Below are 57,671 nucleotides of genomic sequence, written 5' to 3'. Positions count from 1 at the left end.
ATATGCCTGATCACATCAATATGATCCAGTAATTGCTGGGTTTCATCCATAAAACCATTATTGATAAAGTAATGGTTTTCAATACGTGCAAACGCCAGGGCAAAATTATCCTCTGAAAAAGAGGCTGAGTTTGTAGAAGGCAGTAATGTTACTGTTTCTCCCTCCCAGAGACTCCATAAACGTGCAGCTTCCAACTGTACTTGCAAATCTTCACTGGTCAGCCGTTTGTTATAGGCGGCTATTACATCATTGCGCTCTTCTTCTGATAGGATAGACAACATACGTTCCCATTTTTCTGGGAAAAAACGAGAAGCGCCTTCTTGATAGTACCAGTGCAACTCTTGTGGACGGAGTAAGAAAATCCCTCTGAGCACTAATTCTGACACACTATTTGGGTGTTTTTCAGCATAAGCCAAAGACAGTGTTGATCCCCATGAGCCACCAAAAATCAGCCACTTCTCAACACCCATAAGATTACGCAGCCGTTCAAGATCCTCTATCAAATGCCATGTTGTATTATTTTCCAGGCTGGCATGGGGCTTAGAACGCCCACAGCCACGCTGATCAAATAACATAATATGATAGCGTTCAGGATCAAATAACTGACGATGATAATTTGCTATCCCCCCACCAGGGCCGCCATGAATGAATACGGCAGGTTTACCTTTTGGATTGCCACACAATTCCCAATAAATCTGGTGCCCATCTCCCGTATTCAGATACCCTGTTTGATACGCATCATAAGCGGGATAAAGTTTCCGTTGTTCCGTCATAAAGCCCTCTCACTGTTTAAACAAAACGGGATACTTTTCCAGTATCCCGTATATATTTAAAGAAAAGATAGTGTGACAAATTATTTGCTTTTATTTACTTTACTTCACTATAACTAATAGTCTCTTTTTGACAATCTATTGTGACATTGTAACTTTTATCTTTTTTCGTACCTCGGACGATCAAAGGAACCTGCAATGCGTTCGTATCGCCAGTAATATCATTGACATTCACCCATGCAATCAGTTTTGAAGTGCCTAATTGCTTTTTGTCCTTATCCCAGTGATTAATACGATTTTGTAAGAAATCTTGCTTAACCTGTGCTGCTACTTGATCTTTGGTTAAATTTTTACAAGAAATAAACTTTGCTACACGCTCACTCTCGGCTGCGGTTGCAATAAACGAAACAGAAAACAGAGTACCTGCACTCAGTAAACCAATACGACGAATAAACTGACTTGCCTTCATAATATTACCTCCTATTACCATTCAAATAGTATGGATTAAAAGCAGCTACAAATTAACATGCAGTAGAAAGTAATTATGTGAGTTTTGTTAAAAATGCGTTGCGTCTAGTTTTCACCATCTTCAAATAAAACATGGATCTGCTCATTGTTCTGGTGCTTTTCACGTAATTCCTGAGCAACAATAGCAATGGCTTCTCCGCTGCCCATTCCTTCGGAAATGAGCTGATGTATCCTTTCTACGGCAACTTGTTGCTCTTCATGGGATAGTGCTGGCATACCTGAAAACATCGTTATAACCTCAAACAAAACATAGCAATTATTGGCAAACGGCGATTATAGCCTGTTTTATCTCAAGTCAGGAGCGAGATTGTGTGATAATCTCCGTGGATTAATATGTTATTCCTTGTGGATTGCCAAACACCAATATTGATGCCGTCATGAAAATTGCATTACAAAAACGACAATTACCCTATTCTCCTGATCTCGCCATTCACTATTTCGCCCCCCTTTCTGCATTACCTTGGGCCATGCTGTTACATTCTGGAACCGCCAAACATCCGCATAATCGATTTGATATTATCGTCGCCGAACCTGTGACAACTCTTGTTACTCAAGGAACATCTACCGAAATTAATCGTAATGGGAAGGTTTCTCTTTCTCAGGAAGATCCCTTCCTGCTATTAAATGAGCACCTTCACGCCAGTGGTATTGATGCTCAGTTTGATCCAGATCTCCCTTTTCAAGGGGGAGCATTAGGTATATGGGGATACGATCTCGGACGACGTATCGAAAAGTTACCTGAATTAGCTACCAATGAACTGAGTTTTCCTGATATGGCTATAGGGATTTACGATTGGGGATTGATTATTGATCATCAGCTAAAGAAAGCGACGTTACTGGGTTACCACAATATTGACGAACGGCTGACATGGTTAGAATCTCAGCGAGAAAACAGGAAAGAAGGCTTTTCCCTGACAAGTTCGTGGCAATCCAATATGACAGCACAGCAATACCACGAAAAAATTGCTCAAATCCATCGCTACCTACGAGAGGGAGATTGCTATCAAGTCAATTTATCACAACGGTTCCATGCCAAATATGCAGGAGATGAATGGCAGGCATTTATCCAGCTCAATGAAAGTAATCAGGCTCCCTTTTCTGCTTTTATCCGCTTACCTGAGCACTGCATTATCAGCGTTTCCCCTGAACGCTTTATTCTTTTGCAAGATAATCACATTCAGACGCGCCCAATAAAGGGAACTCTGCCCCGATTGCAAGACACCGATGAAGATCAATTGCAAGCAGAAAAATTAGCAAATTCACGCAAAGATCGCGCGGAAAACCTGATGATTGTTGACCTGCTGAGAAATGACATTGGGCGAGTTGCCACACCTGGTTCGGTCAAAGTGCCCGAATTATTTGTTGTTGAACCTTTTCCTGCCGTACACCATCTGGTCAGCACCATTACAGCAACCTTGCCTGACACATATCATGCTACAGATTTACTGCGTGCCTGTTTTCCAGGTGGATCAATTACAGGTGCCCCTAAAATCAGGGCTATGGAAATCATTGAAGAATTGGAGCCACATCGCAGACATGGATATTGTGGTGCGGTTGGCTATATTAGTTTCTGCGGTACAATGGACAGCAATATTACTATTCGTACCTTACTGACAGAAAAAGGAAAAATCTACTGTTGGGCAGGGGGTGGTATCGTCGCAGATAGCATCGCTGAAAAAGAATACCAGGAAACATTTGATAAACTCGGACGGATCTTACCTCAATTAGGGGAACTATCTATACCATGACATCGCTCTCTGACTTCATTCATCGGTTTCAATTGCAGCTTCCTGCACGACCAGCACATTTAGCCAGCAATCAACGGAATGCGGCGGTATTATTGCCGATTATATGTAAGCCAGAACCAACGCTGTTATTCACCCAACGCTCCGCAAGCCTCCGCTCCCACGCAGGGCAAATTGCTTTTCCGGGCGGAGCGGCTGATCCTGAAGACGCTTCCCTTATTGCCACTGCCTTGCGGGAGGCAGAAGAAGAAGTCAGCCTGCCGCAAGATAAGGTACAAATATTGGGGCAATTAGCCCCTTTGGATAGCATTGGCGGTTATCGTGTCACTCCAGTTATTGGGTTAGTTGCCGCCCCCATTTCCTTTCGAACTAATCCAGCAGAAGTAGCAAGTATTTTTGAAATTCCACTGATTGAGACACTTTCCCTTCCCCATTATCGGTATCTGGATATAAAACGCCGTAATCAACAACGCCGAGTCTATTTTTATTGGCACCAAGAGCATATGATTTGGGGATTGACCGCAGCCATTATTTATCGCTTAGCACAGCAAGTGCAAAAAACGCTCTGAATTGGACGCAAAACACCACAAAACTGTGCATTACTTATCCATAATCATATCAATTGCTATTATAATTAAAAAAAAACTGTAAACTCCTTTATCAACACTACCAAATAACAGTAAAGTAGCGCGCTTTATATAAATAACTATATCTCTCTTCTTTAAAGGAGTCTGGCGTGATTAGCGTTTTCGACATGTTTAAGGTGGGTATTGGCCCATCCAGCTCTCATACTGTTGGTCCTATGAAAGCAGGCAAACAATTTGTCGATGATCTTGTAAACCTGGGGGTAATGTCCTCTATCACGCGTGTAGCTGTTGATGTATACGGCTCACTTTCATTAACCGGGAAAGGTCACCATACGGATATTGCTATCATCATGGGGCTGGCAGGTAATATGCCGGCAACCGTTGATATTGATTCAATCCCTGGTTTTATTCGTGATGTTGAGCAAACTGAACGTTTGCCGCTGGCAAATGGTTTACACGAAGTCGATTTTCCTCGCGATGGCGGTATGAACTTCCGTAGCGATAACCTCTCACTGCACGAAAATGGCATGCAAATTCATGCGTTCGCCGGTGACGAAAAAGTTTACAGCAAAACCTACTACTCTATCGGTGGTGGTTTTATTGTTGATGAAGAGCATTTTGGCAAGCCATCCCAGGATTCCAAACCTGTTTCTTACCCTTACAGCTCTGCGGCTGAACTGCTGATGAACTGTAATAAAACAGGCCTGTCTGTTTCTGGCCTGATGATGAAAAATGAATTGGATTTACACAGCCAAGAAGAAATTGCTGAGTATTTCGCGGATGTCTGGGCAACCATGCAAGCCTGCATTGAGCGTGGCCTGAACACAGAAGGGGTTTTGCCAGGCCCATTGCGCGTTCCTCGCCGCGCAGCAGCGTTACACCGTATGCTGACATCATCAAACAAATTATCTAATGACCCAATGAATGTCGTTGATTTAATCAATATGTTTGCGTTGGCCGTCAATGAAGAAAATGCCGCCGGTGGCCGTGTTGTTACTGCACCAACCAATGGCGCATGTGGTATCGTCCCTGCCGTTTTGGCTTATTACAATCACTGCATCGAACCTGTGACACCGGAACTGTATACCCGCTATTTTCTGGCTTCCGGTGCAATCGGCATCTTATATAAGATGAATGCTTCCATTTCGGGTGCTGAGGTTGGTTGTCAGGGTGAAGTTGGGGTAGCTTGTTCTATGGCAGCAGCCGGCATTGCCGAACTACTCGGCGCAAGCCCTGAACAGGTTTGTATCGCAGCAGAAATTGGCATGGAGCATAACCTCGGTTTGACTTGTGATCCGGTTGCCGGCCAGGTGCAAGTTCCTTGTATTGAACGTAATGCTATTGCATCAGTTAAAGCGATCAATGCTGCCCGTATGGCACTCCGCCGTACCAGTGAACCTCGTGTTTCTCTCGATAAAGTGATTGAGACCATGTATGAAACGGGCAAAGATATGAACGCGAAATACCGTGAAACTTCACGCGGTGGTTTGGCAATAAAAGTTCAATGTGACTAACATAACACATCGTTCATTTATCATACATAAAACAACAATTTTGCCTATTTTTTCTACATTTAAATTTTAGTTGAAATAATATCCCTGCCATTTGGCAGGGATATTTTTTTGGCTGAAACGAGTTAATAAAGTACATTATTTCCCATTTTGCGATAAAAACATCTCAATTTTTTTATAAAAAAATTAAAAAAATGTTACCGAGAACAGAAATAAATACCATTTTATAATAAAAATACAAAATTTAAATACAAGTTATTACTGTTTATCGGAATAAAATATTGTTTTACCCTGTCTAAATAGCCTGACTTAATTTTTCTGACTGATAGCAATTTTCTTGAAGGCTGCTAATGATAATCTAATGGCATATTTTCTTATGTAACAGAATATAAAACCATGACCGTTTTATGCTCACGACTATCCTATTGATTGATAGGAGATTCAATACATTAGAAATATTGAGTGTGAACTTGCAATAGTTCTGAATTCAATTGTTACAGAGAGGGGTAAACAAGTGAGTATAGCCATTATGATTGGCACACACGGGGCGGCAGCAGAACAGTTGCTCCATACCACAGAAATGTTGATTGGGGAGCAGGAAAATGTTTCTTATATCGACTTTGTGCCCGGTGAAAATGCTGATACGTTATTCGAGAAATACAACCAAAAGCTGAAATCGCTTGATACAGAACAAGGCGTGCTGTTTTTTGTCGATACTTGGGGTGGCAGTCCATTCAATGCTGCAAACCGCATCGTGGTTGATAAAGACAACTATGAAATCATCACTGGTGTAAATGTCCCGATGCTTGTTGAAGCTTTCATGTGTCGGGACGATGATCCAACCATGGAAGAACTGGTTTCTGTTGCATTGGAAACCGGCAAAGAAGGGATCAGAGCCCTCAAAGCAAAGCAAGATGAAGAGCCTGCCAAACCTGAACCTGTTAAACCAGCCCCTACCGCTGCACCTGTTTCAGCAACTTCAACAACGTCTGCGGGCGGCCATATGAAAATAGCTCTCGCACGTATTGATGACCGCCTTATCCACGGCCAAGTAGCGACCCGCTGGACGAAAGAAACTAATGTCAAGCGTATCATTGTCGTCAGTGATGAAGTTACCCAAGATACGGTGCGTTCTACCTTGTTGAAACAAGTTGCACCTCCTGGCGTTAGCGCACATGTTATCGACGTTGCCAAGTGCGTTCGGGTTTACAACAATCCCAAATATGCCGGTGAGCGCGTCATGCTGTTGTTCACCAATCCAACAGATGTCCTGCGTATTGTCGAAGGTGGCGTCGCTATCGAATCCGTAAATATCGGTGGTATGGCTTTCCGTCAAGGAAAAACCCAGATTAACAACGCAATTTCTGTTGATAAGACTGACATTGAAGCCTTTGAAAAGCTGAACTCTCGTGGCATAGAGCTGGAAGCCCGTAAGGTTGCCAGTGATACCCGTTTGAACATGATGGATCTGCTGAAAAAAGTTTAACGATAAGAACAGATGTCATTTTACTAACCATTACTCAATAACAAAATTCTTACTAAATTACATTTGGTTACAGGAGAAAAACAATGGAAATTACCGTTGTTCAACTTGTGTTGATATTCATCGTTGCCTGTATTGCAGGCATGGATTCAATTCTTGATGAATTTCAATTTCACCGGCCATTAGTTGCTTGTACATTAATCGGCTTAGTGCTTGGCGATATGAAAACCGGCATTATCATCGGTGGTACGCTGGAAATGATTGCCCTTGGCTGGATGAATATCGGTGCAGCAGTTGCCCCCGATGCAGCATTGGCTTCCATCATTTCAACCATTCTGGTTATCGCTGGTGGGCAAGATGTCGGTGCCGGTATCGCACTGGCTATCCCGCTGGCAGCAGCAGGCCAGGTTCTGACTATCATTGTCCGTACCTTAACTGTTGGTTTCCAACACGCGGCAGATAGAGCCGCAGAAAACGGCAATCTTCGTGCAATTAGCGTCCTTCACATTTTAGCATTGATGCTTCAGGCTATGAGAATCGCTATCCCTGCCCTGATTGTTGCTGTATCAGTAGGAACTTCTGAAGTTCAGCATATGTTGAATTCCATTCCACAAGTGGTCACCAGCGGCCTGAATATCGCCGGCGGTATGATCGTGGTTGTCGGTTATGCAATGGTGATTAACATGATGCGCGCAGGTTATCTGATGCCGTTCTTCTACCTTGGTTTCGTCACAGCGGCCTTCACTAACTTCAACCTTGTTGCATTAGGTGTGATTGGTATTGTCATGGCAATCCTGTATATCCAGCTTAGCCCAAAATACAATCAATCACAGGCCGTCGCCCATGCTGGTAATACCCCAAACGACCTTGATAACGAATTAGATTAAGAGGATAAACAACATGTCAGAGGCAACAAATATGGGTCAGAAAAAGCTGACACAAAGCGATATTCGTGGTGTATTCCTCCGTTCTAACCTCTTTCAAGGATCGTGGAACTTTGAGCGTATGCAGGCACTCGGTTTCTGCTTCTCAATGATACCTGCCATTCGTCGTCTGTATCCGGAGAATACTGAAGAAAGGAAGCAAGCGCTTAAACGACATATGGAATTTTTTAATACCCATCCTTATGTTGCAGCGCCAATCCTTGGTGTCACCATGGCAATGGAAGAGCAACGTGCCAACGGGGCTGACATTGATGACGGAGCTATCAACGGTATCAAAGTGGGTTTGATGGGACCTTTAGCGGGCGTAGGTGATCCTATTTTCTGGGGCACTGTTCGTCCGGTATTCGCTGCTCTGGGTGCAGGTATTGCCATGAGTGGCAGTCTGTTAGGCCCTATTCTGTTTTTCCTCCTGTTTAATTTAGTGCGATTACTTACCCGTTACTTGGGTGTGGCTTATGGCTACAAAAAAGGATTGGATATCGTTAAAGATATGGGGGGTGGCTTCTTGCAGAAAATGACGGAAGGCGCGTCAATTCTTGGTTTGTTTGTCATGGGTGCACTGGTCAATAAATGGACCAAAGTGAATATTCCGCTAGTAGTTTCTGAAGTTCCTGATCCAGTCACAGGTGAGATGAAAGTGACGACGGTTCAAACTATCCTTGACCAATTAATGCCCGGCCTGATGCCATTGTTGTTAACATTTGGCTGTATGTGGCTACTGCGGAAGAAAGTCAATCCGTTATGGATTATCATCGGCTTTTTTGTGCTGGGGATCGTCGGTTTCCGTTTTGGTTTCCTTGGTTAGGCCTGATATTCCTGTATGGCTTGAATGTTTAGGGGAGGTTTTACCTCCCCCCTTTTGTTATTCAACAGTAAATATACTATAAATTTTCCACGTAATACGAAATCAGGGATTAAAAATGAGCCTGAATGATATTGTTCTAGTAGTTTTAATTATATTGATGCTCGCTTTTGCGATCTATGATGAATTTATTATCAATCAGCTCAAAGGAAAAACGCTGTTAAATATCAAACTCAAAAGAAAACAGCGAATTGATGCCCTGATATTTATCATTTTGATTGCTATTGTTATTTACAATAATGTCACATCACAGGGCAGTCAGTTCACGACCTATTTATTATTATTTATCATCCTGGTGACATTATATTTAGGTTATATTCGCTCACCAAAACTAATATTCAAAAAACAGGGCTTTTATTATGCCAACCGTTTTTTTTCTTATGAAAGCATTAACGCAATGAATTTATCTGAAGATGGCATTCTTATGATGGATTTAGGACAGCATAAAATCTACCTGTCAGTAACGAAACTGGATGACTTAGAAAAAATTTATCAATTTCTTGTCAATAACAGATAATTCCACTTATTTAGCTCCAGATAAATTAAATAAGATCAATAATTCATATTGGTCTTATTTCCCTCCTAAAAAAGATAACGATAAGCATTATCATTTTCATATTTTAAATATGGCAAAATATTTTTTGCCTTTTATGCTTAATATGATATTGTCCGTCGCAGTCATTGGGGAGTAGCCTGTTCCAGAAAATTGCTGGAAAATTCGTATCAACATACTCGTTTAAAATAAAACGTGGTACGAATACCTAAAGAACCTAATAACATCCGGGTTTTTATGCTCCGTTATATTTCAAGTGGCAATTAACAAAGTGGTAACTTGAAAGATTACGGGGATCAATCGGTTGGCAAGACCATAGACACATAACAACACCATGGGTTGGGGGTGTGTTGTGTGTGTATGGAATCACCCAACCGAGGCTATTTTAATGAATATCTATTCAACACTTATTCTCGCCCTCGCCCTTTCCATGGATGCGTTTGCCGCTGCCGTAGGAAAAGGAGCCGCCCTCCACCGACCTCATTTTCGCGAAGCCATCCGAACAGGTATCATCTTCGGCCTGGTTGAAGCCTGTACACCTTTAATCGGTTGGTCATTGGGTCTGTATGCCAGCCAATATATTATGGAATGGGATCATTGGATTGCCTTTTTCTTGCTGTTGATCCTTGGCTGCCGAATGATCGTCAATAGTTTCAAGCATGAACCTGAAATTTCCTGCCAAAGCACGCCGAAACGCCATAGTTTAGCGGCACTAGTTCTCACTGCAATTGCAACCAGTTTGGACGCGATGGCAATTGGTGTTGGCCTTGCTTTCTTACAAGTTGATATCCTTCACACAGCCATGACAATTGGCCTGATGACCATGATTATGGCTACACTAGGCATGTTAATTGGTCGTTATATTGGCCCACTACTGGGTAAAAGAGCCGAGTTAGTTGGAGGATTAGTCCTAATTGCCATTGGCTTCAATATATTATTCGAACACCTAAAATTATTTTGGTATGCGGGATAGGGTTATATCAAATACGTCGATATACTTTTAATGTGAAATCTGCTTCACAATTAAACTGCTCTCTCGATATCAAATGCGTTTTAATTTCTTCTGATGCCCGCCAGGCAAAAGGGGTCATCTGCAATAAATGATGCGCTTGTTCACCATTTAATGACATTGCATAAGCCAGTGTTTCAGTTGAAATTAATTGAAATCCTTCCCATTGTTCCTGATTTTCAGGATGTAAATGTACTTCCTGATAAATCAGCTCTTTCAATTGATACAAGTGACGAGGCCCTGGCGTTACTGTCAGTACGATACCACCTGGTTTCACCACTCTGGCCAATTCTGCTGCCTTGCAAGGGGCGTAGATCCGCAAAATACCATCGAGCGAACTGTCCGCAAATGGCAACCGATGGCTAGAGGCTACACAGAAATTAACGTCAGGATAACGTTTGGCACCATAACGAATTGCGACTTTCGCCACATCTAATCCATACACGGCCAATTTCCGCTGAAGATTAAGCTGTTCCTGAACCGCCGCTGTGTAATAACCTTCACCACAACCAATATCCAACACAGTGTCAGCGCTTTCTGGTAAATATTTGCCAAGCAATTCAACCGTTTTTTGTTGCAGGGCTTGATAATGGCCGGAATGCAAAAACGCCCTTCTCGCTTGCATCATTTCTGCGCTATCCCCAGGCTCTTTTGAGCGTTTATGCTGAACGGGCAATAAATTGACGTACCCTTCTTTTGCACAATCAAACTGGTGATTGTTTTCGCAACGCCATTGGTGATTAGCAAACAGTAACGGCGAGTGACATAAAGGACATTGATAAGACATAACATTCCGACGGATAGGGAAAAATCAGGGGCGTACTATACCATATTTTTTATATATGCGTTTTTTAACCCCATCTTTTTGAAATTTAAACCTTACACTCAAGGGGAAAGGCTAAATCCTACATTCTCTGCCTGGAAAACTGAGCTTGCAGGAATGGCAGTAATAACAAGCCTATCATGACTGCGCAGACAGAAATGGTAATAAATAATCCCTTCCAATGATAACACTTTAAAATAACGGCAAAAGGATAGCCAGCAAGTGCAGCTCCCGTATAAGCAAAGAGACCAACAAACCCCGTTGCAGCCCCCGCAGAATCTTTATGGGAACATTCCGCAGCCGCCATCCCAATCAACAATTGTGGGCCAAAAACAAAAAAACCAATGACAAAAAAGCCAATTGATTGAAAAATCAAACCAGTCATAGGCATCAACCATAAGGCAGCCACCGATAAGAAAATACCCATTGCAAATATCAAGTTCATCGGCCCACGATTTCCACCAAATACTCGATCCGATCCCCAACCAGCCACCAGCGAGCCTATAAAACCACCCACTTCAAAAAGTGATAATACTGCGTTCGCACTCACTAAATCATAATGATGATACTCTGTCAGATAGAGGTTTCCCCAATCGTTAATAACAGTACGGACGAGATAAACCAAAACGTAACTCAATGAAAGCAACCAAATATATTTGTTGCAAAAAACATAGGTTTTCAGTATTTCTCTGGTCGTTAGCCCTTTTCCTTGATTTTCTTGTATCTTTTCTAAATGATCATTGCGGAATTGGCCAATAGTCGGTAACCCCATCGTGGCAGGCTTGTCACGTAATCGCCAACATAAAAATATCCCGACCCAAATACCCAAACAACCCGGCACAATAAACCCTTCTCGCCAGCTAAAATGTAGTGTCAAAAAACTGACGAACAATGCAACCAACGCACTGCCTATATGGTGTGACGTATTCCATAGCGACCACCAAAAACCACGCTCTGAGCGAGAATACCAACTGGTAAGCAATTTAGCACAGGGTGGCGACCCCCATCCCTGAAACCACGCATTTAATATCCACAAAAAGGTAAACATCACAATTGAGCTGGACAAGCCAAAAAAGATATTGATGATGCCTGTGGCAATTAACCCGATTCCCATGAAATAACGCGGATTGGAACGATCAGAGATAATACCGGAAAGAAATTTGGAACAACCATAAGTGATATAAAACAAGGTTCCAATTAGACCAATGTCTCCTTTATCAAGGCCAAGATCGATTATCATGGCAGGCATCGCATAGTTGAAACTTTTACGGGTAAAGTAAAATAGCGCATACCCTACATAGAGACTCAGCATGATATGCAAGCGCCAGTAGCGATACTGTTGCCGGATTTCTTCACCAGATAACTGCTTGTCATGTACTGGCTTAGATTGAGAAGAAGCTGTCATGACCATATTTTAAAGTTTAGGCAAAATGATAGACAAATCCGTTCCCGAATATGTCGAATCACTTTGTCGTTTTTCACTGTGAATGGAGAACGTCCCACCCAGGGCCTGCACACGCTCTCGCATACCACGTAAGCCAAACCCTTTCATATGATCCTCAGACTTACAGCCAATACCATTATCTCTAATCAATAAATGGATCATCCCGTTGATGGAAAAATATAATTCAACACTATCCGCTTTAGAATATTTCATGGCATTATTCAGCGCTTCCTGACAAATACGATATAACGTAATTTTGGTTGTATCACTCAACTGCTCAATTGCCATAACTGAATCCGTTGCCCAATGAATTTTTACCGATATGCCATGAGACTCAAATTCCATATCCCGCAATAATTGCTCAATAGCCTCTTTCAAACCAAGATCATCAAGAATTTTAGGCCGCAATCGGCTAAGTAACGCTTTAGTTGTATCATAAACATTAAGGGATAACGATTCGATAGTTTTAGCGCAATTAGCACTAATCGGTGTCACTTCTACCCGCTGGATAATATTGGCCTGCGTACGAATAGCAGTAATGTTCTGACCAATTTCATCATGAAGTTCACGTGCAATTTCTCGCCTTACCGACTCTTCGGCTTTCACCAATTGACGGGACAAGCTGTGATTACAATGAAGTTGACGCTTTAACTGCGCATTAAGGTCACGCTGACGCTGTACCGCCATTCCCAGCATGATCCCCGTTACCGTTTGAGTCAACAGTGATAACAAGAGATCCGTGATCTCCATATTTGAAACACTATTATTCGAGACACCACTGCGTGCGGCAATCAAGGCAATACTATTTAACAAAGTGCCGACTACAGCGCCTTGCCAGCCATAGCGAAAAGCCAACAAGATAATAGGGATCGCCAGACAAAATGGGGCAAAATAACGCAACTCATTCGGAAGGCCAACTTGAAGACAAATGTTTAGTATAAATAATAAGCTATGAAAAATAATATGTTTCAGGTGAAACTGAATACGATGTGATACAAGATTAGCCGTCAGGGGAAACCAAATATTTTGGAACAAGTAGTGCCATACTAAATAGCACAAAGGGACTAATATAACACCACCGGTTAAACTCACCAAAAATGCAATACTCAAAGCAGAATTATGGTTGCTGATCGCCACCACATTAATAATGGAAGTTGCCAGAATGATGCCTGCCATGACGGCAAATCGCTGCCATTGACTGCCGCAATAGTAACGACTGGCAAAGCAAACAAGAGGAAAGCTGGCCATGCTAGCAGTCAATACAGTCAGCCATTGTAACTGCCCCATCAGGAGCGTCAAACAGATGGTAAGCCCCCATTCTGCGCCGTAAATAGTCGTCCAATAACGCTTGGGAGTATGGAGAACAATACCAAGGCGTAAAGCAAAAGGAAAAAATAGGATAGCCAATTCAGAGTCGTTGACGAAATAGTAGGCAATGACCCATAAGCAGAACCACCAGCAAGAAAACAATAACCAGCCGCAAAATGAATTGATCAGATACCGATTAATGATAAAGAAAGATTTCCCAGATAACACGCTAACCCCCCGCCATTCCTTGCTATTATACTGAATCCATTGCATTTCTGTTTTTGCTGATTTTCGTGCATTTAAGGGCATTTTGAGCTATTTTAGGATTATCGGCACCCCTAATAGCCTCCTTTACATCGTGAAAATTTGAACTGGAGAGCATCGTAGATGGCCTACTATAGCATAGAAAAACGCCCACGCGCAGATGGCACTGTTCGCTATCGTTGCGTTGCACTGTTGGTGTTAAATCTGGTGGTAAATATATCTATAGAGAGAACCGTACATTCGGAAAACACTCTCACGCCAAAACGTGGGGTGCCCAACGGGTGGTTGAGCTGGAGCAAAATGGGATACCCTCGAATAATGATACTGAAGATTTAACTGTGGGTGACTTATTACACAAATACATCAGTGACCCCAATCTAGGAAAAAAAGCAGGACAAAGCAAAAAATCCGTATTGAACTCATTATCAAAGAGTGATCTCACAAAACTTACTCTAGCTGAGCTTTCGATCAGACACATTATTGAGCACTGCAAGCAACGACATTCTACAGGAACTACTCCGGCTACCATCAATCATGATGTCACCTATTTGTCATCGGTCTTAAAATCAGCCAAGCCTGTCTATGATATAGACTACACTTTAAACCCCGCACATGAAGCCCGTCCAGTTTTAACACAAATGGGTCTAATCGGTAAAAGCCAGCGGCGCAGCAGAAGACCAGAACGCGAGGAGTTAGATAGATTGATGGAAGTGCTACGTAAAAAAGGGAATCACCGGACAAACCACATTCCTTACGAAGATATTCTCAATTTCTCAATTCTGAGCTGCATGCGTATAGGTGAAGTGTGCAAAATTAGATGGGATGATATAGATGAAAAGCAGAAGGCTGTTCTTGTAAGGGACAGAAAAGATCCCAGAAAGAAAGTGGGTAATCATATGCTTGTTCCTTTGCTTGGGGAGGCGTGGGATATTGTCCAAAGACAACCTAAATCTGGTAGTGGACTCATATTTCCTTACAATACAAGAAGCATATCTAATGGTTTTCACAATGCATGTAAAGAGCTAGGCATAGAAGACCCCCGTTACCACGATCTACGCAGAGAAGGAGCAAGCCGCTTATTTGAAGCTGGCTTTTCCATTGAAGAAGTGGCACAGGTCACCGGACATCGTTCACTGAATGTTTTATGGCAGGTGTATACGGAACTGTACCCACAATCGTTGCATGAAAAATTCAATAAACTAATGCAGCAGAAAGAAGAGTAATCCCATAGGGCAGTAATCTGCCCTTTAACATAAATGGGCTTTTAAATCCCAATTAACAATGTTGATTAGGATTCTCGGCTCACAGACGACCTTTTTTGGAGTTTTCCAAATAAGTCTCGTAGTCATTATGTTCAGTAAAAGAAGGAACCTCCGAAACTGGTGGCTCCTTAAACTAAAGAGATCCCTGTAGTTAATTTCAGGCCTCCGTTTGAAGCGGAAGCGTGCTGAATTAAAGACGGGATTTTCCGTCTTTTATAGGTAGTTTCAATTAACTTCAAAGCACCGCGCTTTTCTCGTTCAAAAAACTATAGATACAATGACAGGGTCATTGGAACCAAAATCTTCTATATAGTTCTTTACTGAGCAATTAAGATCGGTGTTTGGACAATAATTCAAACAATTCTTATTGTTACATGTAGCCTGTTTAATAAGAGAGTCACAGTTAGTTAAAATCCCCATCCCCCAATAAGGAGGGGCAGCGAAATACCAAGCGGTATTCCACCCTACTAAACAAGCATTAGGATCTGTTCTAGCGGGCGTTATTGTCTTACTAACCTTCCAAACAACACCCTTCTGTCCCTGCCAACACCGCCCAGAATTTACATCCTGAATAGCCCATGTATACGATGATGAGGGCGGAAGTAACATTGGGATAGTTACATCTGCTAGACCCTCTATAGGAAGTACACAATACGTTTGGTATACAGAGACATGAACGCTTTGAAATGGAGTGTTATTGGCAAAAGTGAATTTATAATCCTGCCAAGCCAAAGCTGGCTGTATGATTAAAGATAAGGCTATTAAAATTATATTAAATAAAACTTTCATATCACCCCCTTTTGATGAAATTATTCGATTGTTACCTCATCACTAATGGAGTACTGAAATGATAACTGCTATATCATGTAGGTTATTCACCTATCCGCTTTAGTATAAATAAGCACCCTTAATGACCATAACTCAAAATACAACAGACAATTAAGATTGTTTAACCCGCGACTTCCTGCGGGTTTATTATGTCAACCCTATCAATAATAACCATAAAATACAGTTTTAAATTGAAATATATTTTTTATCACATTTCGATAAATTAGCTTTCTTTTCACTTCACAGATTAGGAAAATTCCGATCGGATCTCAGCAGGCCTTTATCATAAAATCAGAGGATGATTTTTATTCATTTATCAATGCGATGATGAGTAAAGAAAACCTTGACTCAGGTCAATTTGATTTTCCTGATATAAAATTCATTGGCTGGCCAACTATTAATATTAATGTAAAAGGGAACCCCAGCCGATACAAATCATCCATTACCGCATCTTGGAATCATGGTTATTGAGTCCGCTTTGACCCGATATAATCCTCTCTCACCAAATGGTGGCATCCAAATGAATGATTTTAAGGTATGCTTGCGAATAAACTGAAAGATAGGCATCACCTCTTCTTTCACGCCGATATAAGAGTAAGGCCACGATTGACTTTCTGGGTTAATACCACCAGCAGAAACTTGTTTGTAACCATCCCCAAATTCAATCGATTTAATTCGGTGTTTAAATTCACCGCTGGGCGAATCCTGTATTTGAATTCGCCATCTAAATACTTCAATAGCCATATGAGTACCTATAAATGAAAAAAACCGCACTAGGCGGCATGTATGGAAAAGGCTACGCATTACGTAGCCTTGAATTCGTGGGGGGTTATTTATTGCAGAGTATATATTCTAACAATAGCGATTCTTGCTACAGAGCTATTAAATCCCGTGGCTTGAGTGAGTGCCTCATTCTCCACCGCAATTAAAAAATCACTAACCCCACCCGTACTCCAATCAAAATCTAAAGCAATCTGCGAGTTAACCAGAGCTGAGTTGTCACTACCAAGGCCGCTATAGGTAACAATATATTGATTCATGGATCGATCCTCCTTTTTATTTTGTCTAGCACACACTACAGCGGGTATTTTCTTTTTACTATTTGATTAATTAATCGCCTGTCATAAATTTCATTTAAAGCCATCCGTGGCTTGGGGTTAGAATGGACAGTTTGGAATTTTCAGTTTGTGTAACACCTTCCAATTATCCTTTTGAACAGGTTTAATTTGAATATGCTCCGTTGCTTTTTCCAGTATTCGCCTTACGCCATTAGCACATTTTATGGCATTGCGAGGGTATGAATAATATTCACCAGCTAAATGACTTTTCATAATTATGAGAATTTCATATTTCCTATTCCTTTCCATTGATTTTTTGAAGCGGCATTTAAAAAAAACTTAACTCTTTTGATGAGCATCCACATATATCGGCAACAATGGTTCCGTGTGACGGTTTCATGCAAGGATTGCCATAGCCACTCTATTTTATTCAGCCAAGGAGAATAAACCGGAAGAAATAACAAGTTGACTGTTGGGTTTTGCTCCAGCCACGTATTGACCCGCCGACTTTTATGAATGCTGTAATTATCCAAAATAAGGGGCAACGTTTTTGCATGACGGTGACACCGTCTTAACTCAACTAACATACTGATAAATAAACAATAATTTTTCCTATCAGAACTCGTGTAAAAAATGTCTCGCGTTTGGCTATCAAAACAGCCGGCAAAGTAATATTTTTTGGTTTTTACCCAGTGTGATGATCCGTTTTTGTTGGCCTTTAAGATACCAGTCTGACCCTATTTTAGGATTGAAATGAATATCCACTTCGTCTTCATAAAACACGGGATGCTCTTTTGATGCGCCCAGCAATGCCTGATTAATTTGCTTCATCTTCTCTTCATATTCAGGATCTGTTTTATGTAATAAAGAGGTTAAATTCCATCGTTGATGACGGCCTGAGGGCTTAGTTTGCAATCCTAACCAACCATATGTTCTAAAAGACTTTATCCAACGCCATACAGAAGACTGAGCGACACAAAGTGTTTCAGAGACGTGAAAAACGGGCTTCCCTCGATGAATCATGAGAATGGATAGAATACGGATGGCATACTTTTTATCGTGCGTTTTTTGCGCCATTTTTTTCATCAGGCGTCGTTCGTTGCGGGGAATAGGTGGTAGAATAACCATAACTCAGCCCTTCTTTTTGCTTTTTTGTTTCTGGGAAATCCCAATTCGCAAAAATAGGACTGAGTTTCTTTGACACTCCTACCATTTTGAAAAATCATTTAGCGGCAAAATAATTCGCCAAACCAACGTTATTGGTTACCCCTAATTTACTTATCGCATTGGCTCGATGAACATGTACGGTTTTATGGCTTAATCCCAACTCAGCCGCTATAGCTTTAACATCCATACCACTAGCCAACATCTCTCCAACTTGTCGTTCTCGTTTAGTCAGGTATTCCAATGAAGACGGATTGCTCTTTGATAACGTTAAATTAAGTACAATGTCCGGTGTGAGATAACAACCATTCTTGGCTGTCGTCCGCACCGCCTGGATCAGCTCATCCGGGCTGCAACGTTTACTGAGATAACTGCGCGCCCCCGCTTTCAAGGCATTCTCCACCATAGTGGCAGAATCATGAACACTCAGCATAATACAGGTCATGCCTGAGGGAAGATCTTTCAATAGTGAAAGCCCGCTTTCATCTTTCATTGAAATATCAAGAATACAAACCGTTGCACCCGATCCCGGTAATCCTTGCCGGGCTTCAGCACATGAACTGAACTCCCCCACAACTTCAATATCAGGCTCTAAATTCAGTAACTGAGCAAATCCTGAACGCACAACAACATGATCATCAACTAATGCTACTTTAATCATCATCATTTATTATCGAATTAAGTATCGGGCTAAGCTACCCTTATTAATATTGCTTCGCAAGAGTACATCATAGATAGAAAATAGGGGATATCAGGGTAAAAAATGATGAAAAGATGCTACTGTGGATAACAGCAGCATCAGTAAATTTTTAGTGTGGCTTAATATACTTTCTTCGCTTTTCGAATCTTTCTCTCTTCCGCAATAGCGACTAAAACAAGTAAGCTGAGGCATACAAATGCTGAGGCATCAAGGGCAACAAATGTTCCTTTCCAACCCGTCAAACCAAAGACTGGCACGCCATCAGCAATCATTCCCAAACCGAGTTTGGCAAAGCTGTCACCGATTAAATAAGCAAATGTTCCTTTGACACCATCAGCCACACTGATCGCTTTTTTCGGTACAAACCCAACAGCAGCTACACCAATCAACAATTGAGGGCCAAATACCAGGAAACCAAGCACAAACAGAGAGCCTAAGTACATATATTCACTGGTTGCATGTTGATAAAATTCAAGGCAGACAATAATTAACCCTAACGAGACACAAGCAACTAGGGCACGGCGGCCATTCGCCAAATCTGACAAATACCCCCACATTAATGTGCCCACCAGTGCCCCTATTTCGAATAGGGTAAAACCAGTGATAGCGGTTTCTTTTGATTGTCCCAGTTCTTGATACGCATACACTGTTGACCATTGGTCGATACCAATACGCACGATGTAAAGGAAGATATTGGCAAAACAGAGCAGCCAGATCACTTTGTTTTTTAATACATATTCAACAAAGATCTCACGTTTGGTCATCTGGTTTTCTTCTGCCGCAATATCTTCTTCGCTGACAGGCTCATCAAATAACTCTTCTACCTTCCCCAAACCGTAACTTTCCGGGGAATCGCTACCATAACGCAATCCAATGAAACCAATTATCAGGGCTATAATAGACGGGAAAATAAACATCCCTATTACATGACCATCAAAGAAATAGTTGGCACCAAAGAGTGCCACCCCAGCCGCAGCGGCGCCACCTACATTATGTGACATATTCCACAAACCCAGGTAGGTTCCGCGCTTGTTACGGGGAGTCCATTTCGTAATAGTGGAATAGCTGGCAGGCCCACCTATACTCTGGAAAAAGCCACTTAACGCATAAAATGCCACCATCAGGAAAATACTGATACCGGAATTTCCCATACTCATGCTAAACCCTAACATGGCAATGCCAGATAAGATCAGCATAAATGGCAAGAATTGTTTGGTATTTTTGCCATCGGCATAATAAGCAACGACGGTTTTACCAATACCATAAGTAATAGAAAAACCTAACCCTATCAACCCAAGCTGCGTCATCGACAGACCATAAGTCGAGATCATATCGTTTTGGGCTATGTTAAAGTTTTTACGTACCAAGTACATAGCCATATAGCCAATAAAAACCACCAAATATGATTGCATAAAAGGTTTGAACCACATTTTACGGCGTACTTCCACTGGAAGATCCAGTGTTGGCTTACGAATTTGTTCTAGAATCTTAAGCATTTGAAATCCTTAGACAACCACGAGAAAAACAGCCTTTTTGAGCAGGTGAAAATAAAAAAGGCAAATCGCAAGAAAGCAAAAGTTTTCGTAGTTATAGTTTTCGTAAATATTATTTACACAAATATAATTATTATCTTGTCAGTTTAGAAAACTAAAGGAAGGTTGGCGTGAGCTATGGTCTTAGTTAAGCTAGGAATATTTCTTAGTTTTACTCTATTCGAGCATAAAGCGTGAAAGAAATCACACTCTTTGCTCAGTAAGGAGTGAAAAGACTAAACTTATTCCGCCAATATTTGCACAACGAAATGTCTGAACAATGAATAAACTCAAAACAGGTGATATGCTGAAAACACAGTTGCAGGATGGTTGGGTTGAGAATCAGGTAACGCAGGTAAAAAATAACCAAGAAAAAAATTAAAACAAATTTAATAAGATAGCGGTAAATTTTCACCGCTATTGTTATATGGCTATTTAAACGCTATTAGGGAATTAGAAGCGAATTTCTGCTCCCATGACGTAGGTTCTGCCACGGGCAGTTTGTGTTTTAGTGTCTTGCTCTCCTAAGAACGCCGATGAATTCATACGGTTCAATGCATCAGAATAGTTTCGGTTAGTTAAGTTTTGAACGGAAAATTTAACTAACACATTTTTATTAATTTGATAATCGGTATACAAATCAATAATTGTCGGTATTTTATCATCTTTTATCATATTCGCCAGCATAACACCGTCTTCATTCAGTTCCATTGAAGATTCCTGACGATAAGATTTCCCTGTATATTTTGCAATAGCACCAATACGTATTTTTTCATCAAATAAGCGTATTCCCATATCCAGCGTAGCATAACGTTCCGGTAATTGAGACGCAGGGCTTGCACCAAAAATAATTGATGAAATTGAAGTTGGCTGCTGTGTTTTTTGCTGACTATATGCCAGTACACTATAGAATATGCCAGCATCATAATTCATCGACAATTCATAACCGCGCATAGTTACTGGTTTCAGGCTATTGCTATAGATATACATATTAAAGTTAGGATTGACTCCAGCCCAATCTTCATCTGTTAATGTTCCATCATTTTTACAAATTCTACCTTCTGCACAAAGTAAATAAGATTCATTAAAGATATAATTTTTGATTTTAGTATGAAACATTGTAGCCTTAAGGCGGAATGAATCTCCTTCCGTGATGAGATTCGGACGATAGCTATTAAATCCAATTTGATAGGTATCTGCTTTTTCTCCTTTCAGGAAGGGATTAAGAGAAGCACCCCCTTCATTAGAATAAAAAATTTCCTGAGCATTAGGTGCTCGCATTGAATGCGTATAACTTACAAATGGTTCAAATTCAGGGATAATTTCTGCTGATAATAAGATACTTGGATTAAACCCACGCTCTTCTAAGTTTAATTGCGCCTCGCCCTGTGGGAAACAATTTATTCGTTCGTCACAGGCTGATTTTAGTCCCTTGACACTATAATCCAAATAATTTAATCCCAGATTGGCGGTATAAATTCCTCGTTCTATTTTTAATCTACTATAAATGCTGGAAATATCTTGCTCTCCACTTGGAGCAAAAGTATTTCTTTCCTCTGTAGATTGATATTCCTCAGATAAATCTATACCTGTTTTCTTATTAAATTTGGTATGCATCAATTTACTACCAAGAGTAAATGAAAAGTCTATATCGGCATAACTAAACCTACTCGTATTTTTAACATCAATAGCGTTAGATTTATTATGCGACTCACTTTTACCCAAGCCACTTAGGTTATTACCCTGGAAATGCTGTTCTCCATTTGTCTTACTAAGAAAAATTCTGGTATCAATCAATTCACTAAATGGTGTGTAATGATATTTCAAATAATAATCATTATTATCAACGTGACGACTGTTAAATTTATTATGGTAGAAACGACCACTTAATTCCAGATCATGAAAATCATTGGGTTTAATATTGATTTTCATCAATTGAGAATTTGGCTTTTGTTTAAATGTGTTGCTGGTACCAAATTCTTCACTGCTCATACCATCTGCATTTCGATAGTGAGCTTCAATACTGTGTCCACTGACAGCAAATAAGGCACCCAAAGAGCCTTCTGGAGTGAATGCCTGTGTCTTTCCTGCAAAAGCCATCATACCACTTCGACCAACACCATTGTTACCATATGTCCACTTAGTACGGACTCCCAGATTATTGCCTTCGAATATGACATCATCAATACCAATTGTACGGAAATTGGCACTTCCAACTAAGGCATTAATAGAATCAGCGTCATCAGCTTGCCCTCGGGCAATGTCAACTCGAATAATGAAATTAGGATCAACCAAGGCACCAAACTGATTATAAGGTTGGCCTCCATGTGCAAATTCACTCGGCGCTGTACCATAGAAGGTTTGGCTGATACCATCCACCATCATATTAACGCGGCCGAAGCCACTTAAGCCACGGATATTAACACTTACAACCCCTTGCCCCTGGCTTGCATCCATCTGGGTATAAGTGCCTGGTAAGCTACGCAACACGCTATCTACGGATTCTAATTTGTGATCTTCCCCCACAGAACTATAAGCGCCCGGTTTTTCCATGGCCTCAATCTGAGGAGAATTATGATTATCCTGAGAACCTGAGACTTTCAGGCTACTGAACCGTATGATCTTCTCTTTTTTATCTTCATTGACATTTTCAGCATAAGCGATGCCCTGAAGCCCAATCAGCATTGCGCTGGCTCCAGCTATTTTTGCCACGGTTTTCATTAATATATTACCTTAAATTGAAGTATATTTATTACTGCTCACATCGCTTCACAAATTTGTGCAATAAAATACCCAAGACGCTGATAAAATTATCAGCATCCTGAGTAATAAATTAGATATTTTTTATTAATCTTCTAATTTTGGAAAATAGGTTTTAGCGTCATCTAACATTAATAAGAAACTATAATCGAAGGCAATATCATTCAGACGATTAAAACGCCCCGACTTTCCGCCATGCCCCGTATCCATATTAGTTTCTAACAATAACAGACTGTCACCTTGTTTCATTTCCCTTAATTTCGCTACCCATTTTGCCGGCTCCCAATATTGCACTTGGGAATCATGTAAACCTGTCGTGACCAACAAATGAGGATAGCGCTGATATTGAATATTGTCATAAGGGCTATAAGATTTCATACGCAAATAATCTTCTTTGTTATTCGGATTACCCCACTCTTCATATTCACCGGTTGTCAGTGGAATGGATGAATCAAGCATAGTTGTCAAAACATCCACAAAAGGCACTTTAGCAATCACTCCACGATATAATTCCGGCGCTTGGTTAATAACTGTGCCCATTAATAAACCGCCCGCGCTGCCACCTTCAGCATAAACACGCTTGCTATTACCATATCCATCGGCAATCAAGGTTTTGGTCGCATCAATAAAATCGTGGAAACTATTTATCTTATTTTTGAGTTTACCTTGCAAGTACCAATTTTTGCCCAAATCGCCACCACCACGGACATGCACCAAAGCATAGACAAAGCCACGATCCAGCAGACTTAACAAAGCAGAACTAAAATAAGGATCCATGCTAATACCATAAGAACCATAACCATAAATCAGGATCGGGTTCTCACCTTTTTTAAATAAGGATTTGTGATATACCAGAGAAACAGGTACTTCCACACCATCACGGGCTTTTACCCAAATACGCTGGCTTTCATAATCTTCCTTGTTGAACCCTTTAACTTCCTGTTGCTTCAACAATTCTCGCTCGCCGGTTTGCATATTCCATTGGAATACTGAGCTTGGTGTTGTCATAGATGAATAGCTATAGCGCAAAAAGTGAGTATCAGGTTCTGGGTTATAGCCCAACGATGCCATATATGCCGGATCATCGAATTGAACCCGTTTTTCCTGCTGAGTTTTCCAATCAATCAGGCGGATCGACGATAATCCTTTAGTACGTTCCTGTACAACTAACCAATTGTTGAACAGGGCAAAATTTTCCAGATCGGTATTTTCCTGTGGAGCAATTACGGTTTCCCAGGGTTTATTAATAGCATCTGTCCGATATAAGCCAAACAATGGGTGTTCATGATTAGAGCGAATATAGAATTGCCCACGGAAATGGTCTAGATCATATTCACGCTCTGCCTGACGAGCAGAAAAAACCTGCGGCTCTGATTGTGGGTTGTTTGCATCAATCAGTCGATATTCTGAACTCGTGTAACTGGTACTCGAAATCAAAATATAATCAAGTGAAGTACTTTCCGAAATAGATAAATAAAAGCGTTCATCTTCTTCTTGATAAATTTTTCGATCTTGCTGGCTATCAGTGCCATATTGGTGACGGAATAACTGATAAGGCAACAACGTTTGTGGATCCCTACGTACATAAAACAGTGTCTCACCATCATTTGCCCACACAATGTTGCCGGAAGTATTTTCTATGACATTATTCTGCCAATCGGCATCACTGAAATTTTTAAACGAGATCTTGTAGTTACGACGCCCTTGGGTATCCTCTGCCACCGCGATGCGTTTATTATCCAATGAAACCGCAAAGCCACTAATTTGGTAAAACTTATGACCTTTTGCTCGTTCATTACCATCAACCATAACCTGCCAATCGATTGAATTATCGATTGGCTTGCGCTGATAGATCGGGAAATCTTTTCCTGCTTCATAAACAGTGCGATAAATATACCCATTATAGGTATAAGGAACAGACTGATCGTCTTTGCTCATTCTATCAGCCATTTCTTTATAGAGGGTTTCACGCAATTCCTGACCTGATTTCAGCATCTGCTCGACATATTGATTTTCAGCCTTTAAATAATCAATAACGTTTTTATCCTGACGTTTGTCATCACGTAGCCAATAATAGTTATCAATTCGCACATCCCCGTGGAGCGCCATTTTATACGGCTGTTTTACGGCTACAGGTGGCACCATATTTTCCTCCATTACAGTAGTAGCAAAACTGTGGCTCAATAAACTACCACTAAGCAACAAACCAAGCATTACTCTTTTACCGCGCACGGTCTTACTGCAAGTTATCCTTTTTTTATTCAACCTTTTCGTATCTGATGAAAATGCTGTCTTATATTGTGACATGCCATCAATCCTGTATTTTTATTGAGATAAATAAAAATCTATCGGCAGTTCAACCGTAACACTGCCATTAGTTAAAACGACTTCCGGTGGTTTAGGCAGAGGCTGTGCCCTTTCCAATACCATCCTTGCTTCTCTGTCTAGTGAATTAGTTCCTGAGCGGCGAGTTAATTCACTGCTAATCACGCCCCCTAATTGGTTAACCGTAAATTTCACCATAGGACGCCCTATTCGTCTTCTTCTCTGGGCATCTTCTGGATATTTTTTATAGCGGTTCAAGTGTCCGGCCACCTCTGCCTGCCAAACAGCTTTGGCATCGGCAATGGCATCAGAATTGCTTTCATAGGATGCGGCGGTGCGGGCAGTCACACTATCGGCCGTAGCATTACTGGTTGTTGGTGCGGCGCTACTGTGGAATTTTTCACTTTCTTGCTCTTTTGCTTTCACTCGCTTAACAGGCTGAGTTTTCTTCGGTACATCTTGTTCTTTCTTTTTTTTCTTCTGCTTATCCACCAAAAGCAGGGCATTCTCATTTACATCCAATTTTGGCATGTTAATTTCATCAACTTTGCTTTCCTGCTGCTGACTGGCAACAGATAGTTGCTGCTCAATACCAATTGGCTGTTTTTGTATTTTTTGTAGTGCTTCTGTTTGCGTTGACAGTTCCACCATCACCGCTGGTGGAGGAAGAAGCTCCTCAATATCCACATCCTTTGGTTTGTAAACCAGCCATCCTACGAACAAAGCATGGAGTGTGATCGCAGCGAGAAAGGATTTTGTCACATGACCAGAGTGAGTATTTTGATACGTGGTGTACGTCAACATCTCTTATAGCACATTATGTCAATGATAAATTGAGATGAATGATAATCAATTCAATATATAAATGAAAACTATTTTTATTTGTTAATTAATCACTTCCTTGTGATACTTACCATCATTTGGTTATATTCTCGCTGACCTTGGGCGTAAACCAGACAAAATCAGCATATTCGTTATTTAACGAAACGCCCTCTTCTGCAATGACAAAGACGGCTATTTCTTCATTTGGCGCTATTTTTTTGACATGTTGAGGAACTCCCATCGCTTTTACTGCGTGATATCCCCCAGCAAATAGCAAAGCAGGCGATGGAGCCTTAATTAGCCGCTCTGCCATCCGTTGATCCCGCATTTGCTGAACCTTAGTCATATAAGAAAGAAGTTTTGGTTCTATATTTCCGCCATGGGAGTTTTTAATAGTGGTTTCAATAAGCTGTTTAACATTTTCAGAAACAAGTGAATTTTTATCTTCTGTTTTTTGATTTTTATATTGTTCAATTTCGCTGCGATCTAAATTTGCTGCTAACAGAGGATAAGGTGCCCTCATCAGCTCCATAACTAAATCACCATACCATTTCCACGGCCAACCCTGTTGCCACGCCAATAAATTCTGGATCCGCTCTTCCCTGACAATCGGATTGCCCTGTAGCCAACTTTTCACCTTATTGACTTTTTCTTGCTGGTTTGGGTTAATCATTTCCAGTAATACGGAACCATGGGGACGTTTCTGGTCAAGTTGCTGAACCAGCCATAACTCAATTTGATGATGGTAAGGATTGTCATGTTTTTCACCAACAATGACACGAGGGTAATTCGCCAATTGTTCCAGTAATTGCTCTGGCATAATTGCTTTGCCTGTTTTCATATCAAGCACTGCACCAGATCGCATCAATTCATCTGGGAGAGTTTGTAACACTGCCTGAGAGCTATTTTGAGAATCGTTTAGTGCCGCGGTACAACCGGTTAGAAAACAACCGCCAAGCAGGAGAAAACAAGTTAAAAAAGTCGATTTTATACGGGTTGATATTTGCATAATTATTAATCATCCAAAGAAAATTGCCCGCATATTATAGATAATGAGAATTATTTACAAATAAAAATACCCTGCTAAACATAAGCCTAACAGGGTAGTTCACCAATTTATTCCCAATTCACGGTTGGAATGGGAATGCTAACAAACTCGATTTTTATAGTGGAACTGTTTGTGCTTCAACGGCCGCCAACGCCACCATATTCACGATACGACGTACAGAAGCAATCGGTGTCAGGATATGGACAGGCTTCGCAACTCCCATCAAGACAGGGCCAACTGTTACACCCTCTGAACTGGTGACACGCAGCAAGTTATAGCTGATACGAGCCGCTTCCATATTCGGCATAATTAACAGGTTTGCCGAGCCTTTCAACGGGCTATCTGGCATGATATCGCGGCGGATACTTTCCACCAGCGCAGCATCACCGTGCATTTCACCGTCAATTTCAAGCGATGGTGCCATTTGCTGAACCAATGCCAGTGTCTTACGCATTTTTTGTGCAGAATCACAATCAGAAGAGCCAAAACTTGAGCGTGATAACAAAGCGACTTTAGGTTCAATACCAAAACGGCGAACAGTTTCAGCCGCCATCAGTGTGATTTCGGCTAACTCTTCTGGGCTTGGATCTTCATTAACATAAGTATCGGCAATGAACGTATTTCCCGTCGGTAACATCAAGGCGTTCATAGCACCTGCGGTATGCACTCCCTGACGGAAACCAAACACATCTTTCAAGATTGGGTAATGTTCACTATAACTGCCAACAGTCCCACAAATCAGGCCATCCGCTTCACCACGGTGTACCATGATTGCGCCTATCAGCGTTGGATTGCCAATCACTGCCCGACGTGCTTGCTCTTGCGAGACACCACGACGTTTCATCATTTGGTAATATTCTTGCCAATATTCTTTGAAACGTGGATCATTTTCATTGTTCACCACTTCAAAATCTTTACCCACTTCAATATGTAGTCCCTGCTTTTTAATCCGCATTTCAATGACGCTAGGGCGACCAATCAGGACAGGGAATGCCAGCCCAAGGGAGACAAGCTCTTGTGTCGCATGCAGCACACGAACATCTTCCCCTTCTGCCAATACAATGCGTTTCTTCTCTTTTTTGGCTTGGGAAAATATTGGTTTCATGAATAAGTTGGTTTTATAGACAAATTCATTGAGTTTCTCAATATATGCCCCGAAATCGCTAATAGGCCGAGTTGCCACTCCTGATGCCATCGCGGCTTTCGCTACAGCCGGCGCAATTTTTACAATCAAGCGAGGATCAAATGGTTTTGGAATAATGTAATCAGGGCCAAAGAACAGGTCTTGATCGCCATAGGCGGAAGCAACTTCCTGACTTTGTTCAGCCAGTGCAAGATCAGCAATCGCATGTACACAGGCAAGCTTCATTTCTTCATTGATGGTTGTGGCTCCAACATCCAATGCACCACGGAAAATAAACGGGAAACAAAGAACGTTATTCACCTGATTAGGGAAATCGGAACGGCCAGTACAAATAATTGCATCAGGGCGTACTGCTTTTGCCAATGGTGGCAAAATTTCCGGCTCTGGATTAGCCAATGCCATAATGAGCGGATCTTTTGCCATGGTCTTCACCATGTCTTGGGTCAGAACACCTGGGCCGGAACAGCCGAGGAAAATATCAGCATCAGGGATCACATCTGCCAGTGTACGGCTGCCGTTATCTTCGATGGCATAATCTGCTTTGGTCTTTTCCATGTTCTCTTCGCGGCCACGATAGATAACCCCTTTTGAGTCACAGACGACAATATTTTCACGTTTCAAACCCAGTGCTACCAGCAGGTTCATACAAGCAATTGAGGCAGCTCCAGCCCCCGATACAACCATGCGTACTTTGCCAATATCTTTATTAACAACCCGCAATCCATTCAACACTGCTGCGGTACAAATAATTGCTGTGCCATGTTGATCATCGTGGAATACAGGAATTTTCATGCGCTCACGGAGTTTCTGCTCAATGTAGAAACACTCTGGTGCTTTAATATCTTCGAGGTTGATGCCACCGAAAGTGGGTTCCAGAGCTGCGATGATATCGATTAATTTATCAGGATTAGATTCCTCCACTTCGATGTCAAAAACATCAATACCAGAGAATTTTTTGAACAAAACCCCCTTTCCTTCCATAACAGGTTTACCGGCTAATGCACCGATATTCCCCAACCCTAAAACAGCGCTGCCGTTAGAGATAACCGCAACAAGGTTACCACGAGCTGTATATTTGTAAGCGGCCAAAGGATCTTTTGCTATTTCAAGACAAGGCGCAGCAACACCCGGTGAGTATGCCAACGCCAAATCACGTTGCGTTGTCAGTGGCTTAGTTGGTGTAACCGTAATTTTTCCAGGTTGGGGGAACTCATGAAAATCAAGAGCACTCTGTTTCAATTTTTCATCCATCATCAGATCCTTTATGCGTCATGTCTTAGTGAAAATGGTTTCAGTATAATAGTTACAGAAGGTTAAATCATGATGTCAGCAGCATTTTGTTCATAATCTTTAAAATCAAGGTACAAAAAACAGACAGATGATTAAACTGACGCTAATTAATATTATATGATATTCTCCTGATGATACCCACATAGAGGTATTTAATCCTCAACTAATAACCTGATAAATTAATTAACGATATATTTTTAAATTAAAATTTAAAATAAGTTTACAAAAACAAAACTTAATCTATAAAATATTCATTCAAATTTATTTGGAAAATTATTAGCAATTAAGGAAACACATTTTCTTATGAAAGTGAATTTAATCTGAGTGGTTAAATCTGTTTGCGACATTTCTATTTTTATATCAGGATATATTTCCAGAATCTCATAAACGATGATTCAATATATTCCATAAAAATCACACAGCAATTTAACATAAAGCAGAAATCTGTCTTTCATGTTTTATTAAACATAAATCTGCATTTCTATATGGGAGAAAGAATATGCATAATCATTCAGTCATGATAGTTGATGATCATCCTATCATTCGTCACGGCTTAAAAGGGTTGATTGAATTAGAGCGGGAACTCATTGTGACTGCCGAAACCGGTAATGGTGAAGACGCAATTAATATCGCTTGCCAAATAAAGCCTGATATTATTTTGATGGATTTGAAAATTCATGGTCTTTCAGGGATTGATACGATTAAAGCTCTCCGCCGCAAAGGACTTGATTCCTATATCTTGGTACTTTCCGATTCAGATCACAGAAGTGATATTTACGATGCTGTTGACTCCGGTGCAAATGGTTATTTATTAAAAGACATCGATCTTACCTCCCTACTGAATAACATAAAAAAAGCCATAGATGGCCATGCAGTGTTCAGCGAAAGAGTTCATCAATATTTATCCACTCGCCATTTTTATGTTGATCCGTTATCAAAATTAACCAAACGTGAATTAGATGTTTTAAAAGAAATTGCAGAAGGGATGACAAATAAAGAAATTGCCGATTTCCTTTTCATTTCTGAAGAAACCGTGAAAGTTCATACTCGTAACTTATTGAAAAAACTTAAATCACGTTCCCGTCTTGAAGCCACTATCATCTATCTAAAACATAGAAAAACAGAGTTAATTTAACATTGGATTGCAGCTTAACGCCCCAATACGAAACACAATTTCCCTCATTTTTGCTAATGGGGAAATTGTGAGTTATCAAGAATTATAAACTAATTAGGAATAAATTAATTTTACGTATAATAAACGATGGCATTATTCGCAAACTAATTATTTTAAATGCAATTAATATGTTTTTGTCGACAATTTAAACACCCGTAACATCAATGTCAGGAAGAAGTAACCCGAAAGTGTACTCAAAAACGCGTTATCTGGATAAAATAGTCACTTTCCCGCATTATGTCGGATATGTTGAACAAAACAAAGCCAAGGCATTTATCATGTCAACTAACACTTTTCACCCAGATACTCTTTCTCATACAGATACTACTTCTCACACAATATCCATTCTCTACGGCATTAAAAACTGCGATACCATCAAAAAAGCGCGTCGTTGGTTAGAAGATCAAGAAATACCTTATCAATTTCATGATTATCGGGTTGATGGTCTCTCCCCTGAGCTACTCCAATCATTTATTGAGCTTGCTGGTTGGGGATCTCTCCTGAATACTCGTGGTACAACGTGGCGCAAATTGCCCGACGAGCAAAAAGCAGCCATTAACAATGCAGAAGAAGCCAAGGCTCTCATGCTGGAACATCCTTCAATCATAAAACGCCCCCTATTAGTCTCTCGCTCAGAAGGTTCAAAAAAAAAGGGGACAGAAACAGAGAAGTATTTGCTCGGTTTTAATGTGGAACAATATCAACAGTTTTTCTCGTATGACTCGCTAAGGAGAGAAAATTATGACTTGCCCAGTAATTGATCTTGCCCAACAGTTAATCAAACGTCCTTCTGTCAGTCCGGATGATCAAGGTTGTCAGGAACTTCTTATTCAGCGTCTGCAAAACATTGGCTTTACCATAGAGCGAATGCCTTTCGGTGATACCCTGAATTTCTGGGCTTATCGTGGAACTGGTGTCACTTTTGCCCTTGCCGGGCACACCGATGTCGTTCCTACCGGTGATATCTCACAGTGGCAGACACCTCCGTTTGAACCCACTATTCGTGATGGCATGCTGTATGGCCGCGGCGCCGCAGATATGAAAGGCTCTCTGGCGGCAATGGTTGTTGCGGCTGAACGTTTTGTCACGGATAATCCTGAGCATAAAGGCCGTCTGGCTTTTCTGATCACGTCCGATGAAGAGGCTAAAGCGATCAATGGCACCGTTAAGGTTGTTGAAACGTTAATGGCTCGTCATGAACGTTTAGATTATTGTCTGGTGGGAGAGCCATCCAGCCAGAAATGTCTTGGGGATATGATCAAAAACGGACGGCGGGGTTCCCTGACCGCGAGTTTGACCATTTTTGGCACCCAAGGGCATGTTGCCTACCCAGAATTGGCTGATAACCCCATTCATCACTCACTCCCTTTTCTGCAAGAACTCGTCAATACTCAGTGGGATAACGGTAATGAGTTTTTCCCTGCCACAACGATGCAAATCGCTAATATTCAGGCAGGAACCGGCAGCAATAACGTTATCCCGGGGAAACTGTGGGTTCAATTTAATTTCCGTTTCAGTACCGAACTGACCGATGTCGAGATCCGGCAACGGGTTGAAGATATGCTGAAAAAGTATCATCTCAAACATGAGATTGACTGGTGGCTATCAGGCCAACCTTTCCTGACTCGCAAGGGGGAGCTTGTTGATGCAGTGGTTGAATCCATTGAGCATTATTGTGGATATAAGCCGGAGTTATCAACCAGTGGCGGCACTTCAGATGGACGCTTTATTGCCAGAATGGGGGCGCAGATCGTGGAATTGGGACCAATCAATGCCACAATCCATAAAGTCAATGAATGTGTCAAGGTGGCTGATTTACAAGCATTGAGCCTGATTTATCAACGTACTATGGAGCAATTAATCAGATGATGACACCTGAAATCCTGAGCGGTCTTTCTACGGATCACCTAGTCACGCTTACAGGCAATCACCGTTTGCAATTTAATGCCACCAAAGCGTTTCTTGCCATGCAGAAAGAGGCTGCCAAGGCAGGTTTTAAGCTACAACCGGCCAGTTCGTTCCGCGATTTCACACGTCAGCAAACTATCTGGAATGAGAAATTCCGTGGTCAACGTCCGGTATTAGATGATCATAGCCAACCTCTTGACATCTCGAAAATGGGTGAAGGCGAACTTTGTGAAGCTATTCTCCGCTGGTCAGCTCTGCCGGGGGCAAGTCGCCATCATTGGGGCACCGAATTGGATATTTATGATCCCTTTTTGCTACCAAAAGGTAAGAAATTGCAGCTAGAGCCGTGGGAGTATGAAAACGGAGGATACTTTGAGCCATTAACCCACTGGCTGACAGAAAATATGTCTCATTATGATTTCTACCGCCCCTTCACGCGCCACGATGCTGGTGTAGCTTATGAACCCTGGCATATCAGCTATTGGCCATTATCCCATGAAGCTGAAAATTTATTCGATGAACAAGTGCTATTGGGTGCCTGGGAGAATCGTGATATTGCCGGCATAAACTGGTTAAAAACCAATCTATCCTATATATTTGAAAAATACATCAGGATAATGGATTAAGAAAACTGTAAATCAGGAAAATATACCGATCAGCAGAAATAACACATTAGGCTCCTGAGCCTCATGGAAGAGGCCCTTAACACTCTGAGGAAAATACCATGCATTGGTTGATAGATTATTGGTGGGTTGTTCTGTTAGTGCTTATCGGCATTATTGTTAATGCAGTAAAGGCACTCAGTCGCGTCGATAAAAAATCGTTCTTAGATGACAAACCCGAATTGCCCCCGCACCGAGATCTTAATGATCAATGGGATGATGAGGATGATTGGCCGCAGCGGGATCGCAAGAAATAATCCAATCTCTCCAGTGCCTGGCAAGTATTTTATCGATGCTTGCCAATGCACCAGCAGCCTCTTCCCGCCAGTATTTTAATAGAGCCTTACGGCCACTTAGTGATAATTCATTAACACATTGTTCGATACTTAGCCGTTGTTGAAGATGCTTTCTCAGTGCCGGCAAGGCCAAATGACTCTTTAACAGTAATCTCTGTAATGCAAAATAAGACGCTGACAGAGGACGATGAGCAAATGCAAATCCAGCCAATTCCTGCCAATCACTATTATTGAGCCGTTCATCACTATCATGCTCAACTGGCAAGGGAAAGCCGAGTAACGATTCTAATCCTCTGGCATCTCTGGATAATCGCTGTTGTGCGGATTGGGCAAATCGTTCGCCCTGCTCACTCAAAGGCAGAACCGCCATTGCGGTATAACAACCACTACTTGCTTCTCGGTGAGTTCCCATTCTCACCAGACGAAAACCACATTTTTGCCAAAGAGCCCACAGTTCAGCGGTATAACCAAAACTGACCGAAATGAAATCCAGCCTTTTTTTACTGGCTTCCTGACATTGCTGAACGATCAAATGCTGTGCAATACCTTGACGGCGATATTGAGCTTGTACAGCAATACGGCTAATTCGTTGTGATCGCAAAGTTGCAGCCTGTGGAAAACCGCTATGTGCCGCCAGAGATTGTGCCACCAAATTACCTCTTGGTCGCCGACGCCCTGCCCAAATTTCATGCGCTAATGTCTGTGACAATCCGCCTTCATTCACCATCCACAAAGCACCAATCAATTGTTGCTCATGCTCTGGAGTCCCAGAAATAGCAGACAAAAATGTCATTCCTTTACCATCCATTAATCGCCGCAGGTCAAGGGGGGATGTACGGTAATGCGCGCTGGCTAATAAACCATAAAATTGGCGCAATAACGAAGGATGTTGTAACCATTCAGACTGATAGATCGGATGAAAATGCAATTCTTCTGTGTTTAATCGAGTGTCATCAACGAACGGTTTATCATCGAACAACAAGGCACTATCCAGCCACGCTTCCAATGGATCATGGGAAGCCCAGCGCATCGGAGTTTTCAATTCACGAATATGGCAATCAGGCAATTCAGCACAGAGTTTCAACAAAAAACCGCGACCCGTTCCCTCATAACCCTGAACTGTTGAGGTCAACAATACCCGTGGAAAATGGCAGATCAATTCTGCTAATTGTGGCGTTGGGATAGCGGCTGCTTCATCAATCAATAACCAATCAGCATCGCTTTTATTTTCCTGTTTATCTTTTTTTGCTCGGCAATATTTCAACAAATGGTCTACTGCCCAAAAAGGTGTTTCCTGTTCTAAAGGCTTCTGTTCAGCAGGATCTGAAACTGAAATACCAGAGTAACGCCGAATAACTTCTGTGGTTATTTTCGCAGGGGCACATAACCAGCATTTTCCCCGCCAATATCGTACCAACATCCCTGCCAAAGCCGATTTCCCTCGCCCCCGTGGTGCAGTGATCACCCAAACGCCCTGTGTGGCCTGTCGCAATTCTTCAAGAATGGATTGCTGGCTTACCGTTGGGTTGCCATCAGGCATCTGCCATGCTCTGGTTGTAGGCAATGGTGGTATCTGAGATATCTGAAAAGGTATTTCCTGACGCCATAATAATACTTCAGGAAATGCAAGGATTTGCTGCTGAATATGGCGAATAAAATTAGGTGTCGAAATAATGCCTGCCGATTCATTCCAGCGCAAACTATCTTCATCAGGCTTTTCTGGCCATTGTGACCAGGCTGGTACACGCATCACCAGCCAGCTTCCCGCTTTTAGTGTACCAGCCAGTATCGCCAATGCTTCAGCATTAAGCCCCTGAGTGGCATCAAAAACACCATGCAAGAATTCACGACCAAGCAAGCTGACAGCTTTTATCGGATCAATAGCACCACCAGATACATGGGCTGAAACCGTTACCCAATCCCCTTGAAACTGTTTTGTTAGCTGATTAATAATCAGTTCACTCCACTGCGGATCACCACTTAAAACAACTAAACGGCGCTGCCCCTGCTGTTGCATCTGTGCCTGCAACATTGCCCATGAGATAGGCACCATCACGACTTACCAATCATAAGGGATAAAATACCAGCGGCAATCAGAGGGCCGACCGGAACGCCCTTAAATAGAGCCACTCCCAACACAGTACCGACCAATAAACCCGCCACTGTAGAAGGCTGGCCAGACATTAAAGTCACACCCCGGCTTCCCAGCCATGACACAAGGACACCAACCGCAATAGCCAACAGTGATTTCCAATTTAAGAAAGAGCTAAAAATTTCCTGGGCAGAGATTTTCCCGCTTGCGATGGGTGCCATGACTCCCACGGTCAGGATCAGGATACCTATCGTCAAACCGTACTTTTCCACCCAAGGGAAAAACTGATTCAATGGCGTGATACGAACTACCAATAGAAATAACATGGCAAGCGTCACTGTCATGTTGTGGCTGATGATGCCAAGTCCAGCAAGCACGAGCAAAATAAGCAAAGTAGGATCGATATGACTCATGAGTTTTTATTTCCTGTAAACTCCAAACAGAACAATATTTGACTATTTTCAAACCAGACGACATAAATGCTGGCATGGAAAAGATGATAACTTAAAATTTTTACAATTAATCAAAAATATTCATAAAGTGCCATCCCCAAATTGGGTGATAGCGTGGCAAAAGGTAGTTTGTTAACATTCTTGCTTTAAACAATAACATTGATAAATAATTGCTCACACAAATCAAAACACAACCTCGTTTTTTGATAGTGTGATTTTCAAACACCAACACTTTTTTACCAAGGTGAATGCAGAAAGGTTGTAAGAAGTGACTTGCAGCTAATGTGTGTTCGTATAAGTGATATGAATATGAAAAAATTAATCTCCCCCATTATAACCTGTCTCTTTTTAGCTGGTTGCACCACTCAATGGGTACCTGCAACCAGTAATCCAGTCCCTTTCAGTGAAGCAAAAGTTGAATGCAGATTGTCAGCATTACAACAATTTCCTATCAAAAATGAAGTAGCCCAAAGATCAACACTGAAAATGGTACAGCAACCTTGTATCAGTAAAGAGCAATGTGGAAAAAACGGTTACTACAGTCAAAATGTTCCTATGATCGAAAGCTATGTGACTGATGTCAACGAGGGTTCTAGAAGTGAATTCTATTACAACTGTATGCACCAAAAAGGCTGGAAACAAATAACTAAATCCCTACTTTAAAGTTTATTCAACGTGCAAAACAGGGACAGGATGCCCTTTTGATTATCGGAGCATCCTGCCTATTTTATATTATATTTTTTAAGTAATCGTTTGCGTCACTAGTCCAAAATAACACCAATACGGCGTGCAACTTCTTCATACGCTTCAATCAAGCCACCGAGACTTTGGCGAAAACGATCTTTATCCATTTTATCCATCGTCAGTTTATCCCATAAGCGGCTACCGTCCGGTGAAAATTCATCTCCCAATATAACCTTGCCCTTGAACAAACCAAATTCCAATTTAAAATCCACCAGAATCAAACCTGCATCATCAAACAGCTTGCTCAATACTTCATTCGCCTTGTAGCTCAGGCGTTTCATTTCAGATAAGTGCTCTTTGCTCACCCAACCGAATGTTTCACAGTAAGATTCATTAACCATAGGATCGTGTTTGGCATCATCTTTCAGAAACAGGTCAAACAGTGGCGGGTTCAGCACTATTCCCTCTTCCACGCCCAAACGCTTAACCAGAGAACCTGCGGCACGATTACGAATAACACACTCAACAGGCACCATATCCAGTTTTTTCACCAAGGATTCATTATCTGACAACAGTTGTTCCATTTGCGTCGGAATACCCGCTTCTTCCAGTTTTTTCATAATGAAATGATTGAATTTATTATTCACCATTCCCTTGCGATCAAACTGTTCGATGCGTTCACCATCCAATGCTGATGTATCATTACGGAATTCCAGTACCAGTAAATCAGGATTATCAGTGGCATACACTGTTTTTGCTTTTCCACGATACAACTCAGCTTTCTTCTGCATTTTACACTCCAGAAATATGACATCTTTAAACGTAAAGAATTAAAACAAAAAACGCACCCAAAATATAAAAGGGACCCAAGGCCCCTTTTATAGATTACTTATCTTTGGATTGGCTAAACGCGGCTTCCAGCGCAGCCACCATTTGATCATTTTCAGATTGAGTCAGCGGCTTACCTTTGTCGCTGATAAATTGCAGGCTGCTTCGGTTATCCAAATCACCCACCTGTAATTTGTAATTTCCTTCGCTGATAGAAGGCTCTTCTACCCCTATTGCTTTCCAATCAGAGGAACTGCGTCCTTTATAAGTCACCGCAATTGCACCTGTGGAACGTGTACGATCTGTGACCTCCATTCCTATGCTATCCAGCACGTATGGTAATCTGTTCCAGACCACGTTATAAGGTGCACGCACGATGATCTGCGGCAATCCGGTATTATCACTACCACTTTGTACAGATAATGGACCTGAATTTTTAGCACTGGTCAGGCTCGCAGCTTCTTGTTGCTGGCTTAAGTCAGTCGCCAATTTATTCAGCATCGTGACATTGTAACGTTGAATTTCTACCGGATCGGTAATTTCCTTTTCTCCCTGTTTCAAACCTTCGTTCGCAACAGATAGCGCTATTTGGTAATCCTGTTTGGTAACTGAAATACGGTAACGCCCCTGATAAGGGACATTTTCATCTGCCCGTTGCCATGTGATCCAATCTGTCATCAGGGTTTGTGCTGCATCATCTTTATGGCTGATCTTATACCCTTTTTCCGCTAACAGGCTGTTTATCTGAGACCATAAGTTACTGTATTCAGGAGTATTTTCAAGCAACAATTTACTGCTGTTAGCACTATTTTCAACGCGAGAACCCGTCAACAATGCAAGAGCTTGTAATGGAGGACGTATATCCAAATCTTCACCCACAGCCCCTGTTGCCGTCGTTGACGGAATATTATACTCACCATTTTGCAATGGTAATGTCATTCCCGCAGGGACGTTCAATAGTTTCATTGGCGGCGTGTCAAGATAGGATTGATCCCCGCTTACCTGACGTTTATAGCGCTGATCACTGGAGCAGGCAGCTAAAAAAACGACCAATGACAGACCAGTAATCTTCATGATCTTCGATTTTTGCAATAATGTTGCCATTAAAATTCCCTAAAATTTTACAGTAATCCAGCTATTTTCAAGGCACTGCCAACTGGAATTTGCCCTTCCTGCGTTAACGGAACCATTGGCAAACGCAATGTATCATCGGCAATCAATCCCAATTGACGGCAAGCCCATTTAACTGGCGTCGGGCTAGGTTCAATAAATAATTGATGATGCAATTCCATCAATCGGCTGTTCAGTGCACGAGCTTGCAAAAATTCACCTTGCTCAGCTAATTCACACACCTGTGCCATTTCCGCTGCCGCAACATTTGCAGTGACAGAAATAACACCTTTACCACCAAGCTGCATGAAATCGACAAAACTTGCATCATCACCACTTAGAAGAATGAAATCTTCATCACTAACCAATTCTTGGATCTGACTAACACGACTTAAGTTCCCCGTCGCTTCCTTAAGCGCAACAATATTTTTCAGTTTCGCCAAACGAGCGACAGTCGGTGGCAATAAATCACATCCGGTACGAGATGGCACATTATACAGAATTTGTGGTAAGTCAGTATTTTCAGCTATTGCCTTATAATGCAAATATAAACCTTCCTGTGATGGTCTATTATAATAAGGTGTGACTGACAGGCAACCCACAACCCCCGTGTTTTCGAAACAGTTGGTCAGAGAGATGGCTTCTGCGGTAGCGTTTGCTCCTGTTCCTGCAATCACCGGAATACGTCCATCAGCTATTTCCAGTGTTTTCAGGACAACATCAACATGTTCGTCATGGTTCAGTGTTGCAGACTCGCCGGTTGTTCCAACAGACACAATCGCAGACGTGCCACTGGCGACATGATAATCAACCAATTTTTTCAAACTGGCTTTATCAATCTGACCGACTGAGTTCATCGGAGTTATCAATGCAACTATACTGCCTGTAAAACCAGAATGATTGCTTACCATTGCCATTTCCCCTTAGTTAAACCTAAAACTGCAAATGAGAAGTTCATGGTACTTTCTTGTTATACAGAAGAAAACTCTTTAACCACCCGTTTTCAATGAATTTTGTTAATATCAAGTGTAGCTAATTAAACAGAAATTATAATGTTGCTCACTTAACAAATACGATTGACCTTCTCTTGATCATTTTTTATGTTAAAACACAGCAAACACCAACTAAAATTAAAGGAAAATCGCTTTGCCAACCTCAGAACAGCATTTTTTAGTGATCACGGCCTTGGGTACCGATCGTCCCGGCATTGTCAATACCATTACCCGCCTCGTCAGTACATGTGGTTGTAATATTGAAGATAGCCGTTTGGCAATGTTTGGCGAAGAATTTACCTTTATCATGTTGCTATCTGGTAGCTGGAACGCCATCACTTTGATCGAATCTACCTTACCGCAGAAGGGCGCGGAACTTGAATTACTCATAGTGATGAAACGTACCCGATGCGGTGTTCAGAAAAAATTTCCTTCGACCATCACCGTTAAGGTAGATGTAGATGATTCACCAGGAATTGTTGAACGTTTTACCAGTTTATTCACGGCTCAAGATCTCAATATCGCAGAGCTGGTATCAAAAACTCACCCAGCCGAAAGAAATCACCCTGCTCGCCTGCAAATCCAAATTACAGGTCACAACCCAATTGACGATAATGGCGCGATATTTAAAGAAAATTTTCATCATCTATGTACAGAATTAAATGCACAAGGCAGTATTAGCGTACAAGATCATCTAAATCAAAACGATTAAACGGAGAATAAGTGATGAGCCCATTGAAAGCCGGTGATAAGGCCCCCCAATTCAGCCTTCCTGACCAAGATGGCGAAACCATTAATTTATCTGACTTCAAAGGTCAACGTGTCTTAGTTTATTTTTATCCCAAAGCAATGACACCAGGCTGCACAGTTCAAGCGTGTGGCTTACGTGATTCAATAGATGAACTGAAAAGTGCCAATGTTGAAGTACTGGGTATTAGCACAGATGCACCAGAAAAGTTATCCCGCTTTGTAGAAAAAGAGATGCTAAATTTCACACTGCTTTCTGACATTGACCATCAAGTTGCTGAACAATTTGGTGTATGGGGAGAAAAGCAGTTCATGGGGAAAATCTATGATGGGATTCATCGCATCAGTTTCTTAATTAATTCACAAGGTGAAGTTGAGCACGTTTTTAATAAATTCAAAACCAGTGATCACCACCAAGTTGTATTGGATTACCTGAACCGACATTAATTGTCAGCATAGAGACAACCCGTTTTGAGTTGCCGTTCAATCAATAAAGCGGCAACTCAATTTATTTGTTTGGGATCTATTCTATTGCATCGTTACTCAAAGGAACCCAAACATTATTTGCTACAAATATCTGCAATATTGGTTGTTAGCATTCTTTTTCCGCCAATTTTTGTCCGGCCAGACTTAAGAGAATGTACGGACACAGTCCAGAGTACAACTTTTGGGGACAATACTTAATGAGTATTTTTCGCTAAAGTTTATTACAATTAATAATTTTAAGGTACTCTTTGTCATAAAAGTATTCATGAAATTGATAGCTAAAAACGGAGCACACTATTTTATGAGAATCGCTTTATGAGAAAAACACCCAGAAAATCTTTGATAACGATTTTTATCGGCCTGTTGTTATTGGGAAATCCTCCTGTATTCTCTGCACCGGCTGAAGATTCACTACCGGATATCGGCACCACAGCGGGAGCAACCCTCAGCATCAACCAAGAAATGGCTATGGGTGATTTATATATACGCTCGATAAGGGCCCAAGCTCCTCTAATTTATGATCCGCTGCTAACTCAATATATTAATCAGTTAGGGCAAAAATTAGTCACTCACGCCGATTCAGTCAAAACACCTTTCCATTTCTATCTGATAGATAACCCGAATATTAATGCCCTCGCATTTTTTGGTGGTAATGTTGTTCTTCATTCCGGCCTATTTCGCTATAGTAATAATGAAAGTGAACTGGCATCTGTCATGGCTCATGAGATTTCCCATGTTACACAGCGGCATCTGGCACGATGGATAGAAGAACAAAAACGTACCAGCCCTCTGGCATGGACCGGTACATTGGGTGCTATTTTGCTTATGATAGCCAGTCCACAAGCTGGCCTGGCTGCACTCAGTGGCACACTGGCAGGCGTCCAACAAGGCATGATCAGTTTTACCCAATCGAATGAGCAAGAGGCTGATCGTATTGGAATACAAACGCTCAGTCGGGCGGGATTTGATCCACACGGCATGCCTGATTTTATGCAAATACTCGTAGATCAATCTCGCTATAGCTCCAAGTTACCTGAAATGCTATACACTCACCCATTACCGGCCAGCCGTTTAGCTGACGCCCGTAATCGGGCAAACCAATATCCCACTAAAGCCGTTTCAGAGTCTCAGGATTTTCTGTTCGCCCGTGTCCGTATTTTAACAATGTATTCAACCGATCAACGTCCCTATATTGATCAATGGCTAAAGAAATACAGTCAGGGCACCGCTAAAGAGCAGCTCGCTGCTGCCTATGGACGTGCTATTTTGCTTTCTGAAGATAAAAAGTATGCCGCAGCCAGAGCAATACTCTCTCCATTGCTAGATAAACAACCGGATAACGTTTGGTTTATTGATACCATGACGGATATTGATATCGGGCAAAAACAGTATGCCAACGCCATCGCTCGCTTGCAGGATGCACTCAAGAAACTGAAAAGCAATCCGATATTGCAAGTTAATCTTGCAAATGCCTATTTTATGGATAAAAAATATTCTCAGGCATCACAACTTCTGTTTCGTTATACTTTCAATCACCCTGACGATCTTAACGGCTGGATACTGTTAAGAAAAGCTGTCGGAGCGCAGGGAAAACATAATGATGAACTAGCCGCTTATGCAGAAATCATGGCATTGCAAGGTAATTTTAACTCCGCTATAGAACAACTTGGCAAAGCCAGTGCGTTGGCCAAGTTGGGCAGTGATGAACAAAAGAGATATGATGCCCGTATTGATCAATTGCGCCAACTACAACAAAGTTATGCCCAATATAATAAATAGAGGATTTTTACATGCAAAATTTTGATACACGAAAAGTGATTTTTTACCATAATCCTCGCTGTTCAAAGAGCCGTGAAACCCTTAAGCTGATTGAAGAACTCGGTATTACACCGGAAATCATTCACTATCTTGATACACCACCTACAACAGAACAGCTTGCCATACTATTACAACAACTCGGTTTCAAAAATGCCCGCCAATTAATGCGCACTAAAGAAGATCTCTACAAAGAATTAAATCTGGACAACGCCACATTATCCCAAGACACATTGCTCCAGGCGATGGTTGAAAATCCCAAATTGATAGAACGCCCGATCGTTGTTGTCGGTGATAAAGCGCGTTTGGGACGTCCCCCTGAGCAAGTTAAAGAAATTCTGCTGTAACTATTTTTTAATAAAAATGGTTTCAATAAGAACGTTTTTCAATAAAAAAGTGATAGAGAATATATTTCTATCACTTTTTTTATTCTGTTCTTATTTCCTTACTGCTTTATTCACTCAAAGCTCAAGGATATCTTTTACAAACGGGATCGTGAGTTTGCGTTGTGCCACAATGGAAGCTCGATCAAGTTCATCCAGGGTTCTGAACAACGTTTGCATTTCCCTATCGAGCCGTTTTAATACAAAACGCCCCACATCCTCAGGTAATTCGAAACCCCGTAATTTTGCCCGTAGTTGCAATGCCTGGATTTTCTCATCATCTGACAGAGGCTGTAATTTGTAAATTTGCCCCCAATCCAAACGAGATGCCAAATCCGGTAGCGTCAGGTTAATTTGCCGTGGAGGACGATCACCGGTGATTAAAAGACAAGTTCGGCCAATTTCTACAATGCGGTTGTAAAGATTGAAAATAGCCATTTCCCATTCCTGATCACCTGCAATACACTCAATATTATCGATGCATACTAATGATAAATGCTCCATACCATCAAGGACTTCAGGGACAAAATAAGCGCGTTTATCCAGTGGCACATATCCTACAGCTTCTCCCTGTTGGGATAATTCGGCACAGGCTGCGTGAAGCAAATGGCTCTTACCCCCGCCATCGCGGGACCAGAAATAGATATAACTGCCGTGTGACTGACTAGTAGCCAATTTTATTGCAGCTAATAAGGAAGTATTCTCACCTGCAAAGAAACTGGCAAAAGTTTCATCATCGGGCAAATATAATGGTAATGAAAGCTGCGACGGTGTATTCAGAAGCACCTCAAACAGAATGGATAACGAACAGTGCTAAGTCTACCACAAAAAGTCTCTATAAATGAAACGAATGCTTTGTTTAAAACAGGAGATTATCACCAAAGCATACTTCCCTATAAAATGGGTAATTTACGACCAATGACAAAATCATTCCTATTTCCTGCACAAGTCAGAAATAACCTATTCCAGAATAAAAATTCATATATCTGATAATCCCATACTATCAATAGTCGATATTGACAACAGTAAAAAGTAAGCACTAATAGTAAGAATATACTGTATTTCCAAAGAGTTTAACTTATTTTTCTTACGTTATTTTCAATAGAAATTAACGACAGATATTATTTTTAAAGGAAAAATTTATCGTTATAAATGACAAAGCCAAATGGCAAAGAAAATAATTTTAAAAAATAGAAAGGGCTTTTAAAAAGCCCTTTTCAATAAATTTCATTAATATTTTTTATTCTACCACTTCACTCTTCTTATCATGTTTAATTGATTTCACAGAAGAGTTGATATACGGCTCTTCTGGTCGGATGAAGCTTATCAATTTAAAAAACAGACTTAAACCAATTCCCACAACAGTTGCAAGCGCCATACCCTTCAATTCTGCCGAACCGATCTGAATTTTCGCTCCGCTGACACCAATAATCAAAATAATGGAGGTCAGGATCAAGTTCTGTGCCTTACTGTAATCAACTTTCGAATCAATCAAAACTCGAATACCTGATGCACCAATCACACCATACAGTAACAGGGAAACACCCCCCATCACTGGGATTGGGATCATTTGGATAGCTGCCGCCAATTTACCAACGCAGGAAAGTAATATTGCCATCACCGCAGCACCACCAATCACCCATGTGCTGTATACACGGGTAAGTGCCATAACACCAATATTTTCACCATAAGTCGTGTTAGGTGTTGAACCAAAGAAACCCGAAATCATCGTTGAAAAACCATTGGCAAACATTGAGCGATGCAGGCCAGGATTTTTCAATAAATCTTTCTGTACGATATTTGCCGTTACCACCAAATGCCCAACGTGTTCTGCAATAACCACCAGCGCCGCAGGTAAAATTGTCATAATAGCAAACCATTCAAAACGTGGGGTATAGAACGTCGGCAATGCAAACCACGGCGCTTCACGCACTGGTGTTAAATCGACAACTCCCATGAAAAATGACAGCGCATAACCTACCAAAACACCAATCAGAATCGGAATAATCGCCATAAAACCACGAAAGACTACCGAACCCAAAATTGTCACGCCCAGCGTAACCATAGATATGGTCAGGTTGGTTATATTAACCTCAGTGCCTGCCGCTGGACGCAATCCCGCCATATCAGCAGCAACACCTGCCAATTCCAGGCCAATCACGGCAACAATGGCTCCCATCGCTGCCGGAGGAAACATCACATTGATCCATTCCCTTCCTGCAACTTTTACAAGCAGGGCAACCAAACAAAACAACAACCCGCAGACAATAAATCCACCTAATGCCAATTCATATCCTAAAGGCAGTAATAACAATACCGGTGAAATAAAAGCAAAGCTGGAGCCTAAATAAGCCGGAATTCTCCCTTTACAAATCACCAAATACAGTAATGTTCCAATGCCATTGAACAACAAAATTGTCGCAGGATTCACTTTAAATAAAATAGGAACCAAAACGGTTGCACCAAACATGGCAAATAGATGTTGCAAACTTAAAGGAATAGTCTGTGCCAAAGGAGGTTTTTCTTCTACTCCAATAGTTCGACGAGTCATTATGGATACCCTCTTATATCATCTTGCTAGAAACCAAAAAAAAGCCGACTTTTCAGCCGGCTATAAATATTATTTTGTGCCAAATATTTTATCACCTGCATCCCCTAAACCAGGGACGATGTATCCATGTTCATTAAGACATTTATCAATCGACGCAGTATACAATTCAACATCAGGATGAGCTTTCTCCAGTGCAGCGACCCCTTCCGGTGCAGCAACCAAAACCAATACCTTAATGACAGGGCATCCCGCTTTTTTCAGCAAATCAATGGTAGCAATCATTGAGCCACCAGTTGCCAGCATAGGATCGACAACCAATGCCATACGTTCATTAATATCAGAAACTAATTTTTGAAAATAAGGTACTGGCTCAAGCGTTTCTTCATCACGATATACACCCACAACACTGATCCGTGCACTGGGGATATTTTCCAGTACGCCATCCATCATCCCTAAGCCCGCACGCAGGATAGGGACTACCGTAATCTTTTTCCCTTTTATTTGGTCTATTTCTACCGGACCACACCACCCGTTAATGGTCACTTTCTCAACTTCCAAATCAGCAGTTGCTTCATATGTCAGAAGACTTCCCACCTCTGATGCCAGTTCACGGAAGCGTTTTGTGCTTATATCATGATCTCGCATCAAGCCAAGTTTATGTTTAACTAGCGGGTGTTTAACCTCAACGATTTTCATGGGTTTCTCCTAATAGCCGGCAGATAAAAAAATCGCGGGATTATAACTCCTTTTCAGTATCAAACCACCACCAATCTATTAATTTTTATCGCTAACAAGCGATTTTCTTCGTTCCCGATCTAACAGGAAACCGATATAAAGCTATCGCAAACGTTTGCTTAGACTGTTAGAATTGTCACCGTTCTGTTTTATTCATAAAAATGCAACCGCCTGGGAGCTACGCAGTGACCAACAAAACCTCTCTTAGCTATAAAGATGCTGGTGTCGATATTGATGCTGGTAATGCCTTAGTCAATCGTATCAAAGGTGTCGTAAAACAGACCCGTCGCCCCGAAGTGATGGGAGGATTAGGTGGTTTCGGTGCATTATGTGCCCTGCCACAGAAATATCGCGAACCGGTGTTGGTTTCCGGTACAGATGGCGTTGGTACTAAGCTGCGTCTGGCCATGGACTTGAAGCGTCATGATACTATCGGAATTGATTTGGTTGCCATGTGTGTCAATGATCTGGTTGTGCAAGGCGCCGAGCCTCTTTTCTTCCTTGATTATTATGCTACTGGCAAACTGGATGTTGATACAGCCGCCAGTGTCATCACGGGCATAGCAGAAGGCTGCAAACAAGCAGGCTGTGCATTAGTCGGTGGCGAAACCGCAGAAATGCCCGGCATGTATCACGGTGAAGATTATGATGTCGCGGGTTTTTGCGTTGGTGTTGTTGAAAAATCGGAAATTATTGACGGCAGTCGGGTTCAGACTGGTGATGCCCTGATTGCACTTGCATCCAGCGGACCACACTCCAATGGTTATTCTTTGATCCGTAAAATCCTTGAGGTAAGTCAGGTTGATCCAGAGACTACCGAGCTTGAAGGGAAACCACTTGCAGATCACTTACTTGCCCCAACCCAAATTTACGTCAAAGCCATTCTTGAACTGATTGAAAAAATTGATGTTCATGCGATTGCACATCTGACTGGTGGCGGCTTCTGGGAAAACATTCCGCGTGTTCTGCCAGAAAATATGCAAGCCAGAATTAACGCTGACAGTTGGCAATGGCCGGCAATTTTTACCTGGTTACAGCAAGCCGGTAATGTCAGCGAACACGAAATGTACCGCACATTTAACTGCGGAGTTGGTATGATAATCGCACTTCCTCAATCTCAGGTAGAACAGGCTATTTCGTATCTGACCGCATCAGGCGAAAATGCATGGCAAATCGGTACAATTGCCGAACTTAATGCCGATGAGCAACCTGTCGTTATTACAAAATAAATATCTTGTCTGATTAATTTCAAGTTACAGCCCAAGGCTGTAACTTGAAAATTGAAAAGCATATTAATCAATGAATTTCTTCAGTGAAAACCCGTTATGAAAAAAATTGTTGTTTTAGTCTCCGGCAATGGCAGCAATCTTCAATCCATCATAGATGCCTGCCAACAAAACCGAATTAATGGCTATGTTGCTGCCGTTTTCAGTAATAATGCCGATGCCTATGGCCTGCAACGTGCTGAACAAGCAGATATTCCTGCCTCTTTTATCAACCCGAAAGCTTATGCGGATCGTACAAATTATGATATCGCCTTACTCAAAGCCATTGACCAATACGCACCCGATTTAGTGGTTTTAGCTGGCTACATGCGGATCTTATCGCCCGAATTTGTCCAGCATTATTATGGACGCCTGCTCAATATTCACCCTTCTCTCTTGCCGCAATATCCAGGCCTACACACCCATCGGAAAGCCATTGAAAACGGTGATAGAGAACATGGTACTTCCGTCCACTTCGTGACTGAAGAATTAGATGGTGGCCCTATTATTTTACAGGCTAAGGTGCCGATTTTTGCGGGAGATAAAGAAGAAGACGTTATCGGACGTGTACAAACCCAAGAACACAATATTTATCCTCTGGTCATCGGCTGGTTTTTAGATCAACGATTGGTTATGGAAGGCAATAATGCAATTATGGATGGCAAAGTTCTGCCTCCACAAGGTTACGCATCGGAATAATTTATCTAGCTGACTTCAACTTACAGCTCTGTGTTAACGGATTTTGTTATAAAATTTTTTAAGTGCTATATTTCAGTAAAACTTTGCTGTAAGTTGCTATTTTGGATTGATTTATCTGGCAATAATTATTTATTCGAACATTATTCAATATCTAATATATTTATACCCTATAGATTTCACTACAAAACACTGAGGTATCCAATGTCCAGTGGTTCGGAAAATCCATCGGTAAATTTACGTCCTCTTGAACGGGAAGATCTCCCTTTTGTTCATCAACTTGATAATAACGCTAGTGTCATGCGTTACTGGTTTGAAGAGCCTTATGAAGCCTTCGTTGAATTATGCGACCTCTATGACAAGCATATTCATGACCAAAGCGAGCGCCGTTTTATTATCGAAAGCCTGAATTCCAAAGTTGGATTGGTAGAATTAGTCGAAATAGATTATGTCCACCGCCGTGCAGAGTTCCAGATTATCATCGCGCCAGCCTATCAAGGACAGGGCTACGCAGCGGTAGCGGTCAAACTGGCGATGGAATATGCGTTTGCTGTCTTAAATCTTTACAAGCTGTATCTGATCGTTGATAAAGAGAATACGAAAGCAATTCATATATACAATAAATTGGGATTTTATATTGAAGGTGAATTAATCGATGAATTTTTTGTAAACGGCTCTTATCATACGGCTATCAGAATGTGTACTTTCCAGCACCTCTATTTCGCCAATAAAACCCATGAAGTTCAAACCAGCACATCGGCTCGTTAAACGCCAACCATTAAACTAAGTGGAAAACCCAATGAAGTAGTTAAGGAGTAGTCATGTCCCACGATCGTCTTTATACCGAGAAAGAACTCAGTTGGCTCTCTTTCAACGAACGTGTACTTCAGGAAGCGGCTGACAAAAGTAACCCGTTGATTGAAAGAATGAGGTTTTTAGGGATCTACTCCAATAATTTAGATGAGTTTTATAAAGTACGCTTTGCCGATGTAAAGCGGCGCATTCTTATCAGTGAAGAACAAGGCTCAGCCACTGCTGCCCGCCAATTGTTGAAAAAGATCCAAACTAAGGTTGCTAAAATCGATCAAGAGTTTGATGCCCTCTATAACGATTTACTGCTGGAAATGGCTCGTAACCAGATTTTTTTGATCAATGAACGGCAGATATCCCCAAATCAACAAATCTGGTTGCGGCAATATTTTCGCCAGCATTTGCGACCACATATCACGCCAATCGTCATCAACCCAGAAACTAATTTAGTTGAGTTTCTTAAAGATGATTACACCTATTTGGCCGTTGAAATTATTCATGGGCAAGAAACGCAATACGCTTTATTGGAAATTCCATCAGATAAAGTCCCACGTTTCGTCAATTTGCCTCCAGAAATGCCCAAAAAACGCAAGTCAATGATATTACTTGATAATATTCTGCGTTACACGCTGGATGAAATTTTCAAAGGATTTTTCGATTACGATACTTTGAACGTTTATTCGATGAAAATGACCCGTGATTCCGAATATGATCTGGCAACAGAGATGGAATCCAGCCTGCTGGAACTGATGTCTTCCACGCTAAAACAGAGACTGACGGCAGAGCCTGTACGGTTTGCCTACCAGCGTGATATGCCTGATGAAATGGTAGAACTACTGCGTAGCAAGCTGGGATTATCCAATGATGACTCGGTGATTGCAGGTGGCCGTTATCATAACTTTAAAGATTTCATCAAATTTCCCAATGAAGGAAATCGAAATCTCCAGAATAAACCCGTGCCGCGCCTGCGCCATACTTGGTTCGAGCATTTCCGCAACGGATTCGACGCTATCCGTGAAAGGGATGTTCTGCTTTATTATCCTTACCACACATTCGAACATGTGCTGGAACTGCTGCGTCAGGCTTCTTTCGATCCCAGTGTTCTTTCGATCAAGATCAATATCTATCGCGTCGCAAAAGATTCACGCATTATTGATTCCATGATCCATGCCGCATACAACGGCAAAAAAGTGACCGTCGTGGTGGAGTTACAGGCACGCTTTGACGAAGAAGCTAATATTCATTGGGCAAAACGCCTTACTGAAGCCGGTGTACATGTTATTTTCTCCGCTCCTGGTCTGAAAATTCACGCAAAACTATTCATTATTTCGCGCCTGGAAGGGGAAGAAATTATCCGTTATGCCCATATTGGTACAGGAAATTTTAACGAAAAAACAGCGCGGCTCTATACCGACTATTCTCTGCTGACCGCTAAACCTGAAGTGACCAATGAGGTTCGTCGGGTATTTAATTTCATTGAAAACCCTTATCGGCCTGTCACATTTGATAATTTAATGGTATCTCCCCAAAACTCGCGGGCGATGCTCAATCGACTGATTACTCAGGAAATCGAAAATGCACAAGCCGGTGAACTGGCAGGTATCACCCTGAAAATCAATAACCTTGTAGACAGGGAGTTGGTAGATCGCCTGTATGACGCCTCTGAAGCGGGCGTCAAAATCCGCATTCTTGTACGAGGTATGTGCTCTTTGGTTCCTAATCAACCCGGTTTTAGTGAAAACATTCAAGTCACCAGTATTGTGGATCGTTTTCTGGAACACGATCGCGTTTATGTTTTCACCAACAAAGGCAACGAAAAAATTTTCCTTTCTTCGGCCGATTGGATGACCCGTAACATTGACTATCGCATTGAGGTCGCAGTTTGTCTGCTCGACCCCAGATTAAAACAACAAGTGATGGATATCCTTGAACTGCAATTCAGTGATACCGTAAAAGCACGCTATATTGATAAAGAATTGGGCAATCGCTATGTTCCGCGAGGAAATAAACGTAAAATCCGCGCGCAGCTTGCTGTTTATGATTATCTGAAAAACCTTGAACAACCAGAACCAAGAGCCTGATCTATGCCGTTGAAACACGATATTCCAATGCCCAAACCACAAGAAATTGCCACTATTGATTTGGGTTCCAACAGCTTTCATATGGTAATCGCCCGTATCGTCAATGGCGCATTACAGGTTATTGGGCGTTTAAAGAAACGAGTTTATCTTGCCGATGGTTTAAACAGTAAAAATGAATTAAGCGAGGAAGCCATAAACCGTGGCCTGAAATGCCTTGCTCTATTTGCTGAGCGCTTGCAAGGTTTTTCCGCTGGTAATGTCTGTTTGGTGGGAACGCATAGTTTACGTGAAGCGACCAACGTACAAGAATTTCTACAACAGGCAAAGGAAGTTATCCCCTATCCCATTGAAATTATCTCTGGGCATGAAGAAGCCCGCCTGATTTTCATGGGCGTTGAGCATACACAACCAGAAAAAGGCCGGAAATTGGTGATTGATATTGGCGGTGGCTCGACGGAATTGGTCATTGGTGAAGATTTCGAACCGCTATTGATTGAAAGCCGCCGGATGGGGTGTGTCAGTTTTTCCCGCCAATTCTTTCCAGACGGTACAATCAATGAGCATAATTTTCACAAGGCACGACTCCAGGCGGCGCAAAAATTGGAAAATCTCGTCTGGCAATTTCGAAATAAAGGCTGGGATTTTGCTTTAGGCGCATCAGGAACGATCAAAGCCATACACGAACTTTTGGTCGAACTGGGTGAGAAAGATGGCCTGATTACGCCAGAGCGTCTAAACATGCTGGTGAAACGTATCCTGAAATATAAAAATTTCAATGCACTGGAATTGCCGGGATTATCTAATGACCGTAAACAAACTTTTGTTCCCGGATTATCAATCTTGTGCGGTATTTTTGATGCCTTACATATTCAGGAATTACGCTTGTCTCATGGCGCATTACGGGAAGGTGTACTTTATGAAATGGAAGATCGTTTTCGCCATCAGGATATTCGTCAGCGAACGGCCAAAAGCCTTGCCGAACACTATAATATCGATCGAGAACAGGCAACTCGCGTCTGGAGTACCGCCAAAAACCTTTATGACCAATGGTCAGAGCAAAACCCCAAACGAATACATCCACAACTGGAATCCATTCTACTGTGGGCAGCCATGCTGCATGAAATCGGTCTAAGCATCAATCTGAGTGGATTGCAACGGCATTCAGCTTACATCCTGCAACATACCGATCTACCGGGGTTTACCCAAGAGCAACAATCGTTGCTGGCAACGTTAGTACGTTACCACCGCAAAGCGGTTAAAGTACATGAGCATCCTCGTTTCTATCTGTTTAAGAAAAAACAGTATCTTCCCATGCTTAAGATATTGCGATTAGCAACCTTGTTAAATAATCAACGGCAGGCTACCACAACACCGGATACTTTGCGGCTGGAAACTGATCATAGTCATTGGACGCTCTACTTACCCAAAAACTATTTAAAACGAAATGCGCTTGTGTTGCTCGATCTAGAGCAAGAGCAAAGTTACTGGGATGATGTGGCTGGCTGGCACTTACACATTGAAGAGGAATCGACTTAACGATATCGCGTTATGAAAAAGAAAAAGAAAACTGTTCAAATTATAAAATTGGTACTGTTTATCAGCTTCTTCATTTTCTTTGGACGCTTTATTTATGCATTTATGGCAGCATTGGAACATCACCAGCAAACCCAGCAACAATCGGTGACGCCACTAACTGGTTCGAAAACAGAATATAATATCTAATAGCTGTCAAATTTATGGCGATATCATTGTAATCGCCGATTTTTCGCCTTATTTTCTGCCTTAAAGGTTTACTATGCCACAATCGACCTTTACACCTGATAATCCAACTATTGTCAGTCAGTATTCCCAAAGACTGGCACATATTCGTCAGCGTCTGCTTGCTCTATTTATCCACGATAAGCTGTTTGTCGATACATTATTAGGTCAGGCTGATGAACATTCAGCAATCAGTGACGAACAATTATTAGAGAAAATAGAGGAAGTCAGTACACTGCTGTCCAGCCTGCATATTGCCGATATTGCCGATATTCTGGAAGCTTTACCTTATGATGAACGTCTTGCTTTATGGCGTTTGATCGACAATAACCAACGCGGTGAGGTTCTGGTAGAAGCTTCGATTCCTGTTTGGGATAATTTGATCAAGGACATGACTGATGTTGAACTGTTGCGTGCCATCGGTAAACTGCACGTAGATGAACAAGCCTATATCGCAGAACATCTTCCTCGTGATACCACTCGGCGCTTGCTGACCTATTTAGAACCAGGTCAACGCAACCGCATCCGAGAAGTATTGCAGTACCATAAAGACAGCATCGGCCAAATGATGGATTTCGAGTTCGTGACAGTGCGAAGCAACGTTACACTCGGCACCGTTCAGCGCTTTTTACGTTCCCGAGATGCTATTCCTGAAACTACAGATAAGATCTTTGTTATTGACCGCAAAAATCGCCTACAGGGAGAGTTGCCACTTACCACTTTGCTGACCAACGCACCGGATAAATTAGTTTCCGAAGTCATGAATATGGATACTGTTACTTTCTTACCGGAGCAAAAAGGTGAAGATGCCGCCAGCGCATTTGAACGTTATGACCTGATTTCGGCCGCCGTGGTAGACAATAACGGGCGCTTAATGGGACGTCTGACCGTTGAAGATATTGTTGATACCTTAAGTGAAGAAACTGACACCAATATTCGCCGAATGGGGGGCTTAAGCCGCGAAGAAGATGTTTTTGCTCCGGTTGGTCAGGCTGTCAAAACCCGTTGGACATGGCTTGCCATCAATTTGTGTACCGCTTTCGTGGCATCACGAGTTATCGGACTCTTTGAGCATACTATTTCCCAACTCGTTGCTCTTGCAACCTTAATGCCCATCGTAGCAGGCATTGGTGGCAATACTGGTAACCAAACCATCACCATGATCGTTCGCGCACTCGCGCTGCATCAAATCCAGACGGGTAGCTTTTCTTACCTGCTATTAAGGGAACTTGGTGTTGCCTTTATCAATGGCATTATTTGGGGAGGGATCATGGGCGTCATCACTTATCTGCTTTATGGTGACCTTGCTATGGGGGGAGTCATGACAATGGCGATGATATTAAACCTACTGATGGCTGCGCTGATGGGAGTTTTGATCCCATTTATTATGATGAAACTGGGAAGAGATCCCGCCATTGGTTCCAGTGTCATGATTACTGCCATTACCGATACCGGCGGTTTCTTTATCTTTTTAGGATTAGCAACGCTATTTTTGGTTTAGCTTATTTTAATTAAAGACGTTTCCCCTATATGATGATGGTGACAAATAGTGTCTTTATAATCGCCATCATTAATAATAGTGATGATTCATCTTGCTGCTGCACAAATCCCCATAACATAATTCCCTGTATCCTATTGGATACTTCATCGCAAATACTATGGAAAATCACTATCAGAAACATTATGTTTTTGACATAACCTCCACATTTTCTTCATTATTGACGAATTACTGTTGGTTACACTAATAATATATTCTTGTATCTAATTTAGCATAAGATGCTGCATGATTGATTACCGCCACAACACTAAGAGAATGTCGAGCAAATGAATAATAAAAGCCGTTCCTACTTTTTCCGACTTGCTGCGGTGCTAGCCGTGATCATCGGGGCAATTTTCTTTGCGTGGAAATACTTCAACGCCCCTTCATCAGCAGGTAACTCTCAGAATTCAAAATCAAAACAGAGTATATCTGACTCCGCTCAACCACCGGTGCAGGCAGCGACGGCTGAAATCAGATCAGTACCTCATTACTTAGTAGGATTAGGAACGGTCCTGGCGGCAAATACCGTTACTGTCACCAGCCAAGTGGAGGGTCAGTTAGTCGCCCTGCACTTTGATGAAGGTCAATTCGTCAAAAAAGGGGATTTGCTGGCGGAAATCGATCCCCGCCCCTTTCAAGTCAAACTGGCAAGGGCACAGGGGCAATATGCCAAAGATCAGGCCACATTAGCTAACACTAAACAAGATTTACTCCGTTTTCAGCAATTGGCGAAAAGTAAACTTATATCTCAGCAAGATCTGGATAAACAAATTTCTTTGGTTCGCCAGAGTGAAGCCAGTTTACAATCCGACCAGGCAGATATCGACGAAGCCAAGCTGCAATTGGCATATAGCCGTATTACAGCCCCGATTTCCGGTCGCGTCGGATTAAAACGCATCGATATTGGCAATCATGTATCTGGTGGAGGAGCAACGCCAATCGTTGTCATAACGCAAGTCGATCCCATTGATGTGCTGTTTTCCCTGCCTGAGAACGATATCGGTGCTGTACTAAAGGCGCAAAAAGATCACAAAAATGTAGCTGTCGTTGCGTGGGATCGCAACAATCAGCAGCCATTGGCGCAAGGAAAACTAATCAGTATTGATAATCAGATTGATGTTACTACTGGCACGATCAAGATGAAGGCTCAATTCAATAATCAAGATAATGTGCTGTTTCCTAATCAATTCGTCAATATTCAGATGAAAGTCAACACACTGAGCGATGTCATTGTGATCCCTGTGGCTGGATTACAAATGGGAAATAGCGGAAATTTCGTCTGGAAAGTGAATAAAGAGAACAAAGTTAGCAAACATAAGGTCGTTGCAGGCCTGCAAGATAATCAACTGGTGGTCATCAATAGTGGACTGTCAGCAGGCGAGCAAGTCGTTACTGATGGCATTGACAACCTGACCGAAGGCGCTAAGGTCGAGATTGTCAAACCGTTGACCATTGAAGCACTCGATGCGGATCAAAAGAAAAAAAATTCAGAACAATCAAACGATAAATTGGAGAATTCCTGATGCAAGCTGATTCTCCAATCACAGGCGGAGGACCATCCCGCCTGTTTATCCTGCGCCCTGTTGCCACGACATTATTCATGATTGCGATCTTGCTGGCTGGGCTAATGGGTTACCGAATGCTGCCAGTCTCCGCATTGCCACAAGTGGATTATCCAACTATTCAGGTGGTAACACTGTATCCTGGTGCCAATCCAGATGTGATGACATCCGCTGTAACTGCCCCACTGGAACGCCAGTTTGGCCAGATATCCGGCTTAAAGCAAATGTCATCCAGAAGTTCTGGTGGTGCTTCTGTTATCACATTGGTATTCCAGCTATCACTGCCCTTGGATGTGGCAGAGCAAGACGTACAGGCGGCGATCAATTCAGCCAGTAACCTGTTGCCCGATGATCTGCCTTATCCCCCCATTTACAGCAAAGTTAATCCGGCTGATCCACCAATATTGACGCTGGCCGTAACCTCTGATGCCCTGCCGATGAGTCAGGTGCAAGATATGGTAGAAACCCGTATATCCCAGCGTATTTCCCAAGTCAGTGGTGTCGGTCTGGTGACCTTGGCAGGTGGGCAACGTCCCGCGGTGCGCGTGAAATTGAATGCACAGGCTTTGGCTGCACAAGGATTAGACAGCGACGTGATCCGTTCTGCCATCACGAAAGCCAATGTGAATTCAGCAAAAGGCAGTTTTGATGGGCCAACTCGCTCCATCACCATATCTTCCAACGATCAGATGAAATCTATCGATGATTATCGCAATTTAATCGTGGCCTATAAAAATGACGCTCCGATTCGCTTGCGTGATGTCGCCACCATTGAACAGGGAGTGGAAAATAACAAATTGGGCGCATGGGCAAATGAGAAACCTGCTATCGTCATCAATGTTCAGCGCCAGCCCGGAGCTAATGTTATTGAGACTACGGATAATATCCGCGTCATGTTACCAGAATTGATCAATAGCCTGCCCAAATCTGTCAATGTGAAAATGCTGACAGACCGTACAATTTCGATCCGTCATTCAGTCAAGGATGTTCAATTTGAACTGTTGCTGGCTATTGCGCTAGTCGTCATGGTGATCTACCTGTTTTTGCGCAACGCCATTGCAACGCTGATCCCCAGTATTGCCGTACCGCTTTCGTTAGTGGGTACATTTGCCGTGATGTATTTTTGCGGCTTCTCGGTCAATAATCTCACTTTAATGGCATTAACCATCGCAACCGGCTTTGTGGTGGATGATGCGATTGTGGTGATAGAAAATATTTCCCGTTACATTGAACGGGGAGAAAAGCCGCTGGCCGCGGCACTAAAAGGCGCGGGAGAAATC

Annotated in this window: 51 protein-coding genes, 2 pseudogenes and 1 riboswitch (2 of these 54 cut by a window edge); of the genes and pseudogenes, 28 read left to right on the top strand and 25 right to left on the bottom strand. The window is 41.9% G+C overall.

The window, feature by feature from the left end; translation table 11 throughout:
- The 3 genes from pip to Xish_RS15235 all read right to left on the bottom strand — a co-directional run.
- Window positions 1-773: the 5' portion of a prolyl aminopeptidase gene (gene pip / locus Xish_RS15245; protein ID WP_099118563.1), read on the bottom strand. 181 nt of this gene lie to the left of the window's left edge; the window shows 773 of its 954 coding nt (coding positions 1-773); its start codon is at window positions 771-773; the stop codon falls past the left edge of the window.
- Between the two features lie 94 nt (window positions 774-867).
- On the bottom strand, window positions 868-1,239 hold the full coding sequence (gene yebF / locus Xish_RS15240; protein WP_099118562.1) for a protein YebF: 372 nt from the start codon (window positions 1,237-1,239) through the stop codon (window positions 868-870).
- Between the two features lie 104 nt (window positions 1,240-1,343).
- Window positions 1,344-1,526, bottom strand: coding sequence for a YoaH family protein (locus Xish_RS15235; protein ID WP_099118561.1), 183 nt, complete (start codon window positions 1,524-1,526; stop codon window positions 1,344-1,346).
- 149 nt (window positions 1,527-1,675) lie between these two features.
- Between Xish_RS15235 and pabB the strand changes: the two genes are divergently transcribed.
- The 8 genes from pabB to mntP all read left to right on the top strand — a co-directional run bounded on the left by pabB (window position 1,676) and on the right by mntP (window position 9,956).
- On the top strand, window positions 1,676-3,046 hold the full coding sequence (gene pabB / locus Xish_RS15230; RefSeq protein WP_099118560.1) for an aminodeoxychorismate synthase component 1: 1,371 nt from the start codon (window positions 1,676-1,678) through the stop codon (window positions 3,044-3,046).
- Window positions 3,043-3,612, top strand: a complete 570-nt coding sequence (locus tag Xish_RS15225) for a CoA pyrophosphatase (protein WP_099118559.1) — start codon at window positions 3,043-3,045, stop codon at window positions 3,610-3,612. The genes pabB and Xish_RS15225 overlap by 4 nt, the downstream gene beginning before the upstream one ends.
- Window positions 3,613-3,779: 167 nt before the next feature.
- A complete protein-coding gene (locus Xish_RS15220; RefSeq protein WP_099118558.1) occupies window positions 3,780-5,144 on the top strand; it encodes an L-serine ammonia-lyase in 1,365 nt (454 codons plus the stop codon).
- Window positions 5,145-5,655: 511 nt separating this feature from the next.
- Window positions 5,656-6,627 (top strand): PTS mannose transporter subunit IIAB, encoded by a 972-nt coding sequence (manX, locus tag Xish_RS15215; RefSeq protein ID WP_099118557.1) that lies wholly within the window; start codon window positions 5,656-5,658, stop codon window positions 6,625-6,627.
- An 83-nt stretch (window positions 6,628-6,710) separates the two neighbouring features.
- Complete coding sequence (locus tag Xish_RS15210) at window positions 6,711-7,511, top strand: PTS mannose/fructose/sorbose transporter subunit IIC (RefSeq protein WP_099118556.1); 801 nt, start codon at window positions 6,711-6,713, stop codon at window positions 7,509-7,511.
- A gap of 13 nt (window positions 7,512-7,524) precedes the next feature.
- Window positions 7,525-8,373, top strand: coding sequence for a PTS mannose transporter subunit IID (locus Xish_RS15205; RefSeq protein WP_074019508.1), 849 nt, complete (start codon window positions 7,525-7,527; stop codon window positions 8,371-8,373).
- Between the two features lie 115 nt (window positions 8,374-8,488).
- Window positions 8,489-8,947 (top strand): DUF986 family protein, encoded by a 459-nt coding sequence (locus Xish_RS15200; RefSeq protein WP_099118554.1) that lies wholly within the window; start codon window positions 8,489-8,491, stop codon window positions 8,945-8,947.
- A gap of 152 nt (window positions 8,948-9,099) precedes the next feature.
- Window positions 9,100-9,225, top strand: a riboswitch (yybP-ykoY riboswitch).
- Window positions 9,226-9,371: 146 nt separating this feature from the next.
- On the top strand, window positions 9,372-9,956 hold the full coding sequence (gene mntP, locus Xish_RS15195; protein WP_141553988.1) for a manganese efflux pump MntP: 585 nt from the start codon (window positions 9,372-9,374) through the stop codon (window positions 9,954-9,956).
- Between the two features lie 7 nt (window positions 9,957-9,963).
- On the opposite strand, the gene rlmA is transcribed toward mntP, so the two are convergent.
- The 3 genes from rlmA to uhpB all read right to left on the bottom strand — a co-directional run bounded on the left by rlmA (window position 9,964) and on the right by uhpB (window position 13,840).
- Window positions 9,964-10,779: a 23S rRNA (guanine(745)-N(1))-methyltransferase gene (gene rlmA / locus Xish_RS15190; RefSeq protein ID WP_099118552.1), complete on the bottom strand. Its 816-nt coding sequence runs from the start codon at window positions 10,777-10,779 to the stop codon at window positions 9,964-9,966.
- Between the two features lie 118 nt (window positions 10,780-10,897).
- Window positions 10,898-12,220, bottom strand: coding sequence for an MFS transporter (gene uhpC / locus Xish_RS15185; RefSeq protein WP_099118790.1), 1,323 nt, complete (start codon window positions 12,218-12,220; stop codon window positions 10,898-10,900).
- Window positions 12,221-12,229: 9 nt separating this feature from the next.
- On the bottom strand, window positions 12,230-13,840 hold the full coding sequence (uhpB, locus tag Xish_RS15180; RefSeq protein ID WP_244186073.1) for a signal transduction histidine-protein kinase/phosphatase UhpB: 1,611 nt from the start codon (window positions 13,838-13,840) through the stop codon (window positions 12,230-12,232).
- Between the two features lie 114 nt (window positions 13,841-13,954).
- Between uhpB and Xish_RS15175 the strand changes: the two are divergent.
- Window positions 13,955-15,054, top strand: a pseudogene (locus Xish_RS15175) (site-specific integrase).
- 297 nt (window positions 15,055-15,351) lie between these two features.
- Here Xish_RS15175 and Xish_RS15170 read toward each other — a convergent pair.
- The 11 genes and pseudogenes from Xish_RS15170 to maeB form a co-directional block, all read right to left on the bottom strand.
- Entirely contained in the window at window positions 15,352-15,882 is a 531-nt protein-coding gene (locus Xish_RS15170; RefSeq protein ID WP_099118551.1) for a hypothetical protein, read from the bottom strand.
- A 474-nt stretch (window positions 15,883-16,356) separates the two neighbouring features.
- Window positions 16,357-16,665 (bottom strand): phage tail protein, encoded by a 309-nt coding sequence (locus Xish_RS15165; RefSeq protein ID WP_167383276.1) that lies wholly within the window; start codon window positions 16,663-16,665, stop codon window positions 16,357-16,359.
- Window positions 16,666-16,754: 89 nt separating this feature from the next.
- A complete protein-coding gene (locus tag Xish_RS15160) occupies window positions 16,755-16,961 on the bottom strand; it encodes a hypothetical protein (RefSeq protein WP_099118550.1) in 207 nt (68 codons plus the stop codon).
- Window positions 16,962-17,254: 293 nt separating this feature from the next.
- A pseudogene (locus Xish_RS15155) lies at window positions 17,255-18,107 on the bottom strand (IS630 family transposase).
- Window positions 18,108-18,201: 94 nt separating this feature from the next.
- A complete protein-coding gene (uhpA, locus tag Xish_RS15150) occupies window positions 18,202-18,804 on the bottom strand; it encodes a response regulator transcription factor UhpA (RefSeq protein WP_099118787.1) in 603 nt (200 codons plus the stop codon).
- A gap of 158 nt (window positions 18,805-18,962) precedes the next feature.
- Window positions 18,963-20,339 (bottom strand): hexose-6-phosphate:phosphate antiporter, encoded by a 1,377-nt coding sequence (gene uhpT, locus Xish_RS15145; RefSeq protein ID WP_099118549.1) that lies wholly within the window; start codon window positions 20,337-20,339, stop codon window positions 18,963-18,965.
- Between the two features lie 489 nt (window positions 20,340-20,828).
- Entirely contained in the window at window positions 20,829-23,096 is a 2,268-nt protein-coding gene (locus Xish_RS15140) for a TonB-dependent receptor domain-containing protein (protein ID WP_099118548.1), read from the bottom strand.
- A 126-nt stretch (window positions 23,097-23,222) separates the two neighbouring features.
- Window positions 23,223-25,442 (bottom strand): S9 family peptidase, encoded by a 2,220-nt coding sequence (locus Xish_RS15135; RefSeq protein ID WP_208614828.1) that lies wholly within the window; start codon window positions 25,440-25,442, stop codon window positions 23,223-23,225.
- 18 nt (window positions 25,443-25,460) lie between these two features.
- The gene (locus Xish_RS15130) at window positions 25,461-26,264 is read right to left on the bottom strand and encodes an energy transducer TonB family protein (protein WP_099118547.1); all 804 of its coding nucleotides are present in this window, start codon (window positions 26,262-26,264) and stop codon (window positions 25,461-25,463) included.
- Window positions 26,265-26,376: 112 nt separating this feature from the next.
- Window positions 26,377-27,291: a ChaN family lipoprotein gene (locus Xish_RS15125; protein ID WP_099118546.1), complete on the bottom strand. Its 915-nt coding sequence runs from the start codon at window positions 27,289-27,291 to the stop codon at window positions 26,377-26,379.
- Window positions 27,292-27,445: 154 nt separating this feature from the next.
- A complete protein-coding gene (maeB, locus tag Xish_RS15120; RefSeq protein ID WP_099118545.1) occupies window positions 27,446-29,725 on the bottom strand; it encodes an NADP-dependent oxaloacetate-decarboxylating malate dehydrogenase in 2,280 nt (759 codons plus the stop codon).
- Between the two features lie 538 nt (window positions 29,726-30,263).
- Here maeB and Xish_RS15115 point away from each other — a divergent pair.
- The 5 genes from Xish_RS15115 (at window position 30,264) to Xish_RS15095 (ending at window position 33,765) form a co-directional block, all read left to right on the top strand.
- Window positions 30,264-30,899 carry a response regulator gene (locus tag Xish_RS15115; RefSeq protein WP_099118544.1) on the top strand — a complete coding sequence of 212 codons (636 nt, stop codon included), beginning with the start codon at window positions 30,264-30,266 and terminating at the stop codon, window positions 30,897-30,899.
- A 317-nt stretch (window positions 30,900-31,216) separates the two neighbouring features.
- Complete coding sequence (locus Xish_RS15110; RefSeq protein WP_099118785.1) at window positions 31,217-31,699, top strand: ArsC family reductase; 483 nt, start codon at window positions 31,217-31,219, stop codon at window positions 31,697-31,699.
- A complete protein-coding gene (gene dapE / locus Xish_RS15105) occupies window positions 31,680-32,807 on the top strand; it encodes a succinyl-diaminopimelate desuccinylase (protein WP_099118543.1) in 1,128 nt (375 codons plus the stop codon). Before Xish_RS15110 ends, dapE begins: the two co-directional genes overlap by 20 nt.
- Window positions 32,804-33,472, top strand: coding sequence for a M15 family metallopeptidase (locus Xish_RS15100; RefSeq protein WP_099118542.1), 669 nt, complete (start codon window positions 32,804-32,806; stop codon window positions 33,470-33,472). The genes dapE and Xish_RS15100 overlap by 4 nt, the downstream gene beginning before the upstream one ends.
- A gap of 98 nt (window positions 33,473-33,570) precedes the next feature.
- The gene (locus Xish_RS15095; RefSeq protein ID WP_099118541.1) at window positions 33,571-33,765 is read left to right on the top strand and encodes a YpfN family protein; all 195 of its coding nucleotides are present in this window, start codon (window positions 33,571-33,573) and stop codon (window positions 33,763-33,765) included.
- Here Xish_RS15095 and Xish_RS15090 read toward each other — a convergent pair.
- The gene (locus Xish_RS15090; RefSeq protein ID WP_099118540.1) at window positions 33,710-35,857 is read right to left on the bottom strand and encodes a tRNA(Met) cytidine acetyltransferase TmcA; all 2,148 of its coding nucleotides are present in this window, start codon (window positions 35,855-35,857) and stop codon (window positions 33,710-33,712) included. The two genes, Xish_RS15095 and Xish_RS15090, sit on opposite strands and share 56 nt — an antisense overlap.
- Complete coding sequence (locus Xish_RS15085; RefSeq protein ID WP_099118539.1) at window positions 35,857-36,309, bottom strand: DUF441 domain-containing protein; 453 nt, start codon at window positions 36,307-36,309, stop codon at window positions 35,857-35,859. Before Xish_RS15085 ends, Xish_RS15090 begins: the two co-directional genes overlap by 1 nt.
- 348 nt (window positions 36,310-36,657) lie before the next feature.
- On the opposite strand from Xish_RS15085, the gene Xish_RS15080 reads away from it, so the two are divergent.
- A complete protein-coding gene (locus Xish_RS15080) occupies window positions 36,658-37,011 on the top strand; it encodes a hypothetical protein (RefSeq protein ID WP_141553987.1) in 354 nt (117 codons plus the stop codon).
- 98 nt (window positions 37,012-37,109) lie between these two features.
- Here the strand turns inward: Xish_RS15080 and purC are convergent, their stop codons facing one another.
- From purC to dapA, 3 genes are all read right to left on the bottom strand, one after another.
- Window positions 37,110-37,823 carry a phosphoribosylaminoimidazolesuccinocarboxamide synthase gene (gene purC, locus Xish_RS15075; RefSeq protein ID WP_099118537.1) on the bottom strand — a complete coding sequence of 238 codons (714 nt, stop codon included), beginning with the start codon at window positions 37,821-37,823 and terminating at the stop codon, window positions 37,110-37,112.
- 94 nt (window positions 37,824-37,917) lie between these two features.
- Window positions 37,918-38,964: an outer membrane protein assembly factor BamC gene (gene bamC, locus Xish_RS15070; protein WP_099118536.1), complete on the bottom strand. Its 1,047-nt coding sequence runs from the start codon at window positions 38,962-38,964 to the stop codon at window positions 37,918-37,920.
- A gap of 17 nt (window positions 38,965-38,981) precedes the next feature.
- Window positions 38,982-39,881 (bottom strand): 4-hydroxy-tetrahydrodipicolinate synthase, encoded by a 900-nt coding sequence (gene dapA / locus Xish_RS15065; protein WP_099118535.1) that lies wholly within the window; start codon window positions 39,879-39,881, stop codon window positions 38,982-38,984.
- Window positions 39,882-40,116: 235 nt separating this feature from the next.
- On the opposite strand from dapA, the gene Xish_RS15060 reads away from it, so the two are divergent.
- The 4 genes from Xish_RS15060 to arsC all read left to right on the top strand — a co-directional run bounded on the left by Xish_RS15060 (window position 40,117) and on the right by arsC (window position 43,357).
- On the top strand, window positions 40,117-40,674 hold the full coding sequence (locus tag Xish_RS15060) for a glycine cleavage system transcriptional repressor (RefSeq protein ID WP_099118534.1): 558 nt from the start codon (window positions 40,117-40,119) through the stop codon (window positions 40,672-40,674).
- A 14-nt stretch (window positions 40,675-40,688) separates the two neighbouring features.
- Window positions 40,689-41,156 carry a thioredoxin-dependent thiol peroxidase gene (gene bcp, locus Xish_RS15055; RefSeq protein ID WP_099118533.1) on the top strand — a complete coding sequence of 156 codons (468 nt, stop codon included), beginning with the start codon at window positions 40,689-40,691 and terminating at the stop codon, window positions 41,154-41,156.
- A 354-nt stretch (window positions 41,157-41,510) separates the two neighbouring features.
- Window positions 41,511-42,974, top strand: a complete 1,464-nt coding sequence (gene bepA / locus Xish_RS15050) for a beta-barrel assembly-enhancing protease (protein WP_099118532.1) — start codon at window positions 41,511-41,513, stop codon at window positions 42,972-42,974.
- Between the two features lie 11 nt (window positions 42,975-42,985).
- Window positions 42,986-43,357, top strand: coding sequence for an arsenate reductase (glutaredoxin) (gene arsC / locus Xish_RS15045; protein ID WP_099118531.1), 372 nt, complete (start codon window positions 42,986-42,988; stop codon window positions 43,355-43,357).
- A 114-nt stretch (window positions 43,358-43,471) separates the two neighbouring features.
- Here the strand turns inward: arsC and hda are convergent, their stop codons facing one another.
- The 3 genes from hda to upp form a co-directional block, all read right to left on the bottom strand.
- Entirely contained in the window at window positions 43,472-44,179 is a 708-nt protein-coding gene (gene hda, locus Xish_RS15040; RefSeq protein WP_167383275.1) for a DnaA inactivator Hda, read from the bottom strand.
- Between the two features lie 454 nt (window positions 44,180-44,633).
- Window positions 44,634-45,944, bottom strand: coding sequence for a uracil permease (gene uraA, locus Xish_RS15035; protein WP_099118529.1), 1,311 nt, complete (start codon window positions 45,942-45,944; stop codon window positions 44,634-44,636).
- Between the two features lie 69 nt (window positions 45,945-46,013).
- Window positions 46,014-46,640, bottom strand: coding sequence for a uracil phosphoribosyltransferase (upp, locus tag Xish_RS15030; RefSeq protein ID WP_099118528.1), 627 nt, complete (start codon window positions 46,638-46,640; stop codon window positions 46,014-46,016).
- A 224-nt stretch (window positions 46,641-46,864) separates the two neighbouring features.
- On the opposite strand from upp, the gene purM reads away from it, so the two are divergent.
- The 9 genes from purM to Xish_RS14985 all read left to right on the top strand — a co-directional run.
- The gene (purM, locus tag Xish_RS15025; protein ID WP_099118527.1) at window positions 46,865-47,908 is read left to right on the top strand and encodes a phosphoribosylformylglycinamidine cyclo-ligase; all 1,044 of its coding nucleotides are present in this window, start codon (window positions 46,865-46,867) and stop codon (window positions 47,906-47,908) included.
- 96 nt (window positions 47,909-48,004) lie between these two features.
- Window positions 48,005-48,643, top strand: a complete 639-nt coding sequence (gene purN / locus Xish_RS15020) for a phosphoribosylglycinamide formyltransferase (protein WP_099118526.1) — start codon at window positions 48,005-48,007, stop codon at window positions 48,641-48,643.
- 201 nt (window positions 48,644-48,844) lie between these two features.
- Window positions 48,845-49,408: a spermidine N1-acetyltransferase gene (speG, locus tag Xish_RS15015; protein WP_099118525.1), complete on the top strand. Its 564-nt coding sequence runs from the start codon at window positions 48,845-48,847 to the stop codon at window positions 49,406-49,408.
- A gap of 53 nt (window positions 49,409-49,461) precedes the next feature.
- Window positions 49,462-51,531, top strand: coding sequence for a polyphosphate kinase 1 (ppk1, locus tag Xish_RS15010; protein ID WP_099118524.1), 2,070 nt, complete (start codon window positions 49,462-49,464; stop codon window positions 51,529-51,531).
- Window positions 51,532-51,534: 3 nt separating this feature from the next.
- Window positions 51,535-53,067 (top strand): exopolyphosphatase, encoded by a 1,533-nt coding sequence (gene ppx / locus Xish_RS15005; RefSeq protein WP_099118523.1) that lies wholly within the window; start codon window positions 51,535-51,537, stop codon window positions 53,065-53,067.
- Window positions 53,068-53,079: 12 nt separating this feature from the next.
- Window positions 53,080-53,253, top strand: coding sequence for a YfgG family protein (locus Xish_RS15000; protein WP_099118522.1), 174 nt, complete (start codon window positions 53,080-53,082; stop codon window positions 53,251-53,253).
- Window positions 53,254-53,326: 73 nt separating this feature from the next.
- The gene (mgtE, locus tag Xish_RS14995; RefSeq protein WP_099118521.1) at window positions 53,327-54,790 is read left to right on the top strand and encodes a magnesium transporter; all 1,464 of its coding nucleotides are present in this window, start codon (window positions 53,327-53,329) and stop codon (window positions 54,788-54,790) included.
- Window positions 54,791-55,113: 323 nt separating this feature from the next.
- Window positions 55,114-56,352 (top strand): MdtA/MuxA family multidrug efflux RND transporter periplasmic adaptor subunit, encoded by a 1,239-nt coding sequence (locus Xish_RS14990; protein WP_099118520.1) that lies wholly within the window; start codon window positions 55,114-55,116, stop codon window positions 56,350-56,352.
- Window positions 56,352-57,671: the beginning of an MdtB/MuxB family multidrug efflux RND transporter permease subunit gene (locus tag Xish_RS14985; protein WP_099118519.1), read on the top strand. 1,836 nt of this gene lie beyond the right edge of the window; the window shows 1,320 of its 3,156 coding nt (coding positions 1-1,320); its start codon is at window positions 56,352-56,354; its stop codon lies off the right edge, out of view. The genes Xish_RS14990 and Xish_RS14985 overlap by 1 nt, the downstream gene beginning before the upstream one ends.

It is taken from the genome of Xenorhabdus ishibashii, assembly GCF_002632755.1.
Lineage (GTDB): Bacteria > Pseudomonadota > Gammaproteobacteria > Enterobacterales > Enterobacteriaceae > Xenorhabdus > Xenorhabdus ishibashii.
This window is presented reverse-complemented; position numbering and strand designations above follow the sequence as displayed.

Bases quoted from the DNA above. Each gene is read 5' to 3' on its own strand.
- yebF (WP_099118562.1), bottom strand. From the start codon at position 1,239: ATGAAGGCAAGTCAGTTTATTCGTCGTATTGGTTTACTGAGTGCAGGT.
- Xish_RS15235 (WP_099118561.1), bottom strand. From the start codon at position 1,526: ATGTTTTCAGGTATGCCAGCACTATCCCATGAAGAGCAACAAGTTGCC.
- pabB (WP_099118560.1), top strand. From the start codon at position 1,676: ATGAAAATTGCATTACAAAAACGACAATTACCCTATTCTCCTGATCTC.
- Xish_RS15225 (WP_099118559.1), top strand. From the start codon at position 3,043: ATGACATCGCTCTCTGACTTCATTCATCGGTTTCAATTGCAGCTTCCT.
- Xish_RS15210 (WP_099118556.1), top strand. From the start codon at position 6,711: ATGGAAATTACCGTTGTTCAACTTGTGTTGATATTCATCGTTGCCTGT.
- Xish_RS15205 (WP_074019508.1), top strand. From the start codon at position 7,525: ATGTCAGAGGCAACAAATATGGGTCAGAAAAAGCTGACACAAAGCGAT.
- Xish_RS15200 (WP_099118554.1), top strand. From the start codon at position 8,489: ATGAGCCTGAATGATATTGTTCTAGTAGTTTTAATTATATTGATGCTC.
- mntP (WP_141553988.1), top strand. From the start codon at position 9,372: ATGAATATCTATTCAACACTTATTCTCGCCCTCGCCCTTTCCATGGAT.
- rlmA (WP_099118552.1), bottom strand. From the start codon at position 10,779: ATGTCTTATCAATGTCCTTTATGTCACTCGCCGTTACTGTTTGCTAAT.
- uhpC (WP_099118790.1), bottom strand. From the start codon at position 12,220: ATGACAGCTTCTTCTCAATCTAAGCCAGTACATGACAAGCAGTTATCT.
- uhpB (WP_244186073.1), bottom strand. From the start codon at position 13,840: ATGCAATGGATTCAGTATAATAGCAAGGAATGGCGGGGGGTTAGCGTG.
- Xish_RS15170 (WP_099118551.1), bottom strand. From the start codon at position 15,882: ATGAAAGTTTTATTTAATATAATTTTAATAGCCTTATCTTTAATCATA.
- Xish_RS15165 (WP_167383276.1), bottom strand. From the start codon at position 16,665: ATGGCTATTGAAGTATTTAGATGGCGAATTCAAATACAGGATTCGCCC.
- Xish_RS15160 (WP_099118550.1), bottom strand. From the start codon at position 16,961: ATGAATCAATATATTGTTACCTATAGCGGCCTTGGTAGTGACAACTCA.
- uhpA (WP_099118787.1), bottom strand. From the start codon at position 18,804: ATGATTAAAGTAGCATTAGTTGATGATCATGTTGTTGTGCGTTCAGGA.
- uhpT (WP_099118549.1), bottom strand. From the start codon at position 20,339: ATGCTTAAGATTCTAGAACAAATTCGTAAGCCAACACTGGATCTTCCA.
- Xish_RS15140 (WP_099118548.1), bottom strand. From the start codon at position 23,096: ATGAAAACCGTGGCAAAAATAGCTGGAGCCAGCGCAATGCTGATTGGG.
- Xish_RS15135 (WP_208614828.1), bottom strand. From the start codon at position 25,442: ATGTCACAATATAAGACAGCATTTTCATCAGATACGAAAAGGTTGAAT.
- Xish_RS15130 (WP_099118547.1), bottom strand. From the start codon at position 26,264: ATGTTGACGTACACCACGTATCAAAATACTCACTCTGGTCATGTGACA.
- Xish_RS15125 (WP_099118546.1), bottom strand. From the start codon at position 27,291: ATGCAAATATCAACCCGTATAAAATCGACTTTTTTAACTTGTTTTCTC.
- maeB (WP_099118545.1), bottom strand. From the start codon at position 29,725: ATGGATGAAAAATTGAAACAGAGTGCTCTTGATTTTCATGAGTTCCCC.
- Xish_RS15115 (WP_099118544.1), top strand. From the start codon at position 30,264: ATGCATAATCATTCAGTCATGATAGTTGATGATCATCCTATCATTCGT.
- Xish_RS15110 (WP_099118785.1), top strand. From the start codon at position 31,217: ATGTCAACTAACACTTTTCACCCAGATACTCTTTCTCATACAGATACT.
- dapE (WP_099118543.1), top strand. From the start codon at position 31,680: ATGACTTGCCCAGTAATTGATCTTGCCCAACAGTTAATCAAACGTCCT.
- Xish_RS15100 (WP_099118542.1), top strand. From the start codon at position 32,804: ATGATGACACCTGAAATCCTGAGCGGTCTTTCTACGGATCACCTAGTC.
- Xish_RS15095 (WP_099118541.1), top strand. From the start codon at position 33,571: ATGCATTGGTTGATAGATTATTGGTGGGTTGTTCTGTTAGTGCTTATC.
- Xish_RS15090 (WP_099118540.1), bottom strand. From the start codon at position 35,857: ATGGTGCCTATCTCATGGGCAATGTTGCAGGCACAGATGCAACAGCAG.
- Xish_RS15085 (WP_099118539.1), bottom strand. From the start codon at position 36,309: ATGAGTCATATCGATCCTACTTTGCTTATTTTGCTCGTGCTTGCTGGA.
- Xish_RS15080 (WP_141553987.1), top strand. From the start codon at position 36,658: ATGAAAAAATTAATCTCCCCCATTATAACCTGTCTCTTTTTAGCTGGT.
- purC (WP_099118537.1), bottom strand. From the start codon at position 37,823: ATGCAGAAGAAAGCTGAGTTGTATCGTGGAAAAGCAAAAACAGTGTAT.
- bamC (WP_099118536.1), bottom strand. From the start codon at position 38,964: ATGGCAACATTATTGCAAAAATCGAAGATCATGAAGATTACTGGTCTG.
- dapA (WP_099118535.1), bottom strand. From the start codon at position 39,881: ATGGTAAGCAATCATTCTGGTTTTACAGGCAGTATAGTTGCATTGATA.
- bcp (WP_099118533.1), top strand. From the start codon at position 40,689: ATGAGCCCATTGAAAGCCGGTGATAAGGCCCCCCAATTCAGCCTTCCT.
- bepA (WP_099118532.1), top strand. From the start codon at position 41,511: ATGAGAAAAACACCCAGAAAATCTTTGATAACGATTTTTATCGGCCTG.
- arsC (WP_099118531.1), top strand. From the start codon at position 42,986: ATGCAAAATTTTGATACACGAAAAGTGATTTTTTACCATAATCCTCGC.
- uraA (WP_099118529.1), bottom strand. From the start codon at position 45,944: ATGACTCGTCGAACTATTGGAGTAGAAGAAAAACCTCCTTTGGCACAG.
- upp (WP_099118528.1), bottom strand. From the start codon at position 46,640: ATGAAAATCGTTGAGGTTAAACACCCGCTAGTTAAACATAAACTTGGC.
- purN (WP_099118526.1), top strand. From the start codon at position 48,005: ATGAAAAAAATTGTTGTTTTAGTCTCCGGCAATGGCAGCAATCTTCAA.
- speG (WP_099118525.1), top strand. From the start codon at position 48,845: ATGTCCAGTGGTTCGGAAAATCCATCGGTAAATTTACGTCCTCTTGAA.
- ppk1 (WP_099118524.1), top strand. From the start codon at position 49,462: ATGTCCCACGATCGTCTTTATACCGAGAAAGAACTCAGTTGGCTCTCT.
- ppx (WP_099118523.1), top strand. From the start codon at position 51,535: ATGCCGTTGAAACACGATATTCCAATGCCCAAACCACAAGAAATTGCC.
- Xish_RS15000 (WP_099118522.1), top strand. From the start codon at position 53,080: ATGAAAAAGAAAAAGAAAACTGTTCAAATTATAAAATTGGTACTGTTT.
- mgtE (WP_099118521.1), top strand. From the start codon at position 53,327: ATGCCACAATCGACCTTTACACCTGATAATCCAACTATTGTCAGTCAG.
- Xish_RS14990 (WP_099118520.1), top strand. From the start codon at position 55,114: ATGAATAATAAAAGCCGTTCCTACTTTTTCCGACTTGCTGCGGTGCTA.